Here is a 57,671-nt window from a genome sequence, read left to right as displayed (position 1 = left end):
GCCACCAGCTGGTCTACAAGGCCCTGGGCGAGCGCATGCGCGAGGAGATCCACGCGCTGTCGATGAAGACGCTCACGCCGGCCGAATGGGCCGCGCAGTCCGGCACCGCCGCCGCCTCCCATCCGCATCACTGACGACCCGCGCGCGGCGGCAGGCCGCGGCGCGGGCGCCCGGCCGGCCGGTCCTTCCGGCGTCTGATCGATCGTCCGCACCGCCCTGGGCCCTGCCGGACGCATCCTCCGCTCCCCCTCACACCACGCCTGCCCATGGACAAGCTCCTGATCCGCGGCGGCCGCACCCTCCAGGGTGAGGTCACGATTTCCGGCGCGAAGAACGCCGCCCTGCCGGAGCTGTGCGCCGCGCTGCTCACGCCCGAGCCGGTGACGCTGGCCAACGTGCCGCTGCTCAAGGACGTCTCGACGACGCTGAAGGTGCTGGCGCAGCTCGGCGCCAGCTCGGTGCGCGATCCGGCCGACGCGTCGGTGGTCACCGTCGACGCCTCCAGCATCACCTCGACCGAGGCGACCTACGACCTGGTCAAGACGATGCGCGCCTCCATCCTGGTGCTGGGGCCGCTGCTGGCGCGCTTCGGCATCGCGCGGGTGTCGCTGCCCGGCGGCTGCGCGATCGGCTCGCGCCCGGTGGACCAGCACATCAAGGGCCTGCGCGCGATGGGCGCGGAGATCCGCGTCGAGCACGGCTACATCCACGCCACCGCCAGCCGCCTGAAGGGCGCGCGCATCACCACCGACATGGTGACGGTCACCGGCACCGAGAACCTGCTGATGGCCGCGACGCTGGCCGAGGGCGAGACGATCCTCGAGAACGCCGCGCAGGAGCCCGAGATCACCGACCTGGTCGACCTGCTGGTGTCGATGGGCGCGCAGATCGAGGGCCGCGGCACCAGCCGGCTGCGCATCAATGGCGTCGAGCGCCTGCACGCGCCGGCCGTGCCGCACCGCATCATCCCGGACCGCATCGAGACCGGCACCTTCCTGTGCGCGGTGGCGGCCACCGGCGGCGACGTGACGCTGCGTCGTGCCGACGCCAGCCACCTCGACGCGGTGATCGACAAGCTGCGCGAGGCCGGCGTGACGGTCGAGCCCGGCGAGGACTCGATCCGCGTCGTGGCCACCCGGCGCCCGAAGGCGGTGAGCTTCCGCACCAGCGAGCACCCGCTGTTTCCGACCGACATGCAGGCGCAGTTCATGGCGGTGAACTGCATCGCCGAGGGCGTGGCTCGCGTCACCGAGACGATCTTCGAGAACCGCTTCATGCACGTCAACGAGCTGGTGCGGCTCGGTGCGCACATCGCCGTGGACGGCCACACCGCCATCGTCGAGGGCATCCCGAAGCTGTCGGGCGCCACCGTGATGGCCACCGACCTGCGCGCCTCGGCCAGCCTGGTCATCGCCGGCCTGGTCGCAGAAGGCGCGACGACGGTCGACCGCATCTACCACCTCGACCGCGGCTACGACGCGATGGAAGTGAAACTGCGCGCCATCGGCGCCGACATCGAAAGGATTCCGGGATGAGCGACATGATCACGCTCGCGCTGTCGAAGGGCCGCATCTTCGAGGAGACGCTGCCGCTGCTGGCCGCAGCCGGCATCGAGGTGCTGGAAGATCCCGAGAAGTCGCGCAAGCTCATCCTGCCGACCAACCGCGCCGACGTGCAGGTGGTGCTGGTGCGTGCCACCGACGTGCCGACCTATGTCGGCCACGGCGGCGCCGACCTCGGCGTGGCCGGCAAGGACGTGCTGATCGAGCACGGCGGCGAGGGCCTGTACCAGCCGCTGGACCTGAACATCGCGCGCTGCCGCATGAGCGTGGCGGTGCGCGAGGGCTTCGACTACGAGGCCGCGGTGCGCCAGGGCTCGCGCATCCGCGTGGCCACCAAGTACACCACCATCGCGCGCCAGCACTTCGCCGACAAGGGCGTGCACGTCGACCTGATCAAGCTCTACGGCTCGATGGAGCTGGCGCCGCTGACGGGTCTGGCCGACGCGATCGTCGACCTGGTCTCGACCGGCAAGACGCTCAAGGCCAACCACCTGGTCGAGGTCGAGCCCTTCATGGAGATCTCCTCGCGCCTGGTGGTGAACCAGGCAGCGCTGAAGCTCAAGCGCGACCGGCTGCGTCCGCTGATCGACGCCTTCGCCGCCGCGATACCGAAAGACTGATTCCCCCCGTTCCACCCTCACGGAAACCGCCATGACTCCCGTCGCCGTCCGTCACCTGAACACCACCTGCGCCGATTTCGAGACCGAGTTCAAGCGCGTGCTGCACTGGTCGGCGGAGACGGACCATGCGATCGAGGAGCGCGTCGCCGCGATCCTCGACGACGTGCGCACCCGTGGCGACGCGGCGGTGCTCGAGTACACCGCGCGCTTCGACGCGCTGGAGGCGCCCTCGGTCGCCGCGCTCGAGCTGACCCGCGAGGAGCTGAAAGCCGCCTTCGACGCCATCACGCCGGCGCAGCGCAGCGCGCTCGAATCCGCCGCGAAGCGCGTGCGCGCCTACCACGAGCGCCAGCTGCAGGCCTGCGGCCTGAGCTGGTCCTACCGCGACGAGGACGGCACGCTGCTGGGCCAGAAGGTCACGCCGCTGGACCGCGTCGGCATCTACGTGCCCGGCGGCAAGGCGGCGTATCCGTCGTCGGTGCTGATGAACGCCATTCCCGCCCATGTGGCGGGCGTGCCCGACATCGTCATGGTCGTGCCGACGCCGCGCGGCGAGAAGAACGCGCTGGTGCTGGCCGCGGCCTATGTCGCGGGCGTGAGCCGCGCCTTCACGATCGGTGGCGCGCAGGCCGTGGGCGCGCTGGCGCACGGCACCGCCACCGTGCCGCGCGTCGACAAGATCACCGGCCCGGGCAACGCCTATGTCGCCAGCGCCAAGCGCCGCGTCTTCGGCCAGGTCGGCATCGACATGATCGCCGGTCCCTCCGAGATCCTGGTGCTGGCCGACGGCACCACGCCGCCGGACTGGGTGGCGATGGACCTCTTCAGCCAGGCCGAGCACGACGAGCTGGCGCAGTCGATCCTGCTGTGCCCGGACGCCGGCTACATCGAGCGCGTGCAGGCTGAGATCGACCGCCTGATCGACGGCATGCCGCGCCGCGACGTCATCCGCGCTTCGCTGGAGGGCCGCGGCGCGCTGATCCTGACGAAGGACATGGAAGAGGCCTGCGCGATCAGCAACCGCATCGCGCCGGAGCACCTCGAGGTCAGCTCGGCCGAGCCGCACCGCTGGGAGCCGCTGCTGCGCCACGCCGGCGCGATCTTCCTCGGCGCCTACACCAGCGAGTCGCTGGGCGACTACTGCGCCGGCCCGAACCATGTGCTGCCGACCTCCGGCACCGCACGCTTCAGCTCGCCGCTGGGCGTCTACGACTTCCAGAAGCGCTCCAGCCTGATCGAGGTGAGCGAGGCGGGTGCGCAGCAGCTCGGCCCCATCGCCGCCGAGCTGGCCTACGGCGAAGGCCTGCAGGCGCATGCGCAGGCCGCCGAGTTCCGCCTGAAGCGCGCCGACTGAACCGGAGTTCCGAGATGACTGATTCCTCTTCCGCCGCGCTGCTCCCCGAGCGCCTGCAGACCATCCTGCGCAACGATGTGCAGGGCATGCACGCCTACGCGGTGCAGCCCAGCGCCGGCTTCATCAAGCTCGACGCGATGGAAAACCCCTTCGCGCTGTCGCCCGAGCTGCAGGCCGAGCTGGGCCGGCGCCTGGGCGCGGTGGCGATCAACCGCTATCCCGGCGAGCGCATCGACACGCTGAAGGCCGCGCTGGCCGCGCACGTCGGCCTGCCCGAGGGCTGCGCGCTGATGCTGGGCAACGGCTCGGACGAGCTGATCTCGCTCCTGGCGATGGCCTGCGACCGCCCCGGTGCGACCATCCTGGCGCCGGTGCCGGGCTTCGTGATGTACGCGATGTCGGCGCAGCTGCAGGGGCTGGAGTTCGTCGGCGTGCCGCTGACGCCCGACTTCGAGCTCGACGAGGTCGCGATGCTCGAGGCCATCGAGCTGCACCGTCCGGCCATCACCTACATCGCCTACCCGAACAACCCGACCGCCAACCTGTTCGACGACGCGGTGATCGAGAAGATCGTCGCGGCGGTCGGCCGCCAGAACGGCCTGGTCGTGTTCGACGAGGCCTACCAGCCCTTCTCGTCGCGCTCGTGGATGGCGCGCGCCGGCGAGTTCGACCATGTGCTGGTGATGCGCACGCTGAGCAAGTTCGGCCTGGCCGGCATCCGCCTGGGCTACATGGTGGGGCCGGCCGCGCTGGTGGGCGAGATCGACAAGGTGCGCCCGCCCTACAACGTCAGCGTGCTCAACGCCGAGGCGGCGCTGTTCGCGCTGGAGCACGCCGACGAGTACGCCACCCAGGCGGCCGTGCTGCGCCAGGAGCGCGAGCGGCTGCAGGCGGCGCTGCGCGAGATGCCGGGCGTCAAGGCCTGGCCGAGCGAGGCCAACATGATCCTGGTGCGGGTCGCCGACTCGAAGGCCGCCTTCGAGGGCATGAAGCGCCAGGGCGTGCTGATCAAGCATGTCGCCGCGCTGCACCCGCTGCTGGCCAACTGCCTGCGCCTGACCGTCGGCACGCCCGACGAGAACGACCGCATGATCGCCGCGCTGCGCGCGTCGCTCTGAGCCCCGAGTCCCCCCATGAGCACTGACACCCTGACCCCGGCCGCCGGAACGGACCGCATCGCCGAGATCCGCCGCGACACCAACGAGACGAAGATCCGCGTGCGCGTCAACCTCGACGGCAGCGGCAAGTCGGTCCTGAAGACCGGCATCGGCTTCTTCGACCACATGCTCGACCAGATCGCCCGTCACGGCATGATCGACCTGGAGATCGAGGCCGACGGCGACCTGCACATCGACGGCCACCACACGGTGGAGGACGTCGGCATCACGCTGGGCATGGCGGTGGCCCGGGCGGTCGGCGACAAGAAGGGCCTGACCCGCTACGGCCACGCCTACGTGCCGCTGGACGAGGCGCTCTCGCGCGTGGTGGTCGACTTCTCGGGCCGTCCGGGCCTGGCGATGGACGTGAAGTTCACCGCCGGCATGATCGGCGCGCTCGACACGCAGCTGGTGTTCGAGTTCTTCCAGGGTTTCGTCAACCATGCGCTGGTCAGCCTGCATGTCGACAACCTGAAGGGCCACAACGCGCACCACCAGTGCGAGACGATCTTCAAGGCCTTCGGCCGCGCGATCCGCATGGCGATCACGCCCGATCCGCGCTCGGCCGGCGTGATTCCGTCGACCAAGGGATGCCTCTGACATGAGCCAAAGAACTGTCGCCGTCGTCGATTACGGCATGGGCAACCTGCGCTCGGTGTCGCAGGCGGTGATGCACGTCGCGCAGGGCTCCGGGCTGGAGGTGGTCGTCACCTCGCGCCCCGAGGAGGTGCGTGCCGCCGAGCGCGTGGTGCTGCCGGGCCAGGGCGCGATGCGCGACTGCATGCGCGAGCTGCACGACTCGGGCCTGAAGGACGCCGTGCTCGAAGCCGCCGCGACCAAGCCGCTGATGGGCGTGTGCGTCGGGATGCAGATGCTGCTCGACCACTCGGAGGAGCAGGACACGCCGGGCCTGGGGCTGATTCCGGGCCGGGTCATCCGCTTCCGCCTGGACGGGCGCCTGCAGCCCGACGGCAGCCGCTTCAAGGTGCCGCAGATGGGCTGGAACCGGGTGCGCCAGGTGGCGCACGACGGCGCGGTCCATCCGGTCTGGGCCGGCGTGCCCGACGGCGCCTGGTTCTACTTCGTGCACAGCTATCACGCCTGCCCGGCCGATGCGCGCCACGCCGCCGGCGAGACCGACTACGGCGACGCCTTTACCTGCGCGGTGGCCCGGGATAACATTTTCGCGACCCAGTTCCACCCGGAGAAGAGCGCCGACCACGGCCTGGCGCTCTACCGCAACTTCCTGTCCTGGAAGCCCTGAGCGGCGCCGACCGGCAACTCCCGCGCCTCCCTTCCTCATTCAACCGCAACCTCTGCGTTTCCAGCCATGCTGCTGATCCCGGCGATCGATCTCAAAGACGGCAAGTGTGTCCGCCTCAAACAGGGCGACATGAACGACTCCACCACCTTCGGGGACGATCCGTCCGTCATCGCGCGGCGCTGGCTCGACGCCGGCGGCCGCCGCCTGCACCTGGTCGACCTGAACGGCGCCTTCGCCGGCAAGCCGGTCAACGCCGGCGCGATCAAGTCCATCCTGGCCGAGGTGGGCGGCCGCATCCCGGTGCAGCTCGGCGGCGGCATCCGCGACCTCGACACCATCGAGCGCTACCTGGACGCCGGCATCAGCTACGTCATCATCGGCACCGCCGCGGTCAAGAACCCCGGCCTGCTGCGCGACGCCTGCGCCGCCTTCCCCGGCCACATCATCGTCGGCCTGGACGCCAAGGACGGCAAGGTCGCCACCGACGGCTGGAGCAAGCTGACCGGCCACGAGGTGGTCGATCTGGCCAAGAAGTTCGAGGACTACGGCGTCGAGAGCGTCATCTACACCGACATCGGCCGCGACGGCATGCTCTCGGGCATCAACATCGATGCGACCGTGCGCCTGGCGCAGGCGCTGAAGATCCCGGTGATCGCCTCCGGCGGCCTGTCCAACATCCAGGACATCGAGGCGCTGTGCGCGGTCGAGAAGGAAGGCGTCGAGGGCGTGATCTGCGGCCGCTCGATCTACACCGGCGACCTCGACTTCGCCGCCGGCCAGGCCCGCGCCGACGCGCTGGGCGGCGTGGCGGGCTGATTGCTGGCGCCATGAGCACCGAGGCGATGCCGCCGCGCTGGCAGCTGCGACTGGACAACTACGTCCGGGCGCTGCGGCAGCTGCAGTCGGCGGTGGCGCTGAGCCGGGAGCGTGCGCTCAGCGAGCTGGAGCAGCAGGGGCTGATCCAGGCCTTCGAGTTCACGCACGAGCTGTCCTGGAAGGTCATGAAGGACTACTTCGCCTACCAGGGGCAGACCGAGATCATGGGCTCGCGCGACGCCACCCGGGCCGCCTTCGCGGTGCAGCTGATCGAGGACGGCGAAGGCTGGATGGAGATGATCGTCAGCCGCAACCAGTCCTCGCACACCTACAACCGGGTGACGGCCGAGCTGCTGGTCGGGCGCATCACCTCGTGCTATGCCGACCTGTTCGCCGCATTCGCCCGGCGCATGGAAGGGCTGCGCAGTGCCGGTGCCTGAGGGCCCGGCCGACGAGTTCGGCCTGTCCGCACGCACGCTGGAGCGGCTGCGCACGGTGCTGTCGCGCTATCCGCAGGTCCGGCGTGCGCTGATCTACGGCTCGCGCGCGCTCGGCACCCACCGGCCCGGCTCCGACATCGACCTGACGCTCGACGCGCCGACCCTGTCGTTCTCCGACTTCCTGCGCCTCGAGCAGGAGATCGACGACCTGCTGCTTCCCTACCAGATGGACCTGTCCCGTCTGGCCGACATCGAGGACGGACCGCTGCGCGATCACATCGATCGCGCGGGCCGTCTGCTGTGGGCGCCGTCCGAGGCGCCTTCCTGCTGAGAGACTTTGCGCATGCTCGCCAAACGCATCATTCCCTGCCTGGACGTGACCGGCGGTCGTGTCGTCAAGGGCGTCAACTTCGTCGGCCTGCGCGACGCGGGCGATCCGGTGGACATCGCCGCGCGCTACAACGACCAGGGCGCCGACGAGCTGACCTTCCTCGACATCACCGCCACCAGCGACGGCCGCGACCTGATCCTGCACATCATCGAGGCGGTGGCCTCGCAGGTCTTCATCCCGCTGACGGTGGGCGGGGGGGTGCGCACGGTGGCCGACGTGCGCCGGCTGCTCAACGCCGGCGCCGACAAGGTGAGCTTCAACTCGGCGGCGGTGGCCAATCCGCAGGTGATCCGCGAGGCCAGCGACAAGTACGGCTCGCAGTGCATCGTCGTGGCGATCGACGCCAAGCGCCGGGTGGGCGAGGACCTCGCCGCCAAGGGCCCGGGCTGGGACGTCTACACCCATGGCGGGCGCAAGAACATGCACATCGACGCGGTGGCGTGGGCGGCGCAGATGGCGCAGATGGGCGCCGGCGAGATCCTGCTGACCAGCATGGACCGCGACGGCACCAAGATCGGCTTCGACCTGGAGCTGACCCGCGCGGTGGCGGACGCGGTGCCGGTGCCGGTGATCGCCTCGGGCGGCGTGGGCAACCTCGACCACCTGGCCGACGGCGTGCAGCAGGGCGGGGCGGATGCGGTGCTGGCCGCCAGCATCTTCCACTATGGCGACCACACCGTGGCCGAAGCCAAGCAGGTGATGGCCGCGCGCGGGATCCCGGTGCGGCTCTGAATGCTCAGTCCGGCGCGTCCTCGTCGGACGCGTAGCGATCCAGCACCGGCTGGAACCAGGGCGGGATCGCGTCGGTCTCCAGGCTCAGCGACTCGCCCGCGTCGGTGATCTCGGCCAGCAGCAGCCGGTCCTCTCCGGAGTTGTCGAAGACATAGGCGCGGCTGCTCTGGTCGATGGCCTGCGGCAGCAGGTCCAGCGAGCGGTGATAGCGCTCGCGGATCTTGTCCTGCGGCACCGGATGCCCGCCGCCGAGCACACGGTTGCGCACTCGCTCGACATTGATCTCCGGGTCGTCGGTGGCGACGAAGTACAGGTAGGTGCGGTAGCCGTGCGCGCGTGCCCGGGCCATGAAGTCCACCTTGTCGCGCGAGGACATGACCGTCTCGAAGGTGAAGGACTGGCCGCGCGCCAGCAGCCGGTGGCGGATGAAGTCCGACAGCACCGAGGCGTGGTAGGAGTTGACCTGCACCGCACCGAAGATCACGCGGCTGCCGTCGAGGCCCAGCCGGGCTGCGTCGGCGAGCAGCGCCGGATCGCGCGACAGCAGGGTCGAGGCGGCCATGAAGGCGTGCAGGCCCGCCAGGTCGGCCGCCCCCAGCGCGAAGTCGGCCAGGTCGAGGTGGCCGCGGCCGCGGATGGACTTCTCGATCTCGTCGGCGTTCACATAGACGCCCAGCCATTCGGGCCGCAGCGCCTCCTTGATGGTGCTCTTGCCCGAGCCGTTCGGGCCGGCGAAGACCCGCAGGCGCGGGACGTCCATGCTCAGCGTGGTGCCCGGCGCGTCAGCGTCATGCCTCGCCGGACCGGGATGCGCGCGGGCAGGCTGCGCAGCACATGACGCTCGCCGCTGGCGCGGGTCTCGACCAGCTGGCCGTCGACCGCCTCGATCACCCGTCCGGAGATCTGCAGCGCCTGCTGGCGGGCCTGCCTGACCGCCAGCTCGGCCAGTTCGGGAATGCGGGCTTCCGCCGCCTGCATCGCGGCTTCGTCGAGAACAACGATCGGAGGGGTCATCGCGGGCTCCTGTGATGCGCCGGATTGTCTCACGCGGTCCTGGCCGCGCTCAGACCAGGCCGTTGCGGATCGCGTAGACCGTCAGCTCGGAGTTGTTGGCCATGCCCAGCTTCTCCAGCACGCGCGCGCGGTAGACGCTGACGGTCTTGGGGCTGAGCGACAGCTCCTCGGCGATGTCGGACAGGCGCTTGCCGGAGGCGATCATCGTCAGCGTCTGCAGCTCGCGGTCGGAGAGCTTCTCGTGCGGCGCCTCGGGCGCGGGCGTGGTCAGGCTCTCGACCAGCATCTGCGCCATCTCGGCGGTGATGTACTTGCGTCCCTGCGCGACCATGCGCACGGCGGCCACGATCTGCGCCGGGTCGGCGCCCTTGTTGACATAGCCGTAGGCGCCGGCCCGCAGCGCGCGCAGCGCGTACTGGTCCTCCGGGTACATCGAGACGATCAGCACCCGGATCGGCGAGCCTTCGTCCTTGAGCACATGCAGCACGTCCAGGCCGCTGCGCCCGGGCATGCTGATGTCGAGCACCAGCACGTCGCAGGAGGTGCTGCGCAGCAGCGTGCGCAGCTCGCCGTATTCGCCGGCCTCGCCGACGATCTGCATGTCGGGCTGCTCGGCCAGCGTGTCGCGGATGCCACGGCGGATCAGCGCGTGGTCGTCGCACAGGATGACGCGGGTCATAGCGCTCCCCAGGTGGATGGATCGTGCGGACTGCCCAGGGGCAGGTCGATGTCGGTGTCGCCGGGACGCGAGCTGGTGCCGACCACGTCGAGCGGCACCGACAGGATCAGCGTCGTGCCGGTGGGCGAGCTGCTCAGGTCGATCCAGCCGCCGACGGTGTCGGCGCGCTCGTGCAGGCCGCGGATGCCGAAGGAGCGTTCCTTGCCGAGGTCCTGGTTCGACAGGCCGCGGCCGTTGTCGCTGATCTCCAGCGACAGCACGCCGGCGGCCACCGTCAGGTCGACCTGCACCCGGGTGGCGCGGGCGTGCTTGGAGATGTTGGTCAGCGCCTCCTGCGCGGTGCGATAGGCCACCAGCGGCACGCCCGGGGGCAGGCGCAGGTGGTCATGGCTGGTGCGGAAGGCGGTCATGATGCCGTTGCGGCGCTCGAAGCGCTGCGTCATCCACTGCAGCGCCGCCACCAGGCCCTGCTCGAGAATGGCCGGGCGCAGGTTGTGCATGATGCGCTGGCTGGCCTCGATCGCGTGGTTGACCGTCTCCAGCGCCTGCTGCGCGCGCTCGGCCATCGGGCCGTTGGGCGCGTGGCGCGCCAGCCAGGCCAGATCGAACTTGACCGCGGTCAGCGAGCCGCCGACGTCGTCGTGGATCTCGCGCGCGATGGCGGCGCGCTCCATCTCGATCGAGGTCTGCAGATGCTGCGCCAGCTCCGACAGGCGCTTGCGCGAGCGCGCCAGCTCCTCGTCGCTGCGCTTGCGCGCGCGCAGGCCCTCGCAGACCTCGACCGCATGCAGCAGCGCCGGCACCAGCCGGATCAGGTTGCTCTTGAGCAGGTAGTCGGAGGCGCCGTTGCGCATCGCCTCGACCGCGGTGTCCTCGCCGATCTCGCCGGAGACCAGGATGAAGGGCAGCAGCGGATCGCGCTCGCGCAGCAGCTCCAGCGCCACCAGGCCGGAGAAGCCCGGCAGGTTGTAGTCGGAGATCACCGCGTCCCAGCGCTGCTCCAGCGCGGCCAGGAAGGCGCCCTCGGTGTCGATGCGCTGCATCGACGGCTCGATGCCGCCGCGGCGCAGGTGCGCCAGCACCAGCTGGTGATCCAGCTCCGAATCTTCCAGATGGAGCAGGCGCAGGCGGCGCGGCTGGGCGGTGCGGGGCATGGGCGGTCGGGCGGAGGCGGGAGGGGCGGGCAACGCTTTTTCACATGTGAGGAACTGAGCCGGATTTTGATGCGTGATCCCGGCACCGGTGACAGGGGCGATTGAGAAAAATTGATGCAATCGACACCCGTTCTGTGTCCATCAACAGCGCCGAGCCGCTGCCGGAGAGATTCATGCCATCCATCCTCGCTGTCGACGATTCCCCTTCCATGCGCCAGATGGTCCAGTTCACGCTCAAGAGCGCCGGCTATCAGGTCGTCGAGGCGGTCGACGGAGTCGACGCCTGGGAGAAGGCGGGACGCCAGCATTTCGATCTGGTGCTGACCGACCAGAACATGCCCCGCATGGACGGGACCTCGCTGACGCGAAAGCTGCGCGAGACCTCCCAGTACAAGACCACGCCGATCCTGATCCTGACGACCGAGTCCGGTGACGACATGAAGCTCGCGGGCAAGGATGCCGGCGCGACCGGCTGGCTGGTCAAGCCCTTCGACTCGATGAAGCTGCTGCAGGTGATCCGCATGGTCATCCGCTGAGCCGGGGCAGGTGCGCCGCCTGACCCCGCCCCGACCCTGATCCCGACGGCCCCGCGCGGGCCGATCTCCCCGATCTCTCCGTCCTGCCCGATCCGGACCCGAGCGACCCGCCCCGCGCGGTCGCGCCGGTCGGCCGGACCCGGCTCACCGAGGAAGCCCCGACACCATGGCCGATCGACTCTCCCAAGGCTCCGCCTCCTCGCGTTCCAGCGACGGCGGCCTCGACCTGCAGCAGTTCCACCAGACCTTCTTCGAGGAGGCGGCGGAGAACCTTCAGAGCATGGAGCAGCTGCTGCTCGCGCTCGATCCGGCCGCGGTCGACGACGAGACGCTCAACGCGATCTTCCGCGTCGCGCACTCGATCAAGGGCGGTGCGGCCACCTTCGGCTTCACCGCGGTGGCCACGCTGGCGCACGAGATGGAGACGCTGCTCGACCGGCTGCGTCGCCACGAGCTGTCGCCGACGCCGCCGATGGTCGACGTGCTGCTGCGCGGCGGCGACGCGCTGTGGGGGCTGCTGTCCTTCCAGCAGGGCCTGACCGACGAGGCGCCGGAGACCGGTCCGCTGGTGGCGGAGATCCGCAAGCTCGCCAGCCTGGACAGCGCCTCGGCGCAGGCGGCCGCGGCGCCGGCCCCGGCGGCCAGCGCCGCTCCGGCGCCCGCGCCGAAGCCGGCGGGCTCGCGCGAGCTGGAGGTGCGCATCGGGCCGCTGGAGCTGCCGCAGACCGCCAGCCACCTGCACGAGCTCTTCGAGGAGATCCCGGGCATCGGCGAGATGAAGCCGCTGGACTTCGGCGAGCCGGTCGACGGCATGCGCCGCTTCACCGTCATCACCAACTGCACCGACAACGAGCTGCTCGACCTGTTCAGCTTCCATGTCGACCGCAAGCTGGTCCATCTGATGGAGTCCGGCCCGGGCTTCGGCTTCTACGACGGCAATCCGGGCGTGCCGGCCCTCGAGCCGGAACCGGCGCCGGCCGTCATGGCGGCCGCGGCGGCCGCTCCGGCCGGCTCGGGCGGCGGGGCGCCGGCGGCCTCCTCGGCGGCACCGGCGGCCCCGGCCGCGCCGGCCAAGGGCGGCGGCGGCAACCGCGCGCCGGCCGCGCCGGATGCGGCGACGCTGCGCGTCTCGGTCGAGAAGGTCGACCAGCTGATCAACCTCGTCGGCGAGCTGGTCATCACGCAGGCGATGCTGATCCAGGGCAGCCGCTCGCTCGACCCGGTGGTGCACCAGTCGCTGGTCAGCGCGATCAACCTGATGGAGCGCAACTCGCGCGACCTGCAGGACGCGGTGATGTCGATCCGCATGATTCCGATGTCGGCGGTCTTCAGCCGCTTCCCGCGCATGCTGCGCGACCTCTCGGGCAAGCTGGGCAAGCAGGTCGAGCTGGTCACGCACGGCGAGGCCACCGAGCTGGACAAGGGCCTGATCGAGAAGATCACCGATCCGCTGACCCACCTGGTGCGCAACTCCTGCGACCACGGCATCGAGCTGCCGCAGGCGCGGGTGCAGGCCGGCAAGCCGGCGGTGGGCACGATCACGCTGTCGGCCTGGCACCAGGGCGGCTCGGTGGTGATCGAGGTGCGCGACGACGGCAAGGGCCTGTCGCGCGAGAAGCTGATCTCCAAGGCGCTCGAGCGCGGCCTGCAGGCCTCCGACTCGATGACGGACGCCCAGGTCTGGAACCTGATCTTCGAGCCGGGCTTCTCGACCGCCGAGCAGGTCACCGACGTGTCCGGCCGCGGCGTCGGCATGGACGTGGTGAAGAAGAACATTCTCGGCCTGGGCGGGCGGGTCGACATCGAGTCGGCGCCGGGCTGCGGCATGAGCGTGAAGGTGCGCCTGCCGCTGACGCTGGCGATCATGGACGGCATGAGCGTGGCCGTCGGCGACGAGGTCTACATCCTGCCGCTGGGCTCGGTGGTCGAGAGCGACCTGATCGGGCCGGACCGCATCCGCTCGCTGGGCAACAACAACCGCGTCGCCAAGGTGCGCGAGGAATACCTGCCGGTGGTCGACCTGGCCGGGCACTTCGGCGTCTGGCGCGACGAGCCGGCGGCCCAGCCGATCATGGTCATCGTCGAGTCGGAAGGCTCGCGCGCGGCGCTGATCGTCGACGAGCTGATCGGCCAGCAGCAGGTCGTGGTGAAGAACCTCGAGACCCACTACAAGCGCATCCCGCATGTCTCGGGCGCGACGATCCTCGGCAACGGCCGGGTCGCGCTGATCCTCGACATCGCCACGCTGGTGCAGGCCCGCTGAGGCCGTCGCCACCCCAACGCACGCAGCACGTCAGGAAGGACAAGCGATGCAGGACCTGTTCTGGAATTTCACCATCCGGCTGCGCATGGCCGCCGCGGTGGCCATGCTGGTCGGGCTGTTCGCCGTGATCGGCGCGATGGTCTGGGCCGAGGCGGACCGGCTGGTGATCCTCGGCACGATGGCCGCGATGCTGGCGGTGGTCGTGCCGCTGACGCTGATCAACTCGGCGTCGATCGTCGCGCCGATCGCGCGCGCACGCCAGCTCGCCGACGCGATCACCCAGGGCGACCTCGGAACCCGCCTGCAGGTGCGCGGCGACGACGAGGCCGCGCAGCTGCTGCGCGCGCTGCTGAGCATGCAGGACGCGGTGGGCGCCATCGTCAGCCGCATCCGCGACTCCACCGAGGCGGTCGGCACCGCCAGCACCCAGATCGCCGCCGGCAACCAGGAGCTGTCGATGCGCACCGAGCAGACCGCCGGCTCGCTGCAGCAGACCGCCAGCTCGATGGAGCAGCTCACCGAGACGGTGCGCCAGACCGCCGACTCCGCCCAGCTCGCCAACGACCTGGCCAACCAGGCCTCCGGTGCGGCGCAGCGCGGCGGCGACGTGATGACCCAGGTCGTCAGCAACATGGAGGAGATCAGCGCCTCCAGCCGCAAGATCGCCGAGATCATCGGCGTGATCGACGGCATCGCCTTCCAGACCAACATCCTGGCGCTGAACGCGGCGGTCGAGGCCGCACGGGCCGGCGAGCAGGGCCGCGGCTTCGCGGTCGTCGCCGGCGAGGTGCGCAACCTCGCGCAGCGCAGCGCGCATGCGGCCAAGGAGATCAAGGCGCTGATCAGCGCCAGCGTCGACAAGGTCGGTGCCGGCACGCACCTGGTCCATGACGCGGGCCGCGCGATGAACGACATCGTCGGCGGCGTGCAGCGCGTCAGCGACCTGATCAGCGAGATCACCGCCTCGACCAGCGAGCAGAGCACCGAGCTCGGCCGCGTCAGCGCCGCGGTCAGCCAGCTCGACCAGATGACGCAGCAGAACGCCGCGCTGGTCGAGGAGAGCGCTGCCGCCGCCGACAGCCTGCGCACCCAGGCCGCCGCGCTGGCCTCCGGCATCAAGAGCTTCCAGGTCGGCTCGGGCGCCAGCCTGGCCGGCCCGACCCGCGCGGCGGTGCGCAAGGCGTCTTCCGGCAGCGCAGCGGCCGCGGCCCCGAAGCCGGCCGCGCCGAAGCCTGTGCCGGCCCCCGCGCCCCGTCCGGTCGCCAAGGCCCCGGCTCCGGCCGAGTCGACGCGCTCGCCGTCGCCGGCCCCCGCGCCGGTGGCCGAGAATGTCTCGACCGAGCAGTGGGAATCGTTCTGACGCGCTCTGCCGCCGTCAGTCCTGCGCCGCCCGCCTCAGTGTCTCGCTGACCGGGCGGCGCAGCACATCGCGCAGGCCCCACCAGCCTGCCAGCAGTGCCAGCGCCGCGCCGGCGGCCGTGCCCGCCAGCGGCACCCACGGCGACGGGCGCCAGTCGAAGCCGAAGACCTGCCGCGCCAGCAGCGCCGCGACGATCGCCGCCGCCAGCGCGGCCAGCAGCCCCGCCAGCGCGCCGACGCCGAGCAGCTCGGCGCGCTGCACCCGGCGCAGCAGCGCCGAGCCCGCCCCCATCGCGCGCAGCAGCGCGAACTCGCGCGCCCGCGACTCGCGCGTCGCGCTGACCGCGGCGAACAGCACCAGCAGCCCGGCCGCCAGCGTGAAGCCGAACAGGAACTCGACCGCGCGGATCACCTGGCCCAGCACCTTCTGCACCTGCGCGATCTGCACCGACACGTCGACCGACGTGATGCTGGGAAAGTCGCGCGCCAGCCGTGCGTCGAAGCCCGGCGTGGCCGGCGCGCGCAGCGCCGAGATGTAGGTCGCCGGCAGCTCCGGCATCGCCGCGCGCGGGAACATCACGAAGAAGTTCACCCGCATCGAGCCCCAGTCGACCTGGCGCAGGCTGGTGATGCGGGCCTCGACCGCGGTGCCGGCGACGTCGAAGCGCAGGCGGTCGCCGAGCTTCAGGCCGAGCGTGCGCGCCAGGCCTTCCTCGACGCTCAGGCCGTCGGCCTCGTCGGGCTGCCAGCGTCCCGCCACCAGGCGGTTGTGGCCGGGCAGCCGCGCGTCATGGCTGAGGTTGAACTCGCGCTCGACCAGGCGCTGCGCCCGGCCGTCGGCGTACTGCTGCGGCGTGACCTCGCGGCCGTTGATCGCGGTCAGCCGGCCGCGGATCATCGGGTACCAGTCGTAGGCGCGCACGCCGCTCTCGGCGAGCGTGCGGCGGAAGTCGTCGGCCTGCTCGGGCAGGATGTTGATGACGAAGCGGTCGGGCGCATCGGCCGGGGTGGCGGCACGCCAGCTGTCGACCAGATCGGTGCGCAGCAGCACCAGGACGGTCAGCGCCATCAGCCCGATCGCCAGCGCGCTCACCTGCAGCACCGCCAGCGCCGGCCGCGCGGCGATCTGTCGCGTCGCCAGCGCCAGCCAGCGCGGCGCGCCGGTGTCGGGCACCAGCCGGCGCAGCAGCCGCACCGCCAGCCAGGCGGCGGCGGCGAACACCGCCCAGGCCGCGGCGAAGCCGCCGACGGCGATGCCTCCGAGCTTCAGGTCGCCGCCGGCGAGCACCAGCAGCGCCGCGTAGCCGGCCAGCCCGGTGCCGAGCACGCCGACCGAGGCGGGCTTCAGTCCGCCCAGGTCGCGGCGCATCACCCGCAGCGGCGGCACCTGCGCCAGCTGCAGCACCGGCGGCAGGCCGAAGGCGGCCAGCAGCACCATGCCGACCGACAGCCCGAACAGGCCGGGTCCGGCGCCGGGCGGCGGCAGGTCGGCCTCGACCAGGCCGGCGAGCAGCCGCACGAAGACCTCATGCACCGCCAGGCCGCCCAGCACGCCGATCAGGCTGGCCGCCAGGCCGACGAGCAGCAGCTCCAGCCCGTAGACCGAGGCGATGCGCCGCTGCGACAGGCCCAGCACCCGCAGCATCGCGCAGGCGTCCAGATGCCGGGCGGCGAAGCCGCGCGCGGCGATGCCCACCGCCACCGCCGCCAGCAGCGCCGCCAGCACCGCCACCAGCTGCAGGAAGCGGCCGGCGCGGTCCAGCGCCTCGCGCATTTCCGGGCGCGCGTTGTCGAGCGACTCGATGCGCGCGCCGCGCTGGCGCGTGGCGGCGATGCGCTCCTCGGCCCAGGCGACGAAGCCGCGCACGGCGGTCTGGCGGCGCTCGCCGGCCGGCGCGGCGACCGCCAGCCTCCAGCTCACCCGGCTGGCGGGCTGGATCAGGCCGGTGGCCTCCAGGTCGGCCTCGGCCAGCATCACCCGCGGCGCGAAGCTCATGAAGCCGGCGTCGCGGTCCGGCTCGGCCAGCAGCACCGCGCCGATGCGCAGCCCGGCGTCGCCCAGCATCAGCGTCTGGCCGACCTTCAGCCCCAGCGCGTCGAGCACCGCCGCGTCGACCCAGGTCTCGCCGGCGGCCGGGCCGTGCACGACCGCTCGGCCGGCCTCGCCGTCGCGCCGGGCGATGCGCAGCTGGCCGCGCAGCGGATAGTCCGACGACACCGCCTTGACCGAGACCAGCCGGGTCGCGCCGCCCAGCGCGTCGGGCGCGCGCGCCATGCTCGGAAAGCGCGCGCTGCGCGCCACCCGCAGTCCCATGCGCCGCGCGGTCTGGCCGAACTCGGCCGGCAGCGGCTGGTCGCTGGCGATGACCGCGTCGCCGCCGAGCAGCGTCTGCGCGTCGCGTGCCAGGCCGGCGGCGAGCCGGTCGGCGAAGAAGCCGACCGCGCAGATCGCCGCCACCGCCAGCGCCACCGCCACCAGCATCAGCCGCAGCTCGCCGGCGCGCAGGTCGCGCCGCAGCTGGCGCCAGGCCAGCGTCAGCACCGAGGGCGGGCGGGGCGGCGGGGCGGTCCCGGGGCGGGCGGGCAGGGCAGTGGCGCTCATGGCGCCCGACCATACACCAGCGCCGTCGGCGCTTCAGAACGCAGCATGCAAAGTCGCAGAACGCGCCAGGGCGGCCGAGGTGCTTCAATGGATCCACCATGAACACCCCGCTGCCCACCCTCTACCTGTCCCACGGCTCGCCGATGATCGCGATCGAAGACTCGCCGGCGGCGCGCTTTCTCGACCGGCTCGGCCCGGTCATCGAGCGCACCTTCGGCCGGCCGCGCGCGGCGCTGGTGGTCTCGCCGCACTCGTCGACCCGCCAGCCCTTCGTGCTGGCCGGCGCGCGCCACGAGGCGATCCACGACTTCGGCGGCTTTCCCGCGGCGCTGTACGAGCAGCGCTACGACGTCGCCGGCGATCCGGCGCTGGCGCGCCAGGCCTCGCGCCTGCTGACCGAGGCCAGCATCGCCGCGCCGGCGGTCGAGGCCGACGGGCTCGACCACGGCATCTGGACGGTGATGAAGCGCGCCTGGCCGGGCGCCGAGGTGCCGGTGGTGCCGCTGACGCTGGTGCCGACGGCCTCGCCGGCGCAGCAGTGGGCAGTCGGCGCGGCGCTGGCGCCGCTGGCCGCCGAGGGCGTGCTGGTGATCGGCAGCGGCGCGATGACGCACAACCTGCACCGCTTCTTCGGCCTGCGCGGCCAGACCGAGGGCACCGCGCCCGATGTCGCCGCCTTCCAGGGCTGGGTGCGCGACCGCGCGGCCGCGCGCGACTGGCCGGCGCTGTTCGACTACCGCCGCCAGGCGCCCTCGGCCGCGCAGCAGCACCCGACCGACGAGCACTGGCTGCCGTTCTATGTCGCGGCCGGCGCCGGGGGCGACACCGCCGGCGTGCGCATCCACGACAGCGTCGACGCCGGCGTGCTGGCGATGGACGGCTACGCCTTCGGCCCGCAGGCCGAGCGGCTCAACCAGGCGCTGCAGGCCGCCTGAGCGGCGATCCGGCCCGATCCAGATCAGGCCGGGTTGTCCAGATCGATGAAGCGGTGCTGCAGGCCGAACTCGGCCGCGAGCCGCGCGCCCAGCGCCTGCGCGCCGTAGCGCTCGGTGGCGTGGTGGCCGCAGGCGAGAAAGGCGCAGCCCGTCTCGCGCGCGATGTGCGCCTGCGGCTCGGAGATCTCGCCGGTCAGGTAGACGTCGGCGCCGGCGGCGATCGCCGCCTCGAAGTAGCCCTGGGCGCCGCCGGTGCACCAGGCCACCCGCCGCACCGGCCGGCCGTCGCCGGGCGCGACGACGGGCACGCGGCCCAGCGTGGCCTGCACGCGTGCCGTCAGGGCCTCGAGCGTGCAGGGTCCGTCGGCCGGCACGCCGATCAGCCCGAGCGCCCTGTCGCCGAAGCTGCCCTCGACCGCCAGGCCCAGCTCGGCGCCGAGCCGGGCGTTGTTGCCGACCTCCGGGTGCGCGTCCAGCGGCAGGTGGTAGGCGTAGAGGCTGATGTCGTGCGCCAGCAGCGCCGCCAGCCGGCGCTTCATCCAGCCGGTGACCCGGCCGTCCTGGCCGCGCCAGAACAGGCCGTGGTGCACGACGATCGCGTCGGCGCCGTCGGCCGCGGCGGCCTCGATCAGCGCCAGGCTGGCGGTCACGCCGCTGACGATGCGGCGCACGCGCGCGCGTCCCTCGACCTGCAGGCCGTTGGGACCATAATCCGAAAAACGTCCGCTCTCGAGCAGCCGGTCCATCCAGCCTGCGAGCGTGTCGCGGTCCGCGCCCCCGCCGTCGTCGGTCCTCAGGTCCTCAGTCACTCTTTCCATCTCCGGTTGTCCGTTCATGCGCAGGCTCTGGCTCATATTCTCGCAGGCCGTCACGGTGGCGCTGGCCGCCGTCTTCGTGCTGGCCACGCTCAAGCCGCAGTGGCTGGGCGGGCGTCCGGGCAGTGCTCCGGTGCAGTTCAGCATCACGCAGGCGGCGCCGCTGCCGCTGGCCTCCGCCTCGGGCACGCCGGGCAGCTACGCGCCGGCGGCGCGCCGGGCCTCGCCGTCGGTGGTCAGCGTGATGGTGTCGGCGGCGTCCGACGGCGAGGGCGCGCGTGCGGGCAACGACCTGCGCCGCTACTTCGGCGACCAGGAGGGCGGCGGGGGCGCGGGCAGCGGCTCGGCCGTCATCGTCTCGGCCGACGGCTACCTGCTGACGAACAACCATGTGGTCGAGAGCGCCGGCCAGATCGAGATCGGCCTGGCCGACGGCCGCCGCGTCGCGGCCAAGGTCGTCGGCACCGATCCGGACAGCGACCTGGCGGTGCTGAAGGTGCCGCTGGCCGGCCTGCCGGCGATCACCTTCGGCGACGCCGACGCGCTGCAGGTCGGCGACATCGTGCTGGCGATCGGCAACCCGTTCAACGTCGGCCAGACGGTGACCTCGGGCATCGTCAGCGCGGTCGGCCGCACCGGGCTCGGGCTCAACACCTTCGAGAACTTCATCCAGACCGACGCGGCGATCAACCCCGGCAACTCCGGCGGCGCGCTGGTCGACATCAGCGGCCAGCTGCTGGGCATCAACACCGCGATCTACTCGCGCTCGGGCGGGAGCATGGGCATCGGCTTCGCCATTCCGGTCACGACCGCGCGCCAGGTGATGGAGGGCCTGATCTCCGAGGGCGTCGTCACGCGCGGCTGGATCGGCGTGCAGCCCAGCGACCTGACGCCGGACATGGCCGAGTCCTTCCAGCTCCGCGTCGATCACGGCGTGCTGATCACCGGCGTGCTGCAGGACGGCCCGGCCAGCGCCGCGGGCATGCAGCCCGGCGACGTGGTGCTGCGCGTCGGCCAGACCGAGGTGGCCAACACCGCGCAGCTGCTCAACGCGGTGGCCTCGCTGCGGCCGCAGACCCAGGCGGTGGTGCGGGTGCAGCGCGGCGAGCAGACGCTGGACCTGACCGTCAAGGTCGCGCAGCGACCGAAGGCCAAGGTGCAGCGCCGGCAGTGAGGCGCGGGGCGCTCAGGCGTCGGTCCTGCCGGAGGAGCCGCCGTCCTCGTCCGGGGCGGCCGAGTACGTCATGAAGAAGCCCGAGGCCCAGATGCCGACCTCGTAGAGCATGCCCATCGGGATCAGCAGCGCGATCATCGACACCGCGTCCGGCGGCGTGACCATGCCCGCCACCGCCGCGGCGGCGACCCAGAAGTAGCGGCGGAACTCGCGCAGCTGTGCCACCTCGACGATGCCCAGGCGGGTCAGCACGACCACCGCCACCGGCACCTCGAAGGCCACGCCGAAGGCGATGAACATCGTCAGCACGAAGTCGAGGTAGGCCTCGATGTCCGGGCTGACGGCCACCGAGGCCGGCGCCATCTTCTGGATCGCCGGGAAGGCCTGGCCGAACACGAAGAAGTAGCAGAAGGCCACGCCGAGGTAGAACAGGATCGTGCTGCTGGCCACCAGCGGCAGCACCAGCCGGCGCTCGTGGCGGTACAGGCCGGGCGCGACGAAGGCCCAGACCTGGTGCAGCACCCAGGGCAGCGCCACGCCGAGCGCCACCAGCAGCGTCACCTTGATCGGGATCAGGAAGGGCGAGACGACGCCGACGGCGATCATCTTCGAGCCTTCGGGCAGCGACTTCACCAGCGGCATCGCCAGCAGGTCGTAGACATGCGACGGGCCGGGATAGAAGCACAGCAGCGCGAAGATCGCCGCGACGCCGTAGATGGCGTGCAGCAGGCGGTCGCGCAGCTCGATCAGGTGGCTGACGAAGGGCGCCTCGGTCCCGGCGAGCTCGTCGGGTTGGTGATCAGGGCTCGAACTCACGATGGGGGCGGAGAGGCGATGGAGGAAGGATCCCGGCGACGGGGCCGGGAGTCGGGGTCAGCCGCGGCGCGGCGGACGGAAGCGGGCGACACGCGCGGCACCGGACTGCACATGGCGGCGCACGCCTTCGCGCTGCTTGTACCACTGCGGGGTGGCCGAGCGCTTGATGCGCCAGTTCTTGCGCACCGGCACCGGGCCGGGCACCGCCGGGCTGCTGTCCCAGCTGTAGGGCTCGTAGGTCGGAGCGGGCTCGTCGTGGCCGTCGCTGCCGGAGCCCAGCGCGGCATTGACCTGGCCGGTGGCCTCGTCGAGGCCGCGGCTGACGGACTGGCCGACGTCGCGGGCGGCCGTCTCGAACTCGCGGCGGACCTTGTTCAGCTCCTCGAGCTCGATCGAGCGGTTGACCTCGGCCTTGACGTCGGCGACGTAGCGCTGCGCGCGGCCGAGCAGCGTGCCCGCCATGCGCGCCACGCGCGGCAGCCGCTCCGGGCCGATCACGATCAGCGCGATGCCGGCCACCAGCATCAGCTTCGAAATGCCTATGTCGAGCATGCGGCGCGTCCCTGCGGGATCACTGCTTGGTCTTGGCCTCGACGTCGATCGCCTGGCTGTTGTCGACGCGCTTCTCGGCGACCTGGGCCGGGCTGCCTTCGGCCGGCTTGTCGCCGTCCTTCATGCCATCCTTGAAGCCCTTGACCGCCGAGCCGAGGTCGGAGCCGATGTTCTTGAGCTTCTTCGTGCCGAAGATCAGCACGATGATGACGAGGAAGATGATCAGGTGCGTGGTGGACAGTCCCATGGGGGTGCTCCGTGTCGGGTTCGGTGGGTGGCGCGGCGGATGCGGCCGGATTCTAGGTGGGGGCGCTCAGCCCTGTTTCCAGGGGCGCGGGCCGCCCATCACGTGCATGTGGAGGTGGTAGACCTCCTGGCCGCCGTCCGGGCCGGTGTTGACCACGGTGCGGAAGCCGTTGTCGGCGCCGTGCTCGCGCGCCAGCTTCGGCGCCAGCAGCGCCATGCGCCCCAGCAGCGCCTGGTGGCGCGGCTCGGCGTCGGCCAGCGTGGCGATGTGCTCGCGCGGGATGATCAGCAGGTGCACCGGCGCGGCCGGGCGGATGTCCTTGAAGGCGATCAGCTCGTCGTCCTCGTGGACCTTCTGGGCGGGGATCTCGCCGGCGGCGATGCGGCAGAAGATGCAGTTCGGGTCGTGGCTCATGGCGGCAGCTCCGGCTAGGCGTGCGTCGATGCGTGAAAGGGGGCGGTGCGGCTCAGCGCGGCCGGCTGGCGAACTCGGCCAGGCCCGACAGGCCCTCGCGGCGCTCGAGCTCGGCGATCACCTGCGCGGGCGTCAGGCCGAACTGCGCCAGCGCGACGATGCTGTGGAACCACAGGTCGGCGACCTCGTAGACGATCTTGGCCGGGTCGCCGTCCTTGGCGGCGATGACCACCTCGGTGGCCTCCTCGCCGACCTTCTTCAGGATGGTGTCGGTGCCCTTGTGGAACAGGCGCGCGACATAGCTCCTGTCGGGGTCGCCGCCGCGGCGCGAGGCGATCACCTCGGCCAGTCGGGCCAGGCTGTCGGTCGAGGAGAGGGCGGCGGCGGGAGAGGCGTCGGTCATCGGGGCGGGGGCGCTGGCGCTCATGAGCGGTAGATGGTGGCGGGATCCTTCAGGACCGGGTCGACGGCCTGCCAGGTGGGCTGGCCGTCGGCGCCGGTGCGCAGCTCCTCGAAGAAGCAGGAATGGCGGCCGGTGTGGCAGGCGATGCCTGGCTCGTGGCCGAGCTGCGTGATGCGCAGCAGCACCACGTCCTGGTCGCAGTCGATGCGGATCGAATGCACCTTCTGCACATGGCCCGATTCCTCGCCCTTGTGCCAGAGGCGCTGGCGCGAGCGGCTCCAGTAGACCGCCTCGCCGAGCTCGGCGGTGCGCGCCAGCGCCTCGCGGTTCATCCACGCGAACATCAGCACGTCGCCGCTGTCCTTCTCCTGCGCGATCACCGGCACGAGGCCGTCGGCAGTCCAGGTGATTCTTTCCAGCCAGTCCATGGCCGTGGAGTGTAGCAACGTCGATCCGGCGCCGATGGCGGCCGCCGCGGTGCGGTCGATTGTTACAAAAGGTGCGCGATGGTGCGGTATTGGGCCGATCGGCCATGGCCGCGGGCACCTACCGTGTGCAGGCCTGGCGGGGTGTGCAGTTCCTATCCGGCAGTCCGTCCGAGCGACGGATCCGGGGCAGCGGACTGGGCATGGCCGAGCAGGCCTGCCGCACGAGATGAACTGCCATTGCCCGAGGCCCAGATGACGCTGTCGCGAGTTCCTTCCGCCCCCCTTTCCGTCGTGCCTGCCCTGCTGCTGGCCGGCCTGCTGTCCGGGGCGCATGCGCAGACGGCGCCGACCGGCGGGGAACTGCTGCGGGAAGCCGAGAAGACGGCGCCGCGTCCGGCGGCGCCGACGCTGCCCGAGCCGGCCCGGCCGGCCCCGGTCGACGACGGCGCCGGGGCGGCCGTGCTGGTGCGCTCGTTCCGCATCGAGGGCGCCCGGCTGGTCGACGAGGCCGAGCTGCAGGCGCTGCTGCAGCCCTGGATCGGCACCCGCGCCGGCATGGCCTCGCTGCGCCGCGCCGCCGATGCGCTGGCCGAGCTCTACCGCGAGCGCGGCTACCTGGCCCGCGCCTGGCTGCCCGAGCAGGAGATCCGCGACGGCGTGGTGCGCCTGCGCGTCGTGGAGGGGCGGCTGGCGGATCTGCGCATCGAGCGCACGCAGGCCGAGCGCGCGCTGCCCGACGAGACCCTGCGCGCGATGATGTTCGCGCGCCAGCAGCCGGGCGAGCCGGTGCGGCCGGACGATCTGCAGCGCGCCGTCGCGCTGCTCGACGAGATGCCCGGCATGCACGCGGCCTCGGTGCTGGAGCCCGGCGAGCGCGAGGGCGAGTCGCGCATCATCCTGGCGGTGACCGGCGCGCCGCTGCTGTCGGGCAGCATGCAGCTCGACAACGCCGGCGCGCGGGCCACCGGCGAGGCCCGGGCGACGCTGAACCTGTCGCTCAACGCACCGCTGGCCCGGGGCGACCAGTGGCAGTTCTCGGGCAACCTCAGCGAGCACTCGCGCTATGCCCGGCTGGGCGCGTCGATGCCGCTCGGTGCGGACGGCCTGCGCGTCGGCGTCGCGGCCTCGGCGCTGGACTACGCCTACACCCTCGGCGCGGTCGGCTATGACGGCGATGTCGCCACGACCTCGGCCACCGTGTCCTGGCCGGTGCTGCGGCGCGCGGCCCGCAACCTGACGCTGTCGGCGACGGCCGAGACGAAGCGCTTCCGCAATGCGGTCGCCGGCACCCCGCTGAGCGACAAGTCGGTCGACAAGGTGTCGCTGGCGCTGCAGGGCGACCGCCAGGACGCCTGGGGCGGCGGTGGCGTGTTCATGGGCTCGCTGCAGATCGATGGCGGCCGCCTGGACCTGTCGGGCAATGCGGCCGACCTGGCCGCCGACCAGATCGCCGGCGGCCCCGGCCGCGACGGGCATTTCGCGAAGCTCGTGGCGACGCTGTCGCGGCTGCAGCGCCTGAGCGCCACGCAGACGCTCACGGTCACCGCGACGGCGCAGGCGGCCCGCCGCAACCTCGACTCCTCCGAGAAGCTCCAGCTCACCGGACCGCAGGGCGTGCGGGCCTATGGCGTGTCCGAGCCCAGCGTGGACCGGGGCGTGCTGCTGTGCGTGGACTGGCGCCTGCAGCTGCGCCCGGGCTGGTTCGCGGGCGTATTCCATGACGAGGCCCGCGGCTGGCGCGACGCGAACGAGAACGCCTCGAGCAGCACGCCGAACCGGCTGATCCTGCGCGGCACCGGCCTGTCGCTGTCCTGGGATGCGCCGGGAGACATCCAGGTCCGCGCCAGCGTGGCCTGGCGCGACACCGCCAATCCGGCCCGCAGCCCGGCCACCGGCCAGGACGCCGACGGCACGCGCCGCCACACGCGACTGCTGGTCACGGCCGCCCGGGCCTTCTGATTCTTCCGCTTCCCCCGTTTCCCCCCATTTCCCCGCTTGCAGTGCAGAGGTAGAGAACATGAAGAACCGCGGACCTGGTGCGATCAATCGCGTGTACCGGCTGGTCTGGAACGAGGCGACCGGCACCCATGTGGCGGTGGCGGAGCACTGCAGCGGTCGCGGCAAGGGGCGCTCGGGCATGGCGCGCCTCCTGCTGGCGGCGACGCTGACGGGGGCGGCGGCGCTGCCGGCGCAGGCTGCGCCGCCCGCCGCGGGGGCGCTGCCGCAGGGCGGGGTGACGGTGCAGGGTCAGGCGCAGTGGACCCAGTCGGGCAGCCGGCTGCAGGTCGACCAGGGCTCGTCGCGCGCGGCGATCGACTGGCAGCGCTTCGACATCGGCAGCCAGGCCGAGGTGCGCTTCAACCAGCCCTCGTCGTCGGCGGTGATGCTGAACCGGGTGACCGGCGCCGATCCCTCGCAGATCTTCGGCCGCCTGAGCGCCAACGGGCAGGTGCTGATGGTCAACCCGAACGGCATCGTCTTCGGCAAGGGCTCGCAGGTCGACGTGGGCGGGCTGGTGGCCTCGACGCTGAATCTCTCCGACGCCGACTTCATGGCCGGGCGGCTGCGCTTCACCCGCGGCGCGGGCAGCGCCGGCGTGATCAACGAGGGCGAGCTGAGGGCGGCCGACGGCGGCTATGTCGCGCTGCTGGCGCCCGAGGTGCGCAACCAGGGCCTGGTGCGTGCGCGGCTCGGCACGGTGGCGCTGGCCGGCGGCGACGCGGTCACGCTGGACCTGCAGGGCGATCGCCTGCTGGGCGTGCGCGTCGATCCGGCGACGCTGCGCACGCTGGTCGAGAACGGCCAGGCCATCGAGGCCGAGGGCGGCCAGGTGATCCTGGCGGCCGGGGCCGCGCGGCAGCTGCAGCAGCAGGCGGTGGCCGGCGCGGGCGGTGCCAGCGAGCTGGTCGAGCGCGACGGCGTGGTGCGTCTGGTCGTCAACACCGGCCGCATCGGCGCGGCCGGCGGCCAGGTGACGGTGCAGGGCGGCCAGGTCGACCTGGGCGGAAGCATCGCGGCCCGCGACGGCGGCACGGTGCGCATCGAGGCGGCCTATGTCGGCCAGTCCGGCTCGATCGACGTCTCCTCGTCGCAGGCCGCCGGCGGCACCGTGCAGGTCGGGGCCGACACGGTGGTGCAGACGGCCGGAGCGCAGGTGCTCGCCGAGGGCGCGACCGCGGGCGGCACGGTGCGGATCGCCGGCCCCACCGGCGGCGCGGCCGGCTCGATCCTCTATTCCTCGGCGACGCTGAGCGCGCGCGGCACCGGCGAGGGCGCCCGCGGCGGTGCCATCGACCTGACGGCCGCCAGCGTGCAGCTGCGTGCCGCCACCGTCGACGCCAGCGGCACGGCCCAGGGCGGACGCGTGCGCGCCGGCGGGGGCTTCCACGGCGCCGATGCCGATCTGGGCAACGCCGGCGCGCTGGGCGTGAACGCCTCGACGGTGCTGCGTGCCGATGCGACCGGAGCGGCCGGGCAGGGCGGCGAGGTGGTGGCCTGGTCGGACGGCCGCACCGTGTTCGCCGGCTCGATCAGCGCGCGCGGCGGCTCGCGTTCCGGCGCCGGCGGCACCGCCGAGGTGTCCGGGCACGAGGCCCTGGTCTTCCAGGGATCGGCCGATCTGTCGAGCCGCTCGGGCGAGGCGGGGCGGCTGCTTCTCGACCCGCGCAACATCCTCGTCGACAACGCCGGCACGGCGCTGGCGAGCCTGGAGATGAGCGATCCGACGCCGGATGCCGGCAACGGCTTCGGCAGCACGGTCAGCGTGCTGTCCAACGGCAATGTGGTGGTGACGGCGCCGCAGGCGGCCACCGGCGCGCTGGCCCAGACCGGCGCGGCCTATCTGTTCAGCAGCAGCTCCGGCGCGCTGCTGTCGAACCTGCGCGGCACCAGCGCCGGCGACAAGGTCGGCTCGGGCGGCATCCGGCTGCTGGGCAGCGGCCACTACCTGGTGCTGAGCCCGGACTACGGCACCGTCGCCGGGCGCACCGTCACCGGCTTCGAGGTCACCGATTCGACCGGCAATCGCTCGGCGCCCGCGCCGAGCGGCATCTATGCGCTCCAGAGCGGGGCCAGCGCCTCGGCTGGCGCGATCACCTGGCAGAGCCGGACCGGCAGCGGCTCGGCGCTGGTGAGCGCGACGAACAGCCTGGTGGGCAGCACCGCCAACACCGACAGCATGGTGCCGCACGGCTACAGCGGCCAGACCGTCACGAACCAGGCTGCCGTCACCGTCACCGCGAACGACCGCCTGGGCGCAGCCGACACGCTCGACGGCAATCTGACCTCCGTCCTGCGCCCGGGCACGCGCATCACCGAGCTGGCGGACGGCAACCTCGCCATCGCCGTGCCCACCTGGTACAACGGCCGCGGCGCGGTGGCCTGGATGAACGCCAGCACCGGCGTGCTGGCCGATGGCAGCGGCGGCGGTGCGATCTCGGCCGGCACGGCACTGGTCGGCACCACGCCCAACCGCACGCTCGCGCCGGTGTCGACCTCGGCGAGCGACGCGACGAAGAAGGTCTATGTGCTGGGCCAGCGCATGCCGTACAACCCGGACTACTACGGCGTCGACCAGGACCGGTTCGACGCCTCGGCGCCGGTGAGCCTGACCGACAACGGCGTCAACCGGCGCAGCACGCCGCCGGGCGCGGCCGGCGACATGATCGGCCTGTGGGTGACGGCGCTGCCCGGCGGGGCCTATGTGGTGAACTCGCCGCTGTGGAGCAACGGCGCGGCCACCTACGCCGGCGCGGTCACCTGGGGCGGCAGCGGCGGCGCGGTCGGCGCGGTCGGCACGGGCAACAGCCTGGTCGGCAGCAGCGCCTACGACTTCGTCGGCAGCGGCGGCGTCAGCAAGGTCGGCAGCGGTGGTGCCAACTACCTGGTCGGCAGCCAGTACTGGAGCGGCAACGGCAATGCGGCGGCCGGCCGCTTCCTCGACAACAACCCCGACGGCGCGGTCACCTGGGTCGACGGCAGCAATGGCCATGCCTTCGGCGCCGCATCGTCCGGCGCGGCCGTCGGCGCCGCCAACAGCCTGATCGGCTCGGCCGGCGACACGCTGGGCAGCCTGTCGAGCTCGCTCAACACCTATGTCACCACGGCCAACGATTACAACTCCACGTCCTACGTCAGCACCTGGACCTATGCGTCCCGGCTGCAGGCGGGCAGCAACGGGCTGAAGCTGCTGACCAATGGCAACTACCTGGTCGTCGACACCGCCTGGAACAGCGGTCGCGGCGCGGTCAGCTTCGGCACCGGCGCCGCCGGTCTGGCCGGCGTGGTCGCGTCCGGCAACAGCCTGGTGGGCTCCAGCGCGCAGGACAAGGTCGGCGCCAGCGTCGTCGAGCTGAGCGGCGGCAACTATGTCGTCGCCTCGCCCGACTGGGACAACGGGGCCGCGGTCAATGCCGGTGCGGTCACCTGGGGCAGCGGCAGCAGCGGGCGCACCGGCAGCGTCGGCAGCGGCAACAGCCTGGTGGGCTCGGGCGCCTACGACCAGGTCGGCTCGGGCGGCGTGCTGCCGGTCGGCAGCCTGGGCAGCGACGGTCTGCGCGCCAGCTACATCGTCCTGAGTCCGCAGTGGGGCAACCGCGGCGGCGCCTCCGCCAGCACGGTGGCCTACGGCGCGGTGACCTGGGTGCGCGGCAGCGACGGACAGATCACCGGCGCCGCCGGCACCGGGGCCGCGGTCTCCGCGACGAACAGCCTGGTCGGCGACCACGCCGGCGACTATGTCGGCAGCGTCCACTACGCCGACAGCCGCAGCGGCAGCTGGAGCGGCGACGGCTACTACCTGCAGCCCACCGCCTGGGACGCCGTGCTGACCTCGGCCGTGGAGGTGCTGTCGAACGGCGACTATGTCGTGCGCAGTCCCGGCTGGGACAGCGGCAAGGGCGCCGCGACCCTGGGCTCGGGCAGCACCGGGGTGGCGGGAACCATCGGCGCGGCCAACAGCCTGGTCGGCGCGGTGTCGGACGTGATCGCCACGACGACCTCCAGCGCCAGCCGCGCAGGCTCCAGCTGGACCGACACGACGTCCTCGCTGACCACCACCGGCGACCATGTCGGCCTGCTGGGCGGCGCGCTCGCCGGGGGCGCCTATCTGGTCGTCAGCCCGTTCTGGGGCTCGGGCAAGGGCGCGGTGACCTGGCTGGGCAGCGGCAACACCGCCGGCACGGTCTCGTCCGCCAACAGCCTGGTCGGCAGCACCGCCGACAGCTTCGGCAATGCCAGCCACACGACGCTGACGGCCGTCGGCGACCGCCTGGGCACGCTGGCCAGCAGCCAGTGGACGACGCCGGTCGTCTCCACCGCGACGATCGGCGGGCAGACCGCGACCACGACGACGAGCCGCCCTGTCGGCCCCTACGCCTCGGCCTCGGCCTACGAGGTCAGGAACAATGCGCAGGTCCTGCTCGGCCGCAACTACGGCGTGACGGCGCCGCGGTCGCTGAACCTGCAGGACGACGGCTACGGCGGCCTCTACACCGACTTCCAGCTCAACGTCACGCCGATCTACCAGGCGCTGTCGGGCGGCAATCTGCTGGTGGCCAGCCCGAACTGGAACAACGGCGCTGCCACGCAGGCCGGCGCGGTGACCTGGATCAACGGCAGCACCGGCCTGCTGGCCGACGGCAGCCGCGGCGGCACGCTGTCCGCCAGCAACAGCCTGGTCGGCAGCCACACCGCGGACTACATCGGTCTGCGCCTGCCGGTCGACGGCGTCACCGAGCTGGGCAACGGCAACTTCGTGCTCGCCAACCCGCAGTGGCACAGCGAGCGCGGCGCGGTGACCTGGGGCAGCGGCACGGCCGGGGTGACCGGCACGATCTCCGACGCCAACAGCCTGGTCGGCACGACGCCGTCGTCGGACATGACGGTCAGCACCACGTACACGCAGATCGCCGGCATGACGACCGCGTCGGACTATGTCTATCGCCACATCGCCGGCAAGGGCTGGAACAGCGACTGGCCCGACCGCGCCACCTCGAAGGACGGCGACCGGGTGGGCTTCGGCGGCGTGACCGCGCTGGCCGACGGCAACGCGGTCGTGGCCTCGCCGTTCTGGGGCTCGACCGGCGCCTGGACGATGGCCGATGCGCCGCCCTCGAAGGGTGCGGCCACCTGGATCGACGGCGGCACCGGCCGGCTGATCGACGGCGCGTCCGGTGGCGCGGTCAGCGCCGCGAACTCGCTGGTCGGTCGCGTCGCCGGCGATGCGGTGACCTACTCGGCCTATGTCGACGACAGCAGCGGTGCCCATTCCTTCTACGGCGGTGCGGGCATCACCGCGCTGGCCGGCGGCCGCTACGTGGTGAGCAGCCCGTGGTGGTCGGACGGTGCGGCCACCGGCGCCGGGGCCGTGACCTTCGGTGCGGCCGGTGGCGTGGCCGGAGAGGTCTCGATCGCCAACAGCCTGGTCGGCTCGACGAGCGGCGACCATGTCGGCATGGCCGACTCGATGCTCGATCCCGTCACCTGGGTCAGCACGGTGCGTCCCGGCGTCGTGACGGTCACCAGCGGCGGGCAGACGAACTACGTGGTCCGCTCCTGGCGCTGGACCAACGCCGACGACCGGGCCTCGGGCGGGGCGCAGGCCGGCGCCATCACCTGGGTGGACGGCACGACCGGCCGGGCCTACGGCGAGAGTTCGTCGGGTGCGGCGGTGGGCCTGGGCAACAGCCTGGTCGGCTCGGTCGCGGGCGACCAGGTCGGTGCGCAGTACGTCGCGCTGCAGGATCCCTGGGGGAGTGCGACGACGCCCACCGGCGACCTGCTCTTCTATTCGAACCTGGCCTATTGCGGCGAGGCCGGCTATGGCGCGGTGACGCTGCTGTCGGGCGCGCAGGGCGCGGCCGGCCGGATCGGCTGGCGCAACAGCCTGCTGGGCCTGGCGCCGACCTCCGGCGGGCAGGACACCTCGACCCTCGGGGTCAACAGCATGAGCAGCGACCTGCGCGCGCTGGTGCTGCCCGGTGCGGTGACCAGTGCGGAACGCGTCGGCGGCCGGCCCCTGGTCTGGGCCGCCCCGAACGCGAACTCGGGCAGCAACAGCACCCGGCTGTACGCGATGACGCTGGTCGACGAGAGCGCCTCGGGCGGGCGCATCGTCGATCCGGTCCATGCGGCCGGTGCCAGCAACTGGAGCGGCAGCCTGCTGGCGAGCAGCACCGCCGGCTATGTCGCCGCCGGCGGCAGCGGCACGAGCGGGCTGCTGGGCTTCAGCGCCAATGCCTCGACCGACATCGTCATCACGCCGGCGACGCTGACCGGTCTGCTCGACGCCGGCACCGACGTGACGCTGCAGGCCAGCAACGACATCACGGTGGCGCGGGCGATCCGCACCTCGGCGGGCGGGCAGGGCGGCGACCTGACGCTGGAGGCCGGGCGCAGCATCCGCATCGATGCCGACATCACCACCGACAACGGCAACCTGACGCTGATCGCCAACCAGTCGGTGGTCGCCGGCGTGGTCGACACCGCCTGCAGCAGCTGCACCTCCGAGATCGTTCAGCGCGCCGGCACGGTGCTGGACGCCGGCACCGGCCAGGTCTCGGTCACGCTGGCGAAATCGACCGACAAGACCGCCAACGCCGCCGGCGACGTGCTGCTGGCCTCGGTCGACGGCCAGTCGGTGAGCCTGATCAACGCCGGTCTGTCGGCCTCGGGCGCCGGGCGTGGCCTGCGCTTCCAGTCCGGCGCGGTCATCGGCAGCGGCACGACGCAGTCGCTGCGGCTCGAGGCCGGTGGCGAGAGCGCGAGCGGCGGCGGCATCGTGCTGGCCGGCGACACGCAGCTCGTCGGCGCCAGCGGCGCGACGCTGCAGGCGGCGGCGGCCGACGCGACCGGCCAGGCGCGCTTCGGCGCCACCGGGGGCGACTTCGCGATGACGGCTGCGGAAATGGGCGCGATCGTCAGCCAGTCGAGCGGCTTCTCCGACCTGCGCTTCGGCCGTGCCGACCAGAGCGGCGCGACCGTGCTGGCGGCGCTGGACTTCAGCCAGGCCGCGATGAAGCGTGGCGGCGCCACGCTGGATGCCGATCTGATGCTTCAGGGCGGCAGCGGCGGCCTGAGCGCCGGTGGCGCGATCGTGTCCGGTGCCGCCACCGACCGGCATCTGGCGCTGAAGGCGGACGGCGGCACGCTGGCGCTGGGCGCGGTCATGGTCACGGCCGGCACCGGTCACCTGGTGCTCGACACCGGCACCGGCGGTGCGGTGACCCAGGGCGCCGGCGGCACCCTGGCGGTCGGCCGTCTGCTGCTGCAGGGCAGCGGCAGCGCGACGCTGACCGGCAGCGGCAACGCCATCGGCACGCTGGCCGGCCAGATCGGCACCGCCTCGGTGAAGAACGCGGCCAGCACGCTCACCGTCGGCACGGTGGGCGCGACGAGCGGGTTGGCCTTCGTCAGCGGCGGCACGCTGCAGGCCGCCGGGGCCGGCAGCGACGTGGTGCTCGATCAGCCGGTCGCCACCACGTCGGGCCTGCTGGTCATCGCGGCCGGGCGCAATGTCGTCAACAACAACGCCACCGACACCGGCCTGCAGCCGGGCAGCGGGCGCTACCTCGTCTACTCGAGCAGCCCCTCCGGCACGACGGAGGGCATGAGCACCTACGCCAAGCACTACAACCAGAGCTACGTCGCTGGCTCGACCCCGGCCTATGCCGGCTCGGGCAACTGGTTCCTGTACAGCGTCGCCCCGACGCTGACCGCCTCGGTGGGCGCCGGCTCGACGATCACCTACGGCGATCCGGGGGCCGCACCCGGCGTGAACCTGACCGGCTTCATCGACGGCGACACCCAGGCCAGCGCCACGAGCGGCAGCCTGGCCAGCACCACCAGCAGCTACACCGCGTCGGGGGCGGGCTTCATTCCGGTCGGGACCTACACCGTCACGCTGACCGGCCAGGGCACGCTGGCCTCGTCGCTGGGCTATCAGATCTCGGTGACCTCCGGCTCGAGCAGCTTCACCGTCAATCCGAAGGCGGTCGCCGTCTCCGGCCTGAGCGCCGCCAGCAAGGTCTATGACGGCAGCACCTCGGCCGTGGTCAGCGGCAGCGGTGCGCTGACCGGTGGCGGTGCAAGCAGTGGCGATGGCAAGGTGATGAGCGGCGATGCGGTCGCCTTTGGCGGGACCGCGGCGGGCGCCTTTGCCGATCGCCATGTCGGCACCGGCAAGAGCGTGACGCTGTCGGGCGTCAGCCTGTCCGGTGCCGATGCGGCCAACTACACCGTCAGCGCCGGTTCGGTGACCGCGGACATCACGCCGAAGAGCCTGAGCGTGAGCGGGACGACGGCGGCGAACAAGGTGTACGACGGCACGACGGCGGCGACGCTGAGCGGGGGCACGCTGGTCGGCGTGGTCGGGTCGGACGCGGTGACGCTGACGCAGGCGGGCAGCTTCGCGGACCGCAACGCCGGCAGCGGCAAGACGGTGACGGCCAGCGACAGCCTGGGCGGTCTGGACGCCGGCAACTACACGCTGGTGCAGCCGAGCGGGCTGAGCGCGGACATCACCCGCAAGGCGATCACGATCAGCGGCACGGTGGCGGCGGGCAAGACCTATGACGGCACGAGTGCCGCGACGGTGAGCGGCGGCAGCCTGGGCGGACTGATCGGTGGCGACACGGTGAACATCACCGGCAGCTTCGCGGACCGCAACGCCGGCAGCGGCAAGACGGTGACGCTGGCGCTCGATGGGGCGGATGCGGGCAACTACGACATTTCCGGCAGCGGCCAGACGCAGACGAGCGCGGACATCACGCCGAAGAGCCTGAGCGTGAGCGGGACGACGGCGGCGAACAAGGTGTATGACGGCACGACGGCGGCGACGCTGAGCGGGGGCACGCTGGTCGGCGTGGTCGGGTCGGACGCGGTGACGCTGACGCAGGCGGGCAGCTTCGCGGACCGCAACGCCGGCAGCGGCAAGGCGGTGACGGCCAGCGACAGCCTGGGCGGTGTTGATGCCGGCAACTACACGCTGGTGCAGCCGACCGGGCTCGTGGCGGACATCACGCCGAAGAGCCTGAGCGTGAGCGGGACGACGGCGGCGAACAAGGTGTACGACGGCACGACGGCGGCGACGCTGAGCGGGGGCACGCTGGTCGGCGTGGTCGGGTCGGACGCGGTGACGCTGACGCAGGCGGGCAGCTTCGCGGACCGCAACGCCGGCGGCGGCAAGGCGGTGACGGCCAGCGACAGCCTGGGCGGTCTGGACGCCGGCAACTACACGCTGGTGCAGCCGACCGGGCTGGCGGCGGACATCACGCCGAAGAGCCTGAGCGTGAGCGGGACGACGGCGGCGAACAAGGTGTACGACGGCACGACGACGGCGACGCTGAGCGGGGGCACGCTGGTCGGCGTGGTCGGTTCGGACGCGGTGACGCTGACGCAGGCGGGCAGCTTCGCGGACCGCAACGCCGGCAGCGGCAAGGCGGTGACGGCCAGCGACAGCCTGGGCGGGCTGGACGCCGGCAACTACACGCTGGTGCAGCCGAGCGGGCTGAGCGCGGACATCACCCGCAAGGCGATCACGATCAGCGGCACGGTGGCGGCGGGCAAGACCTATGACGGCACGAGTGCCGCGACGGTGAGCGGCGGCAGCCTGGGCGGACTGATCGGTGGCGACACGGTGAACATCACCGGCAGCTTCGCCGACCGCAACGCCGGCAGCGGCAAGACGGTGACGCTGGCGCTCGATGGGGCGGATGCGGGCAACTACGACATTTCCGGCAGCGGCCAGACGCAGACGAGCGCGGACATCACGCCGAAGAGCCTGAGCGTGAGCGGGACGACGGCGGCGAACAAGGTGTACGACGGCACGACGGCGGCGACGCTGAGCGGGGGCACGCTGGTCGGCGTGGTCGGGTCGGACGTGGTGACGCTGACGCAGGCGGGCAGCTTCGCGGACCGCAACGCCGGCAGCGGCAAGGCGGTGACGGCCAGCGACAGCCTGGGCGGTGTTGATGCCGGCAACTACACGCTGGTGCAGCCGACCGGGCTCGTGGCGGACATCACGCCGAAGGCGGTCACGCTGGGCGGGGCGAGCGCTGCGGACCGCGTCTACGACGGCACGACCGCCGCGGCGGTCAGCGGCGGCAGTCTGGTCGGGCGGGTCGGCAGCGACGCGGTGAACGTCATCGGCAGCTTCGTCGACCGCAACGCCGGCAGCGGCAAGACGGTGACGCTGGCGCTCGACGGCGCGGATGCGGGCAACTATGTCCTCTCCGGCATTGGCCAGACGCAGACCAGCGCGAGCATCACGCCGAAGAGCCTGAGCGTGAGCGGGACGGTCGTGGCGAACAAGGTGTACGACGGCACGACGACGGCGACGCTGAGCGGGGGCGCGCTGGTCGGCGTGGTCGGGTCGGACGCGGTGACGCTGACGCAGGCGGGCAGCTTCGCGGACCGCAACGCCGGCAGCGGCAAGGCGGTGACGGCCAGCGACAGCCTGGGCGGTCTGGACGCCGGCAACTACACGCTGGTGCAGCCGAGCGGGCTGAGCGCGGACATCACCCGCAAGGCGATCACGATCAGCGGCACGGTGGCGGCGGGCAAGACCTACGACGGCACGAGCGCCGCTACGGTGAGCGGCGGCAGCCTGGGCGGACTGATCGGTGGCGACACGGTGAACATCACCGGCAGCTTCGCGGACCGCAACGCCGGCAGCGGCAAGACGGTGACGCTGGCGCTCGACGGCGCGGATGCGGGCAACTACGACATTTCCGGCAGCGGCCAGACGCAGACGAGCGCGGACATCGCCCCCAGGCCGGTCACGCTCGGTGGCACGGTGGCGGTCGGCAAGACCTACGACGGCACGAGCGCCGCGACGCTCGGCGGGGGCAGCATCGGGGGGCTGGTCGACGGTGACAGCGTTGTCATCGCAGGCCAGTTCGCCGACCGCCATGCCGGCAGCGGCAAGACGGTCACGCTGTCGCTCGCCGGCACGGACGCGCGCAACTATGTCGTCTCCGGCGCGGGCCAGACCCAGGTGACGGCCGACATCGCGCCCCGGCCGGTCACGCTGCAGGGGGCGATCTCGACCGGCAAGACCTACGACGGCACGACGGCGATCACGGTGAGCGGCGGCGCGCTGGTCGGCGTGGTCGAGGGCGACGCGGTCACGCTGTCCCGCAGCGGCCACCTGGCCGACCGCAATGCGGGCACGGGCAAGGCGGTGATCTCCACCAGCACGCTCGGCGGCGCCGATGCCGGCGACTACGCGCTGGTCCAGCCGACCGGGCTGGTCGCCGATGTCGCGCCGCGCGAACTCGCGATCGTCGCGGCCGACCAGCGCAAGGTCTACGGCGATCCGGACGTGGCGCCCGGTTTCTCGGTCGGTGGCGCCGGTCTGGCGCAGGGCGATGCGGCCGCGGCGGTGCTGTCGGGCAGCCTGGGCACGGCCCGCGGCGCCGAGGCCACGGCCGGGACGCATGCGATCACGCTGGGCACCCTGACGGTCGATGCCAACTACCGGATCACCGCGTTCGTGCCGGCGACGCTGACGGTGGACAAGGCGGCACTGACGGTGTCGATGAATCCGGTCTCCAAGGTCTATGGCGCCGAGGATCCGGTGCTGACCTGGTCGGTGGAGGCCGGCCAGCTGCGTCATGCCGACGGGGCGTCCGTGGTCCGGATGCAGGCGACGACGGCCGCCGGAGCGCAGGCCACCGCCGGCACGCACGTCGTCAGCGGACAGGCCTCGGCCGACAACTACGAGATCCGCGTGATCGACGGCACGCTGACGGTGACGCGTGCGCCGCTGACCGTCACCGCCGACGACCAGGCCCGGACGGCCGGCGAGCCGGGGGCCGCGCTGACCTGGCGTGTCGACAGCCGCCAGCTGCGCCACGCCGACACGGCCGGCGTCGTGTCCGGCGTGGTGCTGGACGCGCCGCAGGGGGCGGGCGTGCCGCCGGGCAGCTATCCGATCCGGATCGCGTCCGCCTCGGCCGCCAACTACGAGCTGACGCTGGTCGACGGCACGCTGACGGTCAAGCCGTCTCCGGCGGTGAAGGCGGAGAACCTGCAAGGCCAGGTCGGTTCCGGCGTCGCCGCGCCGCGCACGCCGCCGGTCTCGCCGGCCGGAACGGGCGCGGGCGCCGGGGTGCCGGGATCACTGACCGTGGTCGGCGGCGGCCTCTCGTCCGGTGCCGCGCCGGCGACCAGCACGGCGGCAGGTGCGGGCTCCGGCGCGGGCGATGCGGCGGCGGCTGCGGCGGCGAACCGGTCCGCGTCGACCAGTCTGAGCGTGCTGCGTCCGGCCTTCCAGTTCGGCGCGGCCGATCTGGGCAGCGGCGTGGCCTGCGATGCGCTGTTCAACAAGCCGGAAGGCGCGTCGGTGACCTACTCGGCGGTGCAGGCGGACGGTTCGCCGCTGCCGTCCTGGGTGGCGTTCGACAGCCGCAGCGGCGTGCTGCGCAGCGCGGCGCCGGCGGGCGAGCGGGTCGACGGCCTGGACATCCGGGTGACGGCCAAGACGCAGGACGGCCAGTCGGCGACCTCGCTGGTCCAGCTGCGCATGCCGCAGTGAACGGTGCGGCGAGGCACGGTCGTCTCCCCGACAATCGGGGCATGACGACCGACTCCCGCTCCGCTGTCTCTGCTGTCTCCTCTCCGGCCCTGTGCCGCCCGCTCGCGCTGACGCTGGGCGACGCGCTGGGCATCGGCCCGGAGATCATCGTGCGCGCCTGGCGCGAGGGCCGCATCGGCGCGGGCGTCGTGGTGATCGGCGAGCCCGCGGTGCTGCGCCGGGCGGCGCGCGCGCTGCGGCGCATCCACGATGTGCCCGAGGTGCCGATCGCGGTGATCGACGCGGTCGCGGATCTGGCCGAGGTGCCGCCCGGGGCGCTGCCGGTGCTGCTGCCCGGCCACCGCGAGCCGGCGCTGGCCGAGGCGCCGTGGGGCACGGTCGACGCGCGCGCCGGCCGGCTCGCCGCGGCCTGCATCCGCGACGCGGTCGCGCTGGCGATGCGCGGCGAGATCGCCGGGCTGGTCACCGCGCCGATCCACAAGGAGGCGCTGGCCGCCGCCGGCGAGCCCTTTCCCGGTCACACCGAGCTGCTGGCCGACGAGAGCGCGCGCCACGGCCGCCCGGCCGACGTGCGCATGATGCTGGCCAACGAGGAGCTGCGCACGGTGCTGGTCACCATCCACTGCGCGCTGCGCGAGGCGATCGAGCGGGTGACGTTCGACGCGGTGCTGTCGACGCTGCGCATCAGCCACGCGTCGGCGGCGCTGTGGGGCCAGCCGCGGCCGCGCATCGCGGTGGCCGGGCTCAATCCGCATGCGGGCGAGGGCGGGCTCTTCGGCCGCGAGGAGATCGAGATCATCGCGCCGGCGATCGCCGCCGCCCGCGCCGAGGGCATCGACGCGCAGGGGCCGTTCCCGCCCGACACCATCTTCATGCGCGCGCGCCGCGGCGAGTTCGACCTGGTGCTGGCGATGTACCACGACCAGGGCCTGATCCCGGTGAAGTACCTGGGCGTCGAGCAGGGCGTGAACGTCACGCTGGGGCTGCCCTTCGTGCGCACCAGTCCTGACCACGGCACCGCCTTCGACATCGCCGGCCAGGGCCGCGCCGAGGCCGACAGCCTGGTGGCAGCGCTGGCGATGGCGCGGCGGCTCGCCGGCGGCGCCGCGGGCTGATCAGCGCAGCGCCAGATCCAGCACGTAGCCCGCGAAGACCGCGAAGCCCACCCAGTGGTTCTCGCGGAAGGCGCGGAAGCACCCCTCGCGGCTGCGATGCCGGATCAGCGTGAAATGCCAGGCCACCTGCGCTGCCGCCGCGGCGATGCCCAGCCAGAAGACGCCGCCCAGACCCGCCTGCAGCGCCGCCCAGGACCAGATCGCCAGATACAGGCCGTAGAACAGCATGACCGCGGCCACATCGGCGCGGCCCAGCGTGATCGCCGAGGTGCGGATGCCGATCTTCAGGTCGTCGTCGCGGTCGACCATCGCGTACTCGGTGTCGTAGGCCAGCACCCAGAACAGGTTGCCGATCACCAGCGCCCAGGCCAGCGGGTCGACCGCGCCGCGCACCGCGGTGAAGGCCATCGGGATGCCGACGCTGAAGGCCACGCCCAGCACCGCCTGCGGCATCGCGACGAAGCGCTTGGCGTAGGGGTAGGCCATCGTGATCGCCAGCGCGGCGAACGAGATCAGGATCGTGGGCGCATTGGTGCTCAGCACCAGCGCGAAGGCGACCAGCGCCAGCGCAGCGCCCAGGCCGAGCGCCTCCTTCACGCCCATGGCGCCGGAGGTGATCGGGCGCTGCGCGGTGCGCTTGACATGGCGGTCGAAGTCGCGGTCGGCGACGTCGTTGATGCAGCAGCCGGCGCTGCGCATCAGGATCGTGCCCAGCGTGAACACCAGCAGCAGATGCAGCCCCGGCCAGCCGCCGGCGGCCAGCCACAGCGCCGAGAGCGTCGGCCACAGCAGCAGCAGCCAGCCGGCCGGGCGGTTCCAGCGGATCAGGTCGAGGTAGAGCGGCAGGCGGGAGGCGAGGGCGGTCATCGCACGGGGCACGTCAGGCGGTCGGTCGGGAAGGACCGCCATTGTCGCCCCGGTGCGCGCTCGGCGCGTCTCAGATCAGCGTCTCGGGCTGCGAGGGCAGCAGCGCGGCGGTCTCGGTGTTGGCCAGATCGAAGTCGCGCGGGCGGTCCGGGCGGTGGCGCTCGCCCCAGCGCAGCACGAATTCGAGCACCTCGCGCGCCGGGATCGGCCGCGAGGCGTAGTAGCCCTGAACCACGTCGCAGCCCTCGGCCTCGAGCACGCTGACCTGCATCGGCTCCTCGACGCCCTCGGCGACGGTGGTCATGCGCAGCGACTGCGCCAGCGCCAGGATGTTGCGCACGATCGAGCGCGCGTCGCGGCTGATCAGCAGCTCGCGCACGAAGGCGCGGTCGATCTTCAGCGTGTCGAAGGGGAAGCGGCGCAGGTAGGCCAGCGAGGAATAGCCGGTGCCGAAGTCGTCCAGCGCGATCTGCACGCCCAGCCGGCCCAGCGCATGCAGCCGCTCCACCGTGCCGCGGGTCTCGTTGATGAAGACCGACTCGGTGATCTCCAGCTCGAGCCGGTGCGGCGCCAGGCCGCTGCGCTGCAGCGCGCGCTGCACCGCGTCGGGCAGGTTCTGCGCCATCACCTGCACCGGCGAGATGTTGACCGCCACCTGCAGCGGGTGCGGCCAGCGCGCCGCCTCCATGCAGGCCTGGCCCAGCGCCCATTCGCCCATCTGCAGGATCAGGCCGCTTTCCTCGGCCACCGGGATGAACTCGACCGGCGAGATCGGGCCGTGCTCCGGATGGTTCCAGCGCAGCAGCGCCTCGAAGCCGGTCACCGTCCAGTCGCGCAGGCTGACCTTGGGCTGGAAGTGCAGCTCGAGCTGGCCGCGCTCGATGGCCTCGCGCAGGTCGCGCTCGAGCACCAGGCGACGGCGCACCTGCTCGCCCAGCCTCGCGACGAAGAAGCGCACCGAGCCGGGCGCGTGGCTCTTGGCGTCGTACAGCGCCAGGTCGGCGTGCTGCATCATCTCGTCGACGCTCATGCCGTCCTCGGGGAATCGCGCGATGCCGATGCTCACCCGCACCGGCACGGCCGCGCCCATCACCTCGCAGGGCAGGCGCATCGCCTCGATGATGCGCTGGCCGGTCGCGGCGATCTCGCCCTCCTCGTGCACCGAGCGCATCAGCACCGCGAACTCGTCGCCGCCGAGACGCGCGACGACCTGGCCGCGTCCCGACGCCTCCTTCAGCCGGCGCGCGACCTCGACCAGCAGCGCGTCGCCGGTGGCGTGGCCGAGCGTGTCGTTGACGTTCTTGAAGCCGTCCAGGTCCAGGCACATGACCGCGCCGCGGCGCTGCTGCACCTTCGCGACGCCCAGCGCCTTCTCCAGCAGCACGCGGAAATGCGCCCGGTTGGTCAGGCCGGTCAGCGTGTCGTTGTGCGCCAGCCAGGCGAGGCGGCGGTCGGCCTGGCGGACCTGCGTGACGTCGCGCGCCACGCCACGCCAGCCGACCGCACCGCCGCGCTCGTTGACCAGCGGCTTGGCCGTCATCGACCACCAGCGCGGCTGGCCGGCGACGATCATCGGCAGCATCACGTCGCGGAAGGGCTGGCCCTCGGTCAGGCGCTCGTGCAGCTGGCCGGCGGATTCGCGGTCGGCCTCGGGCAGGTCCTTCTGCAGCTCGGACAGCAGCCCCATCAGCGAGCGGTCGTTGAGCTGGGCGGGCTCGCGGCCGAGCGCATCGGCGAGCTGGCGCGAGACATGGCAGAGCCGGCCGGCCGCGTCGATCTCCCAGATCACGTCGCTGCCCTGTTCCTCGAAGTCGCGCAGCAGCAGGCCGACGAGCTGCATCTGGTAGTCGGACTTGACCTCGGCGCTGACGCGCGCGTGCAGGCTGCGCTGCACGCCGCGGCTGCTCGCCACCGCGATGCCCGCCAGCAGCAGCCACTGCAGCATCAGGCTCCAGCCGGTCAGGCCGCCGTGCAGGCCGGCCCCGATGACCGGCCCCAGGCCCAGCAGGCCGAGAAAGGCATGGAGCGCGCGCGGCATCGACAGCAGCGTCAGCGAGCCGGCGCACAGCACCGTCATCGCCGTCGCGCCGCTGACGGTGGCCATCGTCATGTCGCCGCCGAAGGCCAGCAGCACCGGTGGCACGCTCCACAGCAGCCCGGTCAGCGCGGCCTGCAGCTCGTAGGCGCCGACGCGGCGCCGGTGGATGTGCAGCGGCCGGCCCTGGCGGCGGCACTGGTGCCAGAACTGCAGGTGGCCCAGCGTCAGCACCATCAGCGCGACCAGCCAGATCCACAGCGGGGCCTGCGGCACGGTGGCCGGTGCCGCGGCGGCCACCGACAGCGCGCCCAGCGCCGACATCGCCGCCATCCACGGCAGCGCGCGCACCACCGCCGCATGCTGGCGCAGCCGCACCCGGGCCTCGACGGCCTCGTCGGAGGACTGCAGCGTGCGGCGCCGGTCCTGGCGGCGGCGGTCGGACGCCTGGCTCCGCGAAGAGCGGGCGGACGGAGCGGGCGGTCGGGAGGCTTTCTTCGGATCGGGCATCGGCGGGCGGCGGCACGGACCCGCGGGGCAGGTCCTCGCCGCAGCTTTCGGCAGCGCCGTGCCGTGCCTTGAGCGGTGGCGGACGACGGGCGGCCCGCACCGCCCCGTCCGGCCGCGTCAGCCGGTGATGCGTCTCACGCCCTCGAGCGGGCAGTCCAGGATCGCGTCGCGCAGCGCCGCGATCGCCTCGTAGCGGGTGAAGGAGCGCCGCCACGCCAGCACGACCCGGCGGGTCGGCACCGGGTCGGCGAAGGGCACGTAGCGCACCAGCGCGCCGGCGTCGGCCAGCGCCTCGCGCGGGATCGACAGCCGCGGCACCACGGTGATGCCCATCCCGGAGGCCACCATGTGGCGGATGGTCTCCAGCGACGAGCCCTCGAAGCTCTTGCGGATGCCCTCGGCATCGCTGGCGAAGCGCGCGAACTCCGGGCAGACCTCGAGCACATGGTCGCGGAAGCAGTGGCCGGTGCCCAGCAGCAGCATCGTCTCCTGCTTCAGCTCGGCCGACGAGATCGACTTGCGCGAGGCCAGCGGATGCTGGCGCGGCACCGCGACGAGGAAGGGCTCGTCGTACAGCGGCGCGATCGCCAGGCCGGTGTCGGGAAAGGGCTCGGCCAGGATGGTGCAGTCGAGCTCGCCGGTGCGCAGCATCTCGAGCAGGCGCACGGTGAAGTTCTCCTGCAGCATCAGCGGCATCTGCGGCACCTGGGCGATGGCGTTGCGCACCAGGTCCGGCAGCAGGTAGGGGCCGATGGTGTAGATCACGCCGAGCCGGATCGGGCCGGCCAGCGGATCCTTGCCGCGCCGCGCGATCTCCTTGATCGATGCGGCGTTCTCGAGCGTGACCTGGGCCTGGCGGACGATCTCCTCGCCCAGCGGCGTCACCGAGACCTCGCTGCCGCCGCGCTCGAACAGCTTGACCTCGAGTTCCTCCTCGAGTTTCTTGATCGCGACCGACAGCGTCGGCTGGGAGACGAAGCAGGCCTCGGCGGCGCGACCGAAATGTCTTTCGCGTGCGACCGCGACGATGTAGCGCAGTTCGGTGAGGGTCATGCGTGAGCCTGCCGGGTGGACGAGGGTGGCGGACGTCGATGCCGCCATGGGTACTGTCGGGTCCGATTGTCCGGAAAACCCGCGTCGGTGTCATGGCCCCCATTCGGCTGGTTCGCGGCGTGTCTACCACAAGCCCGCGATCCGGATGGCGGAGGGTTTCCACTATTCATGCCGAGCGCATGTTGCATTGATCCGTATCTATAATCGATCAAAATCCATTGATCGGCATCAATCCATTTCAGGTCCGCTGCCATGATCCCATCGTTTCTCGCCGTGTCGGCACTTGCCCTTGTGATGATGAGCCCCGGCGCGCGCGCGCAGGACGGGGCCGGCGACCCGGCGGCCGGCCAGAGAAAGGCGGCGATGTGCATCGGCTGCCACGGCATCCCGAACTACCGGGCCAGCTTTCCCGAGGTGCATCAGGTGCCGATGATTTCCGGCCAGGGGGCCAGATACATCGGTGCGGCGCTGAATGCCTACCGCAGCGGCGAGCGGCGCCATCCGACGATGCGCGGCATCGCCGGCTCGCTGAGCGACCAGGACATCGCCGATCTCTCCGCCTACTACGCCAGCCATGCGCCGGCCGCGGCGGCGGCGCCGGCGGTGCCGGCGCCGAATCCGCAGGTGGCCGAGCTGCTGAAGAAGGGCAACTGCGCGTCCTGCCACGGCGACAACTTCAACAAGCCGATCGATGGCGGCTACCCGAAGCTTGCCGGCCAGCATGGCGACTACCTCTATGTCGCGCTGAAGGCCTACCAGGTCGGCAGCAGCCCGACCGTCGGTCGCGGCAACGCGATCATGGGCGGCATGGCCAAGCCCTTCACGCACGCGGAGCTCAGGGAGCTGGCGACCTACATCGCCTCGCTGCCGGGCGACCTGCAGACGGTGGGCAACAGCCGCTTCCGCTGATCCGGGCCGCGCTCAGCGCCCGCCCGGGCGCCAGCGCGACAGCAGCAGCGCGTTGCTGATGACGCTGACGCTGCTGGCGGCCATCGCCGCGCCGGCCACCACCGGGTTCAGCAGCCCGGCCGCCGCCAGCGGAATGCCGATGATGTTGTAGACGAAGGCCCAGAACAGGTTCTGGCGGATCTTGCGCGTGGTGCGCCGCGAGATGTCGATCGCGTCGGCCACCGCGCCGGGGTCGCCGCGCATCAGCGTGACGCCGGCCGCATGCATCGCCACGTCGGTGCCGGTGCCGTCGCTGTGGGTGATCGCCAGGCCGACGTCGGCCGCGGCCAGCGCCGGCGCGTCGTTCAGGCCGTCGCCGACCATCGCCACCTTGCGGTTGCCCTCGCGCAGGTCCTGGATCACGCCGGCCTTGTCGCCGGGCAGCACCTCGGCGCGCACCTCGTCGATGCCCAGCAGCCGGCCGGCCGCCTCGACCGCGCTGCGGTTGTCGCCGCTGACCAGCAGCGTGCGCAGGCCCATCGCGCGCAGCCGGCCGATGGCCTCGATGGCGCCGGGCTTGAGCGTGTCGCCGAAGGCCAGCGCGCCGAGCAGGCGCGGCGGGCTGTCCGGCACGATCTCGGCCAGCCAGGACAGCGTGCGGCCCTCGCCCAGCCAGGCCCGGGCCTGCGCGTGCAGCGGCGCGGTGGCGACGCCGAGCTCGTCCATCCAGCGCTGGCTGCCCAGCCGCAGCGCGCGGCCCTCGACCGTGCCGGAGACGCCGCGGCCGGGCTCGGCGCGCAGGGCGGCCGCGGCGGCCACGGTGTCGGCGGCCGAGGCCTGCGCGCGCGCCGCCTCGTTCACCGCGCGTGCCAACGGGTGCTCGCTGCCCGACTGCAGCGCCGCGGCCAGGCGCAGCACCTCGTGCTCGGCCAGGCCGGGCGCGGCCGCCAGCCCGGTCAGCGAGGGCTTGCCCGCCGTCAGCGTGCCGGTCTTGTCGAAGGCGATGACGCGCACCGCCTGCGCCACCTCCAGCGCCTGCGCGTCCTTGATCAGGATGCCGTGGCGCGCCGCCGCGCCGGTGCCGACCATGATCGCCGCCGGCGTGGCCAGGCCGAGCGCGCAGGGGCAGGCGATCACCAGCACCGCCACCGCGCGCAGCAGCGCGAGCTCCCAGTCGCCGCCGATCCAGCCCCAGCCCAGCAGCGTCAGCAGCGCCAGCGCGACGACCACCGGCACGAAGACTGCGCTGACCTGATCGACCAGGCGCTGGATCGGCGCCTTCCTCGCCTGCGCCGACTCGACGAGGCGAACGATGCGCGCCAGCGTGGTCTCGGCACCCGTCGCCCGCGTGCGCACCACCAGCCGGCCCTCGCCGTTGACCGCGCCGCCGGTGACGTGCTGGCCGGGCTCGCGCGCCACCGGCAGGCTCTCGCCGGTCAGCAGCGACTCGTCCAGATGGCTGGCGCCCTCGACGATCTCGCCGTCGACCGGCACCCGCTCGCCCGGCCGGATCACCACCCGGTCGCCGACGCGCACCCGCGCCAGCGGCCGCTCCTGCTCGGAGCCGTCGGGCGCGATCACCCGCGCGGTCTCCGGCGCGAGCGCCCGCAGCGCGCGGATCGCCTCGACGGTGCGGTGCTTGGCGCGCGATTCCAGCCACTTGCCCAGCATCACCAGCGTGATGACGACGGCCGCGCTCTCGAAGTAGAGATGGTGGCCGTGGCCCGTCATCAGCAGCCACAGCGACAGCGCATAGGCCGCGCTGGTGCCCAGCGCGACCAGCAGATCCATGTTGCCGCTGCCGGCGCGCAGCGCATGCCAGCCGGCGCGGTAGAAGCGCGCGCCGAGCCAGAACTGCACCGGCGTGGCCAGCAGCCACTGCCAGCCGCCGGGCAGCATCGCCTGCACGCCGAGCGGCTCGAGCAGCATCGGCGCCACCAGCGGCAGCGACAGCAGCGCCGCCAGCAGCACCCGCCGGCCTTCGCCCAGGAGCGGCTCGCGCGGCGCATCGGTGCCGGCCGGCGCGTCGGGCGCGGCCTCGTCGGGCACGCCGAAGCCGGTGCGCCGGATCGCCGCGGCCAGCGTCTCGCGCGCGATGGGGCCGGTGGCGCGCACGGTGGCCTGCTCGGTGGCCAGGTTGACCTCGGCCTCGGTCACGCCGGGCACCTTCTTCAGGGCCCGCTCGACCCGGGCCACGCAGGAGGCGCAGGTCATGCCGTCGATTGGCAGCGTGCATTCGGTCAGCGCAGCATCGGGCGCGGCGGCGAGGGCAGGGGCGGTGTCCATGGCCGCTACTGTGCCTTGTGGGGGCGGGGCGCGCTTGAGGATTGTCAATCCGGCCGATCCGCCGGACTGGCGGGCGATCCGGCGGCTTCTCGCTTGTTTCAGTTCGGGGTGCTCGTGGCAGCGCGCCGGTGCCGCGGCGACCGGCGTGAAAACCTGTCGCTTCGGGTCGCTTATCGGACTCAAGCCCGCGCGGCGGCTGGCAAGAATGGGCACAGGGGCGGGCCGCGCCTGCCCGCCTTCACGAAGCCCGATGCCCGACGCCCGAGACGATGTCCGACAGCTCCGACGACAAGCAACTGCCAGCGACAGCGAAACGGCTGAAGACCGCTCGCGAGGAAGGCCAGATCGCGCGCTCGCGCGACCTGGGCCACTTCGCGCTGGTGGCGGTCTCGCTGGGCGTGCTGGCGGCCTCGGCCCGGCCGGCGATCGAGCATCTGCGCGACCTGACCGCCGCGGCGCTGCGCTTCGATGTCGTGACGCTCAAGTCGCCCGAGCGCATGCTCGAGCGGCTGCATGACATGGGGCTGTCGGTGCTGCCGATGGTGATCGTCTTCGGCCTGGTCGGCGCGGTCGCGGTGCTGGCGGCGGCGGTGGCCTCGGGCGGCTGGGTGTTCACCACCAAGGTGCTCGAGCCGAAGTTCGAGAAGCTCAATCCGATCGCCGGGCTCGGCAACATCGTCTCGAAGGCGCAGCTCGGCGACATGCTCAAGGCCTGCGTGCTGGCGCTGGTGCTGGGCATCGTCGGCGCGACCTACCTGTGGTCGCACCACGAGGAGTTCGTGCGGCTGCAGTCCGCCGGCGGACTGGTGCAGGCCTTCGAGGAGGCCGGCGAGCTGATGCTGTCGGGGCTGTGGCTGCTGGTGCTGGTGCTGGCGCTGTTCGCCGCGGTCGACGTGCCGCTGCAGCGCTTCCTGCACGCCTCGCGGCTGAAGATGAGCCACCAGGAGGTCAAGGAGGAGTTCAAGCAGCAGGAGGGCAACCAGGAGGTCAAGGGCCGCATCAAGGCGCGCATGCGCGAGGTGGCGCGGCGCCGGATGATGGCCGCGGTGCCGAAGGCCGACCTGGTGGTGATGAACCCGACCCACTATGCGGTGGCGCTGAAGTACGACCCCGACGGCCCCGGCGCGCCGAAGGTCGTCGCCAAGGGCACCGATGCGCTGGCGATGCGCATCCGCGACCTGGCCGCCGAGGCGCGCGTGCCGGTGCTGCAGGCGCCGCCGCTGGCGCGTGCGCTCTATGCCACCACCGAGCTCGAGCACGAGATCCCGATGGCGCTGTACAGCGCCGTCGCGCAGGTGCTCGCCCATGTCTACCGGCTGCGCGAGGCGATGGCCGGGCGCGCGCCCTATCCCGGCACGCTGGCCGACGTGCCGGTGCCGCCCGAACTCGATCCTGACGACCCCCGTCATTCCCGGACGGCTGCCCGCCGCGGCACCGCGACCCCATGAACGAATCGATCCTGAAGTTCCGGCGCCTGGCCGGCATCCCGGACAGCGCCCGGCTCAACGGCCTGGGGGCGCCGCTGGTCATCGTGCTGGTGCTGGCGATGATGGTGCTGCCGCTGCCGCCGCTGCTGCTCGACGTGCTGTTCACCTTCAACATCGCCACCGCGCTGATGGTGATGGTGGTGGCGTCCTTCATGGTGCGGCCGCTGGACTTCGCCGCCTTTCCGTCGGTGCTGCTGCTGACGACGCTGCTGCGGCTGTCGCTGAACGTCGCCTCCAGCCGCGTCGTGCTGATGGAGGGCCACAACGGCCCCGGCGCCGCCGGCGCGGTCATCGAGTCCTTCGGCCATTTCCTGATCGGCGGCAACTTCGCCGTCGGCCTGATCGTGTTCGCGATCCTGGTGGTCATCAACTTCGTCGTCGTGACCAAGGGCGCCGAGCGCATCGCCGAGGTCGGCGCGCGCTTCACGCTCGACGCGATGCCCGGCAAGCAGATGGCGATCGACGCCGACCTCAGTGCCGGCCTGATCGACGAGAAGGAGGCCAAGCGCCGCCGCGTCGAGGTCGGCAACGAGGCGGAGTTCTTCGGCTCGATGGACGGCGCGTCGAAGTTCGTGCGCGGCGACGCCATCGCCGGCATCCTGATCCTGTTCATCAACATCATCGGCGGCTTCGTCATCGGCGTGGCCCAGCACGGCCTGGGCGTGGCCGATGCCGCCAACTCCTACATCATCCTGGCCGTCGGCGACGCGCTGGTCGCGCAGATCCCGGGCCTGCTGATCTCGGTGGCCGCGGCGATGGTGGTGTCGCGCGTCGGCAAGGAGCAGGACGTCGGCTCGCAGATCGCCGGCCAGATGTTCCGCTCGCCGCAGGCGCTGGGCATGGTCGCGGCGGTGATCGGCCTGCTCGGGCTGGTGCCGGGCATGCCGCATCTGGTCTTCCTGGGCTGCGCGGGCGGGCTGGCCTGGCTGGCGCGCCAGGTGACGCGCCAGGCCGAGCGGCGCGCTGCCGAGCCGGCCGAGGGCGAGGCCGACGCGCAGGCGCGCTCCCAGCCCGGCGACGAGGCGAGCTGGGAGGACCTGCAGCCGGTCGACGCGCTGGGCATGGAGGTCGGCTACCGGCTGATCGCGCTGGTCGACAAGGAGCGCGGCGGCGACCTGCTCGGCCGCATCAAGGGCGTGCGGCGCAAGTTCGCCCAGGAGGTCGGCTTCCTGCCGCCGGTGGTGCACATCCGCGACAACCTCGAGCTCAAGCCCAGCATGTACCGGCTGACGCTGCGCGGTGCGGTCATCGGCGAGGGCGAGGCCTATCCCGGCATGTTCCTGGCGATCAACCCGGGCCATGTGCAGATCCCGCTGCAGGGGCAGGGCGCGGTCGATCCGGCCTTCGGGCTGCCGGCGGTGTGGGTCGACGAGCGCCAGCGCGAAACAGCCCAAATGGCCGGGTACACAGTTGTTGATTGCTCGACCGTGGTGGCCACCCATCTTTCACACTTGATGCAACAACACGCGGCCCGCCTTCTGGGCCGCACCGAGACCCAGGCACTGGTAGACCATGTGACCAAGCTGGCCCCGAAACTCATCGAAGACGTGGTTCCCAAGATGATCGGCATCGCTCCATTGCAGAAGATCCTCCAGATGTTGCTGGAGGAGGGCGTCCACATCCGGGACATGCGCTCGATCATCGAGACGCTGGCCGAGCATGCGACCGCCGGTGTCACCGATCCGCACGAGCTGACGCGCCGCCTGCGCGTGGCGCTGGCCCCGGCGGTGGTGCAGCAGATCTTCGGCACGGTGCGCGAGCTCGACGTGATCGCGCTCGAGCCCGAGCTCGAGCGCCTGCTGACGCATGCCCTGACCTCGAACAACGGCCCCGCCCTCGACCCCGGCGTGGCCGAGCAGCTGACCCGCGGCGCGATCGACGCCGTGCGCCGGCAGGAGGACCTGGGCCAGCCGGCCTGCCTGCTGGTGCCGGATCCGCTGCGTCCGTCCCTGGCGCGGCTGCTGCGCCGGGCGGCTCCGCGCCTGAAGGTGCTGGCGCACAGCGAGATCCCTGATACCCACTCGATCCGCATCGGTTCGATCATTGGAGCCCACTCATGAATGTGAAGCGCTTTTTCGGGCGCAACTCGCGCGAGGCGATGCAGAAGGTTCGCCAGGCCTTCGGTGACAACGCCGTCGTGCTGTCGACCAAGCCCAGCAGCTCCGGCATCGAGATCGTGGCCATGCCTGCCGAGAGCATCGACGCGATCGAGCGCTTCGAGAGCGCGCCGGCCGGTCTGGCCGACACCGGCTTCGACGAGCCGATGCACGAGTCCGCGGCACCCGAGGAGATCGACATCGGCGCCACCGATGCCGGCGACCAGGTCCAGGAGGACGTGGGCACGCTGGCGATGAGCACGCTGTCCTTCCAGGACTATGTGCGCGAGCGCATGCTGAAGAAGCGCCAGGCCGAGCTGAAGGCCCAGCAGAACCCGGGCGACGAGGTCGAGCCCGAGCCGGTGCGCGCGCCGCAGCCGCGCCCGGCGACGCCGGCGCGTGCCGGCGAGCCGGCACGCCGCGAGGCCGCCGCGCCGTCGCGCGCCGCGGCCGAGGCGCCGGCTCCTGCCGCCGCGCCGTCTGCCCCGGGGCTGCCGGCGACCTATGCGGACTGGATGCGCCAGCAGGAGCTGCGCGACCGCGAGGAGGCCCTGCCCGCGGTCGGGCAGCGCCCCTATCCCCCGGTCATGAGCCTGCACGACGACGAGCAGCTCTCGACCTCCGACGGCGACCTGTACGACACCAGCCGCATGCCGCGTCTGGACATGCCCGAGCCCGGCGAGATGGCGCCGGCACGCATGGCCGCCGCACCGCGCGGCGTCGATCCGGGCGACTCGATCCTGCCGTCCTCGACGGAGATGCTCAACGAGATCCGTGCCATGAAGGGCATGATCGAGGAGCGCTTCAACACGATGGCCTTCATGGACCGGCTGCACAACAGCCCGCGCCATTCGCAGCTGACGATGCGCCTGCTCGACGCCGGCTTCTCGCCCGGCCTGATCCGCAAGCTCTGCGACAGCCTGGGGGACGACGTGACCGACGAGATGGTCTGGGCCGCCGACGTGCTGCAGCGCAACGTGCTGACCGGCGAGAACGAGCCCGACATCGAGGACCAGGGCGGCGTCTACGCGATGATCGGCTCGACCGGCGTCGGCAAGACCACCTCGACCGCCAAGCTGGCGACCTCGTTCGCGACCCGCCACGGCGCGGCCAACCTCGGCCTGATCACGCTCGACGCCTACCGGGTCGGCGCGCACGAGCAGCTGCGCGCCTATGGCCGCATTCTCGGCGTGCCGGTGCACACCGCGCATGACCGTGCGGCGCTGGAGGACCTGCTCGACCTGCTGTCGGGCAAGAGAATGGTGCTGATCGACACCGCTGGCCTGGCGCAGCGCGACGCGCGCACCCGCGACCTGCTCGACATGCTCTCGCACCGCAGCATCAAGCGGCTGCTGGTGGTCAATGCCGCGCAGCAGGGCGAGACGATCGAGGACGTGCTCAGCGCCTACTCGGCCAGCCAGGCGCGCGGCATCATCCTGTCCAAGCTCGACGAGGCGGTCAAGCTCGGCCCGGCGCTCGACGCGCTGATCCGCCAGCACCTGAAGGTGCTCGCGGTGTCGAACGGCCAGCGTGTGCCCGAGGACTGGCATCGCCTGTCGGCGCAGTCGCTGGTCACCCGCGCGCTGCGCAGCGGCGGCCCCCAGGCCTGGCGCCTGAACACCGGCGATGTCGACCTGATCTTCTCGCGTCCGAACGCGCCGGCCCCGGTCCAGGGCGCGGCCCAGCCCGTGGCCGCGATGCCGGCGGCGCCGGTGCAGGCCGCGGCCCCCCGACGCGGTGCAGCCGCGGGCTCGCGCGAGCTCGGCGCCTGAGCCCGGCCGCAGCGACGATCACGACGACGGCGACGGAGCTTCCCCGATGGCCTTCCAGACCGATTTCCGCCAGCAGGCCCAGCCCGCCGATCAGGCCGACGGCCTGCGCCGGCTCTTCTCGGTCCGGGCCGTCCGCTTTGTCCCGGTGGTGTCCAATCCCTTCGTTCCGGTCAGCGACGAGCTGCTGCGCCGCATGAGCGCCGCGCTCGAGAGCCTGGGCCTGTACACGCTGCTGGTCGATGCCTCCGAGCGGGCGCCGAGGGCCCGCGACGGCGTGGCCTGCGACCTGGCGCGCGGCATCGAGACCCGCTCGGACCGCATCGCCTACCTTGCCGCGCGCGACCTGCCGCTGCACTGGGCCGAGCGCCATGGCGGCACGACCGGCTTCCTGCATGCGCTGATCGATGCCGCGCCGCTGTCGCAGGCGGTGCTGCTGCATGGCAGCGCGGCCGAGCTGGCGCGGCTGCTCGGCCGCGGCGAGCGCGGCCTGAGCCGCCCGCGGCCGCTGGTGCTGTGCGGCGAGCGCGCCGAGGCGCTGACCCATGCCTACGGCGCGCTGAAGTGGCTCGCCACCGAGCTGGGCTGGCGCGAGCACGACATGCTGATGAGCGCCGAGATCGACACGCCGGCCTCCTGGCATGTGCCGGGCCGGCTGGCGCACTGCGCCGATGTCTTCTTCGGCGGACGGCAGAACGACTGCATCGAGCTGGTCGCCTCCCGCCCGTCGTCGTGGCGCGCCGCCGAGGCGCTCGCCACCTTCATGGACGGCGCGGTCCAGGCCGGCGCCGGCTTCGTTCCTTGCGCGCGCATGCCCGTCGCCTCGCCTGGCGTGTCGCGTCCGCTTGCCTCCTCTCCACGCCTGCAGCCGATGGTCTGATCATGTCCCGGAGCCAACCGATGTACAACTCCAACGGCCAGCTCGACGCCAAGACCATGCTCGAACAGTACAGTTCGCTGGTCCGCCGGCTGGCCCACCAGATGATCGCCCGGCTGCCGGCGAACGTCGAGCTCGACGACCTGATCCAGGTCGGCATGATCGGCCTGACCGATGCGCTCAGCCGCTTCGACGTCAAGCAGGGCGTGCAGTTCGAGACCTTCGCGACCCAGCGCATCCGCGGCGCGATGCTCGACGAGCTGCGCGGCGGCGACTGGATGAGCCGCAGCAGCCGCAAGCACCAGCGCGACATCGAGTCCGCGGTGCACCGCCTGGAGCAGCGGCTGGGGCGTGCGCCCCACGAGAGCGAGATCGCCGCCGAGATGGGCCTGTCGCTGCCCGACTATCAGGACCTGCTCAACCGGGTCCGCGGCACGCAGCTGGTCTACCTCGAGGACATGAGCGGCGACGAGGGCGACAGCGACTACCTCGACCGCCATGTCGCCGACAACGACGCCGATCCGCTGGCACGGCTCAATGACCGGCGCATGCGCGAGGCGCTGGTCGAGGCGATCAAGGGCCTGCCCGAGCGCGAGCAGTACGTGATGAGCATGTACTACGAGCACGACATGAACCTGAAGGAAATCGCCGCAGTCCTGGGCGTGACCGAGTCGCGGGTGTGCCAGCTGCACAGCCAGTCGATCGCCCGCCTGCGCGCCAAGCTGCGTGCCTGGTGAGGGCATCGGCGAAGTCGTTCTCTTGCCGGAAGTCCGAGATGTGGAACCTGTTGCGTGGTCGGCGCGGTGATGCCGAACGATCGCTGAATCCTTCCTCCGACGGGCCGGCGATGCCCTCAGCCTCGTCGGAAACCGGAGTCGTGCGGCGCATCGCCGCACAGGTCTCGAACATCGGCCGCGACGCGGCAGAGGCGCGAGGCGTCATCGAGGACGCCAAGCGCGATGCGGCAGCGCATCTGGCCTCGCTGCAGCAGCTCGAGGAGTGGCTGCGCGAGGTCGGGCAGTCGCAGCAGGCCATCGGCACCGCCTCCGGCGAGACCCGTGATGCCGTGGTGCGCGCCCGCACCGAGGTCGAACAGGTGGCCGGCGAGGTGGCCAGCATCGTCGACGTGCTGCGCCAGGTCGCCTCGGCCGCCAGCGACATCGGCCAGATCGCGCTGCAGACCCGGCTGGTGGCCTTCAACGCCTCGGTCGAGGCCAAGCGCGCCGGCGAGGCCGGCCGCGGCTTCGGCGTCGTCGCCGATGCGGTCAAGGACCTGGCCGGACGGGTCGAGAGTTCCTCGCGCACCATCATGAGCACGCTGTCGGACCTGGACCGGCGCATCGAGTCCTTCTCGCGCGAGATCCGCACCGGCGGTGACGGCGCGCACCAGGGCGCGATCCACCGGGCCTTCGCCGAGGTCGAGGCCTCGGTCGGGCGCATCGACGAGACGGCCGGCAAGAGCGCCGAGACGGTCCAGTACGTCTGCGAGAGCTCGCAGATGCTCGCCGGCGAGATCAGCCATGCCTTCGACGGGCTGGATGTCGCGCTCGACTGCAGCGACCGCTTCCTGACGGTGTCCGAGACGCTGATCGACGAGCTGGCCGGCTGTGGCATCGAGACCAGCGACACGCCGATGATCGCGCAGGCCCAGCAGGCCGCCGCGGAGATCGCGGACCTGCTCGAGCAGGCGATCCGCCAGGGGCAGATCACCCCGCAGGCGCTGTTCGACGGCCACTACCAGCCGGTCGCCGGCACGCTGCCCGAGCAGTTCATGGCGGCCTTCACGCCGCTGGCCGAGAAGCTCTTCCCGAAGGTGCAGGAGCGGGTGCTGGGCAGCAGCGACAAGGTCGCCTTCTGCATCGCCGTCGACCGCAACGGCTACGTGCCGGTGCACAACACCGTCTACTGCCAGCCGCAGCGCCCCGGCGATGTCGCCTGGAACACCGCCAACAGCCGCTACCGCCGCATCTTCAACGACCGCACCGGGCTGGCCTCGGCACGCAACGAGCGGCCTTTCCTGGTCCAGACCTACCGCCGCGACATGGGCGGCGGCAAGCATGTGATGCTCAAGGAAGCCTCGTCGCCGATCATCGTGCAGGGGCGCCACTGGGGCGGGCTGCGCATCGGCTACCGCTTCTGAGCCGGCCCGGCCTGCGAGGGCGGGGGCGCGGCCGGTGCCGCGAGCTCAGCGCTCGGTGACCGCGTCGAGCCAGTCGCAGCGCAGGTGGCCCTGCTCGTGCAGCGAGCGGCGCAGCTCCAGATAGATCGTCGGCGCCAGCGTCAGCAGCAGCGACACCGGCATCAGCCGGAACTCGCCCAGCACCGCCAGCGCCAGCAGCAGGATCCATCCCCCGACCCAGGCGCACAGCACCAGATCGCACAGCGCGGCTTCCATGCCGCGCCCCTGGGGGTGGCTGCGGTGCCATTGCTTCATGTACTGCAGCTGCTGCAGGGTCATCGGGGTCTCCATCTCGAATGTTCTGCAGCACTCGCTTGCTGCGATGCAGCATTCTAAGGGATTACCCTTGACCTGTGACTGCTTTCACCCCCGCGAAATGGCGGTCGAACGCGGCCGGAAAAAAGAAAAGGCTCCCGAGCGGGAGCCTTTCATGAGTCCGGCCTCGCCCGAGGCGGCGGCCGGACGCGGGACGCGGATCAGCGCTCCGACAGCGGCTTGACGTCGCGCTGGGCGGCGCCGACGTAGAGCTGGCGCGGACGGCCGATCTTGTACTCGGGGTCGGCGATCATCTCGTTGAGCTGGGCGATCCAGCCGACCGTGCGGGCCAGCGCGAAGATCGCGGTGAACAGCTGCACCGGGATGCCGATGGCGCGCTGCACGATGCCCGAGTAGAAGTCGACGTTCGGGTAGAGCTTGCGGGCGACGAAGTAGTCGTCTTCCAGCGCGATCTTCTCGAGTTCCATCGCCAGCTTGAACAGCGGGTCGTTCTGCAGGCCGAGCTCGTTCAGGACCTCGTGGCAGGTCTCGCGCATCAGCTTGGCGCGCGGGTCGTAGTTCTTGTAGACGCGGTGACCGAAGCCCATCAGCTTGACGCCGCTGTTCTTGTCCTTCACCTTCTCCATGAACTCGCCGACCTTGGCGACGCCGCCGTTGGCCTGGATCTCCTCGAGCATGTTCAGGCAGGCCTCGTTGGCACCGCCGTGGGCCGGGCCCCACAGGCAGGCGACACCGGCGGCGATCGCCGCGAACGGGTTGGTGCCCGACGAGCCGCACAGGCGCACCGTCGAGGTCGAGGCGTTTTGCTCGTGGTCGGCGTGCAGGATGAAGATGCGGTCGAGCGCGCGCTCGATCACCGGGTTGACCTTGTAGTCCTCGCACGGCGTGGCGAACATCATGCGCATGAAGTTGCCGGCGTACGACAGGTCGTTCTTCGGGTACATGTACGGCTGGCCAGCCGAGTACTTGTACGCCATCGCGACCAGCGTCGGCATCTTCGCGATCAGGCGGATCGCGGCGATCTCGCGGTGCTGCGGATTGTTGATGTCCGTGCTGTCGTGATAGAAGGCCGACAGGGCACCGACCAGGCCGGTCATGATCGCCATCGGGTGCGCGTCACGACGGAAGCCACGCAGGAAGAACTGCATCTGCTCGTTGACCATCGTGTGGTTGGTCACGCGAGCGTGGAAGTCCTGGCGCTGGGACTCGTTGGGCAGATCTCCGTACAGCAGCAGATAGCAGGTGTCGAGGTAGTCGCAGTTGACCGCCAGCTGCTCGATCGGGTAGCCGCGGTACAGCAGCTCGCCCTTGTCGCCGTCGATGTAGGTGATCGTCGAGTTGCACGACGAGGTCGACAGGAAGCCCGGGTCGTAGGTGAACTTGCCGGTCTGCGCGTACAGCTTGCGGATGTCGATGACGTCCGGGCCGATGGTGCCCTTGTAGATGGGCAGGTCCATCGACGCGCTGCCGTCGGAGAACGAGAGTGTGGCCTTCACGTCGGAGGGAGTCATGGCTGTTTCCTCGGTAGGTCGGTTGGTATGGGGGTGGGGAGTTTCCGGTCTGCGAGAGGTCTTCAGTCGGGGCGCTGCCGCAGCATGCCAAGCACTTCCCGGACTTCCGGACGATCGATGTCACCCTCGGGCTCTTTCCTGCACAGCAGCAGGTCGAGCAGATCGTTATCGGCCAGATCCATCAGGGCCTCGAGACCCGCGGCCTGACGCACCGTCAGCGTGGATTCGAAGCGCTGGAAGAACCGCTCGATGAACAGATCGTTCTCCAGCAGGCCGCGTCGGCAGCGCCAGCGCAGCTTGCTGAGTGCACGCTCGTCGAGCAGAGTGTCCATTGCTGTTCTTTCAGAGGTCTGACCGCGACAGGCCGGGCCGGGGTGGTGGCCCGGCCCGCCGCGGCGGGCGGGCGCGAGGGGGTCAGACGGCCCGGCGGACCATCAGCTCCTTGATCTTGCCGATCGC

General features: G+C 71.9%; 46 protein-coding genes (2 of these 46 running past the window's edge). 26 read left to right on the top strand and 20 right to left on the bottom strand.

The features are described from left to right. From HNQ01_RS04965 to hisF, 11 genes are all read left to right on the top strand, one after another. Nucleotides 1-134: the final stretch of a BolA family protein gene (locus HNQ01_RS04965; RefSeq protein ID WP_173804259.1), read on the top strand. The gene continues 142 nt to the left of window position 1, outside the view; 134 of the gene's 276 nt are visible here — the last part of the coding sequence; the start codon falls outside the window, past its left edge; it ends in the stop codon at nt 132-134. Between the two features lie 132 nt (nt 135-266). Then, nucleotides 267-1,535 carry a UDP-N-acetylglucosamine 1-carboxyvinyltransferase gene (gene murA, locus HNQ01_RS04960; protein ID WP_173804258.1) on the top strand — a complete coding sequence of 423 codons (1,269 nt, stop codon included), beginning with the start codon at nt 267-269 and terminating at the stop codon, nt 1,533-1,535. 5 nt (nt 1,536-1,540) lie between these two features. Beyond that, complete coding sequence (gene hisG / locus HNQ01_RS04955; RefSeq protein ID WP_037483265.1) at nt 1,541-2,182, top strand: ATP phosphoribosyltransferase; 642 nt, start codon at nt 1,541-1,543, stop codon at nt 2,180-2,182. Nucleotides 2,183-2,213: 31 nt separating this feature from the next. Then, on the top strand, nt 2,214-3,536 hold the full coding sequence (gene hisD / locus HNQ01_RS04950) for a histidinol dehydrogenase (RefSeq protein ID WP_173804257.1): 1,323 nt from the start codon (nt 2,214-2,216) through the stop codon (nt 3,534-3,536). Nucleotides 3,537-3,550: 14 nt separating this feature from the next. Continuing rightward, a complete protein-coding gene (gene hisC, locus HNQ01_RS04945; RefSeq protein ID WP_173804256.1) occupies nt 3,551-4,654 on the top strand; it encodes a histidinol-phosphate transaminase in 1,104 nt (367 codons plus the stop codon). A 15-nt stretch (nt 4,655-4,669) separates the two neighbouring features. Further along, nucleotides 4,670-5,293: an imidazoleglycerol-phosphate dehydratase HisB gene (hisB, locus tag HNQ01_RS04940; RefSeq protein WP_173804255.1), complete on the top strand. Its 624-nt coding sequence runs from the start codon at nt 4,670-4,672 to the stop codon at nt 5,291-5,293. 1 nt (nt 5,294) lies between these two features. After that, entirely contained in the window at nt 5,295-5,957 is a 663-nt protein-coding gene (hisH, locus tag HNQ01_RS04935) for an imidazole glycerol phosphate synthase subunit HisH (RefSeq protein WP_173804254.1), read from the top strand. Between the two features lie 66 nt (nt 5,958-6,023). Then, nucleotides 6,024-6,773, top strand: coding sequence for a 1-(5-phosphoribosyl)-5-[(5-phosphoribosylamino)methylideneamino]imidazole-4-carboxamide isomerase (gene hisA, locus HNQ01_RS04930; protein WP_173804253.1), 750 nt, complete (start codon nt 6,024-6,026; stop codon nt 6,771-6,773). A gap of 11 nt (nt 6,774-6,784) precedes the next feature. Further along, the gene (locus HNQ01_RS04925) at nt 6,785-7,213 is read left to right on the top strand and encodes a nucleotidyltransferase substrate binding protein (protein WP_173804252.1); all 429 of its coding nucleotides are present in this window, start codon (nt 6,785-6,787) and stop codon (nt 7,211-7,213) included. Beyond that, nucleotides 7,200-7,544 (top strand): nucleotidyltransferase domain-containing protein, encoded by a 345-nt coding sequence (locus HNQ01_RS04920; protein ID WP_217427405.1) that lies wholly within the window; start codon nt 7,200-7,202, stop codon nt 7,542-7,544. The genes HNQ01_RS04925 and HNQ01_RS04920 overlap by 14 nt, the downstream gene beginning before the upstream one ends. Nucleotides 7,545-7,556: 12 nt before the next feature. Next, a complete protein-coding gene (hisF, locus tag HNQ01_RS04915; RefSeq protein ID WP_173804250.1) occupies nt 7,557-8,336 on the top strand; it encodes an imidazole glycerol phosphate synthase subunit HisF in 780 nt (259 codons plus the stop codon). A 4-nt stretch (nt 8,337-8,340) separates the two neighbouring features. Here the strand turns inward: hisF and HNQ01_RS04910 are convergent, their stop codons facing one another. The 4 genes from HNQ01_RS04910 to HNQ01_RS04895 are packed head-to-tail and all read right to left on the bottom strand — an operon-like array spanning nt 8,341 to nt 11,183. Further along, complete coding sequence (locus HNQ01_RS04910) at nt 8,341-9,096, bottom strand: ATPase (RefSeq protein WP_173804249.1); 756 nt, start codon at nt 9,094-9,096, stop codon at nt 8,341-8,343. A 2-nt stretch (nt 9,097-9,098) separates the two neighbouring features. Beyond that, on the bottom strand, nt 9,099-9,350 hold the full coding sequence (locus tag HNQ01_RS04905) for a hypothetical protein (RefSeq protein WP_173804248.1): 252 nt from the start codon (nt 9,348-9,350) through the stop codon (nt 9,099-9,101). A 49-nt stretch (nt 9,351-9,399) separates the two neighbouring features. Further along, on the bottom strand, nt 9,400-10,029 hold the full coding sequence (locus tag HNQ01_RS04900) for a response regulator (protein WP_173804247.1): 630 nt from the start codon (nt 10,027-10,029) through the stop codon (nt 9,400-9,402). After that, on the bottom strand, nt 10,026-11,183 hold the full coding sequence (locus HNQ01_RS04895) for a hybrid sensor histidine kinase/response regulator (RefSeq protein ID WP_173804246.1): 1,158 nt from the start codon (nt 11,181-11,183) through the stop codon (nt 10,026-10,028). The genes HNQ01_RS04900 and HNQ01_RS04895 overlap by 4 nt, the downstream gene beginning before the upstream one ends. A gap of 173 nt (nt 11,184-11,356) precedes the next feature. Here HNQ01_RS04895 and HNQ01_RS04890 point away from each other — a divergent pair, with 173 nt between their 5' ends. The 3 genes from HNQ01_RS04890 (at nt 11,357) to HNQ01_RS04880 (ending at nt 15,342) form a co-directional block, all read left to right on the top strand. Next, entirely contained in the window at nt 11,357-11,719 is a 363-nt protein-coding gene (locus HNQ01_RS04890; RefSeq protein WP_173804245.1) for a response regulator, read from the top strand. Between the two features lie 166 nt (nt 11,720-11,885). Then, complete coding sequence (locus tag HNQ01_RS04885; protein WP_173804244.1) at nt 11,886-13,982, top strand: chemotaxis protein CheA; 2,097 nt, start codon at nt 11,886-11,888, stop codon at nt 13,980-13,982. A gap of 46 nt (nt 13,983-14,028) precedes the next feature. Next, complete coding sequence (locus tag HNQ01_RS04880) at nt 14,029-15,342, top strand: methyl-accepting chemotaxis protein (RefSeq protein WP_217427404.1); 1,314 nt, start codon at nt 14,029-14,031, stop codon at nt 15,340-15,342. Between the two features lie 15 nt (nt 15,343-15,357). Here HNQ01_RS04880 and HNQ01_RS04875 read toward each other — a convergent pair whose 3' ends face one another. Next, on the bottom strand, nt 15,358-17,943 hold the full coding sequence (locus HNQ01_RS04875) for an ABC transporter permease (RefSeq protein WP_286180471.1): 2,586 nt from the start codon (nt 17,941-17,943) through the stop codon (nt 15,358-15,360). A gap of 98 nt (nt 17,944-18,041) precedes the next feature. Between HNQ01_RS04875 and HNQ01_RS04870 the strand changes: the two genes are divergently transcribed. Next, nucleotides 18,042-18,878, top strand: coding sequence for a DODA-type extradiol aromatic ring-opening family dioxygenase (locus HNQ01_RS04870; RefSeq protein ID WP_173804243.1), 837 nt, complete (start codon nt 18,042-18,044; stop codon nt 18,876-18,878). Between the two features lie 23 nt (nt 18,879-18,901). Here the strand turns inward: HNQ01_RS04870 and HNQ01_RS04865 are convergent, their stop codons facing one another. Continuing rightward, nucleotides 18,902-19,696, bottom strand: coding sequence for a Nif3-like dinuclear metal center hexameric protein (locus HNQ01_RS04865; RefSeq protein WP_173804242.1), 795 nt, complete (start codon nt 19,694-19,696; stop codon nt 18,902-18,904). A gap of 16 nt (nt 19,697-19,712) precedes the next feature. Between HNQ01_RS04865 and HNQ01_RS04860 the strand changes: the two genes are divergently transcribed. Next, nucleotides 19,713-20,867, top strand: coding sequence for a S1C family serine protease (locus HNQ01_RS04860; RefSeq protein ID WP_173804241.1), 1,155 nt, complete (start codon nt 19,713-19,715; stop codon nt 20,865-20,867). 12 nt (nt 20,868-20,879) lie between these two features. Here the strand turns inward: HNQ01_RS04860 and tatC are convergent, their stop codons facing one another. The 6 genes from tatC to hisI all read right to left on the bottom strand — a co-directional run bounded on the left by tatC (nt 20,880) and on the right by hisI (nt 23,727). After that, nucleotides 20,880-21,683 carry a twin-arginine translocase subunit TatC gene (tatC, locus tag HNQ01_RS04855; protein ID WP_173804240.1) on the bottom strand — a complete coding sequence of 268 codons (804 nt, stop codon included), beginning with the start codon at nt 21,681-21,683 and terminating at the stop codon, nt 20,880-20,882. Between the two features lie 57 nt (nt 21,684-21,740). Further along, nucleotides 21,741-22,235, bottom strand: a complete 495-nt coding sequence (tatB, locus tag HNQ01_RS04850) for a Sec-independent protein translocase protein TatB (RefSeq protein WP_173804239.1) — start codon at nt 22,233-22,235, stop codon at nt 21,741-21,743. 19 nt (nt 22,236-22,254) lie between these two features. After that, the gene (gene tatA / locus HNQ01_RS04845; protein ID WP_173804238.1) at nt 22,255-22,482 is read right to left on the bottom strand and encodes a Sec-independent protein translocase subunit TatA; all 228 of its coding nucleotides are present in this window, start codon (nt 22,480-22,482) and stop codon (nt 22,255-22,257) included. Between the two features lie 66 nt (nt 22,483-22,548). Next, nucleotides 22,549-22,896 carry a histidine triad nucleotide-binding protein gene (locus HNQ01_RS04840; RefSeq protein ID WP_173804237.1) on the bottom strand — a complete coding sequence of 116 codons (348 nt, stop codon included), beginning with the start codon at nt 22,894-22,896 and terminating at the stop codon, nt 22,549-22,551. Nucleotides 22,897-22,948: 52 nt separating this feature from the next. Further along, nucleotides 22,949-23,299: a phosphoribosyl-ATP diphosphatase gene (locus tag HNQ01_RS04835; RefSeq protein ID WP_173804236.1), complete on the bottom strand. Its 351-nt coding sequence runs from the start codon at nt 23,297-23,299 to the stop codon at nt 22,949-22,951. Nucleotides 23,300-23,319: 20 nt separating this feature from the next. Further along, complete coding sequence (gene hisI / locus HNQ01_RS04830) at nt 23,320-23,727, bottom strand: phosphoribosyl-AMP cyclohydrolase (protein WP_173804235.1); 408 nt, start codon at nt 23,725-23,727, stop codon at nt 23,320-23,322. Between the two features lie 291 nt (nt 23,728-24,018). Here hisI and HNQ01_RS04825 point away from each other — a divergent pair, with 291 nt between their 5' ends. The 3 genes from HNQ01_RS04825 to pdxA are packed head-to-tail and all read left to right on the top strand — an operon-like array spanning nt 24,019 to nt 39,378. Then, complete coding sequence (locus HNQ01_RS04825) at nt 24,019-25,686, top strand: ShlB/FhaC/HecB family hemolysin secretion/activation protein (protein ID WP_173804234.1); 1,668 nt, start codon at nt 24,019-24,021, stop codon at nt 25,684-25,686. A 58-nt stretch (nt 25,687-25,744) separates the two neighbouring features. Continuing rightward, complete coding sequence (locus tag HNQ01_RS04820) at nt 25,745-38,263, top strand: YDG domain-containing protein (RefSeq protein WP_173804233.1); 12,519 nt, start codon at nt 25,745-25,747, stop codon at nt 38,261-38,263. 41 nt (nt 38,264-38,304) lie between these two features. After that, nucleotides 38,305-39,378 carry a 4-hydroxythreonine-4-phosphate dehydrogenase PdxA gene (gene pdxA / locus HNQ01_RS04815; protein WP_173804232.1) on the top strand — a complete coding sequence of 358 codons (1,074 nt, stop codon included), beginning with the start codon at nt 38,305-38,307 and terminating at the stop codon, nt 39,376-39,378. On the opposite strand, the gene ubiA is transcribed toward pdxA, so the two are convergent. The 3 genes from ubiA to HNQ01_RS04800 form a co-directional block, all read right to left on the bottom strand. Further along, nucleotides 39,379-40,245, bottom strand: a complete 867-nt coding sequence (gene ubiA, locus HNQ01_RS04810) for a 4-hydroxybenzoate octaprenyltransferase (RefSeq protein ID WP_173804231.1) — start codon at nt 40,243-40,245, stop codon at nt 39,379-39,381. It abuts the gene before it with no gap. A gap of 70 nt (nt 40,246-40,315) precedes the next feature. Further along, entirely contained in the window at nt 40,316-42,790 is a 2,475-nt protein-coding gene (locus HNQ01_RS04805; RefSeq protein ID WP_173804230.1) for a putative bifunctional diguanylate cyclase/phosphodiesterase, read from the bottom strand. A gap of 117 nt (nt 42,791-42,907) precedes the next feature. Beyond that, nucleotides 42,908-43,843, bottom strand: coding sequence for a LysR substrate-binding domain-containing protein (locus HNQ01_RS04800; RefSeq protein ID WP_173804229.1), 936 nt, complete (start codon nt 43,841-43,843; stop codon nt 42,908-42,910). 252 nt (nt 43,844-44,095) lie between these two features. Between HNQ01_RS04800 and HNQ01_RS04795 the strand changes: the two genes are divergently transcribed. Continuing rightward, nucleotides 44,096-44,752 carry a c-type cytochrome gene (locus HNQ01_RS04795; RefSeq protein ID WP_173804228.1) on the top strand — a complete coding sequence of 219 codons (657 nt, stop codon included), beginning with the start codon at nt 44,096-44,098 and terminating at the stop codon, nt 44,750-44,752. 12 nt (nt 44,753-44,764) lie between these two features. Here the strand turns inward: HNQ01_RS04795 and HNQ01_RS04790 are convergent, their stop codons facing one another. Further along, on the bottom strand, nt 44,765-47,017 hold the full coding sequence (locus tag HNQ01_RS04790) for a heavy metal translocating P-type ATPase (protein WP_173804227.1): 2,253 nt from the start codon (nt 47,015-47,017) through the stop codon (nt 44,765-44,767). 269 nt (nt 47,018-47,286) lie between these two features. Between HNQ01_RS04790 and flhB the strand changes: the two genes are divergently transcribed. The 6 genes from flhB to HNQ01_RS04760 all read left to right on the top strand — a co-directional run bounded on the left by flhB (nt 47,287) and on the right by HNQ01_RS04760 (nt 55,386). Next, nucleotides 47,287-48,465, top strand: coding sequence for a flagellar biosynthesis protein FlhB (gene flhB, locus HNQ01_RS04785; RefSeq protein WP_173804226.1), 1,179 nt, complete (start codon nt 47,287-47,289; stop codon nt 48,463-48,465). Further along, a complete protein-coding gene (gene flhA / locus HNQ01_RS04780; protein ID WP_173804225.1) occupies nt 48,462-50,564 on the top strand; it encodes a flagellar biosynthesis protein FlhA in 2,103 nt (700 codons plus the stop codon). Before flhB ends, flhA begins: the two co-directional genes overlap by 4 nt. Further along, entirely contained in the window at nt 50,561-52,372 is a 1,812-nt protein-coding gene (gene flhF, locus HNQ01_RS04775; RefSeq protein ID WP_173804224.1) for a flagellar biosynthesis GTPase FlhF, read from the top strand. Before flhA ends, flhF begins: the two co-directional genes overlap by 4 nt. A gap of 46 nt (nt 52,373-52,418) precedes the next feature. Continuing rightward, nucleotides 52,419-53,249, top strand: a complete 831-nt coding sequence (locus tag HNQ01_RS04770) for a flagellar biosynthesis protein (RefSeq protein WP_173804223.1) — start codon at nt 52,419-52,421, stop codon at nt 53,247-53,249. A 20-nt stretch (nt 53,250-53,269) separates the two neighbouring features. Then, the gene (locus HNQ01_RS04765) at nt 53,270-53,983 is read left to right on the top strand and encodes an RNA polymerase sigma factor FliA (protein WP_173804377.1); all 714 of its coding nucleotides are present in this window, start codon (nt 53,270-53,272) and stop codon (nt 53,981-53,983) included. Between the two features lie 110 nt (nt 53,984-54,093). Continuing rightward, nucleotides 54,094-55,386, top strand: coding sequence for a methyl-accepting chemotaxis protein (locus HNQ01_RS04760; RefSeq protein WP_286180468.1), 1,293 nt, complete (start codon nt 54,094-54,096; stop codon nt 55,384-55,386). A 45-nt stretch (nt 55,387-55,431) separates the two neighbouring features. Here HNQ01_RS04760 and HNQ01_RS04755 read toward each other — a convergent pair whose 3' ends face one another. The 4 genes from HNQ01_RS04755 to HNQ01_RS04740 all read right to left on the bottom strand — a co-directional run. Continuing rightward, nucleotides 55,432-55,704 (bottom strand): hypothetical protein, encoded by a 273-nt coding sequence (locus HNQ01_RS04755; RefSeq protein ID WP_173804221.1) that lies wholly within the window; start codon nt 55,702-55,704, stop codon nt 55,432-55,434. A 197-nt stretch (nt 55,705-55,901) separates the two neighbouring features. Continuing rightward, nucleotides 55,902-57,212 (bottom strand): citrate synthase, encoded by a 1,311-nt coding sequence (gene gltA / locus HNQ01_RS04750; RefSeq protein WP_173804220.1) that lies wholly within the window; start codon nt 57,210-57,212, stop codon nt 55,902-55,904. A 62-nt stretch (nt 57,213-57,274) separates the two neighbouring features. Next, complete coding sequence (locus tag HNQ01_RS04745) at nt 57,275-57,544, bottom strand: FAD assembly factor SdhE (protein ID WP_173804219.1); 270 nt, start codon at nt 57,542-57,544, stop codon at nt 57,275-57,277. 82 nt (nt 57,545-57,626) lie between these two features. Beyond that, nucleotides 57,627-57,671, bottom strand: partial view of a succinate dehydrogenase iron-sulfur subunit gene (locus HNQ01_RS04740; RefSeq protein WP_149504016.1) — the 3' end only. 663 nt of this gene lie beyond the right edge of the window; the window shows 45 of its 708 coding nt (coding positions 664-708); its start codon lies beyond the right edge, outside the window — the gene reads right to left on this strand; the stop codon is at nt 57,627-57,629.

This window comes from Sphaerotilus uruguayifluvii, assembly GCF_013294065.1.
In the GTDB taxonomy this organism is placed as follows: domain Bacteria; phylum Pseudomonadota; class Gammaproteobacteria; order Burkholderiales; family Burkholderiaceae_C; genus Sphaerotilus; species Sphaerotilus uruguayifluvii.
Note: the sequence above shows the minus strand (reverse complement) of the source record. Positions and strands in the feature narration are given on the sequence as shown.

Coding starts and splice junctions, on each gene's coding strand:
- HNQ01_RS04805 (WP_173804230.1), bottom strand. CDS start 42,790: ATGCCCGATCCGAAGAAAGCCTCCCGACCGCCCGCTCCGTCCGCCCGC.
- hisG (WP_037483265.1), top strand. CDS start 1,541: ATGATCACGCTCGCGCTGTCGAAGGGCCGCATCTTCGAGGAGACGCTG.
- hisA (WP_173804253.1), top strand. CDS start 6,024: ATGCTGCTGATCCCGGCGATCGATCTCAAAGACGGCAAGTGTGTCCGC.
- flhB (WP_173804226.1), top strand. CDS start 47,287: ATGTCCGACAGCTCCGACGACAAGCAACTGCCAGCGACAGCGAAACGG.
- HNQ01_RS04760 (WP_286180468.1), top strand. CDS start 54,094: ATGCCCTCAGCCTCGTCGGAAACCGGAGTCGTGCGGCGCATCGCCGCA.
- hisB (WP_173804255.1), top strand. CDS start 4,670: ATGAGCACTGACACCCTGACCCCGGCCGCCGGAACGGACCGCATCGCC.
- HNQ01_RS04745 (WP_173804219.1), bottom strand. CDS start 57,544: ATGGACACTCTGCTCGACGAGCGTGCACTCAGCAAGCTGCGCTGGCGC.
- HNQ01_RS04755 (WP_173804221.1), bottom strand. CDS start 55,704: ATGACCCTGCAGCAGCTGCAGTACATGAAGCAATGGCACCGCAGCCAC.
- HNQ01_RS04925 (WP_173804252.1), top strand. CDS start 6,785: ATGAGCACCGAGGCGATGCCGCCGCGCTGGCAGCTGCGACTGGACAAC.
- HNQ01_RS04770 (WP_173804223.1), top strand. CDS start 52,419: ATGGCCTTCCAGACCGATTTCCGCCAGCAGGCCCAGCCCGCCGATCAG.
- HNQ01_RS04900 (WP_173804247.1), bottom strand. CDS start 10,029: ATGACCCGCGTCATCCTGTGCGACGACCACGCGCTGATCCGCCGTGGC.
- HNQ01_RS04860 (WP_173804241.1), top strand. CDS start 19,713: ATGCGCAGGCTCTGGCTCATATTCTCGCAGGCCGTCACGGTGGCGCTG.
- HNQ01_RS04795 (WP_173804228.1), top strand. CDS start 44,096: ATGATCCCATCGTTTCTCGCCGTGTCGGCACTTGCCCTTGTGATGATG.
- HNQ01_RS04880 (WP_217427404.1), top strand. CDS start 14,029: ATGCAGGACCTGTTCTGGAATTTCACCATCCGGCTGCGCATGGCCGCC.
- hisH (WP_173804254.1), top strand. CDS start 5,295: ATGAGCCAAAGAACTGTCGCCGTCGTCGATTACGGCATGGGCAACCTG.
- hisF (WP_173804250.1), top strand. CDS start 7,557: ATGCTCGCCAAACGCATCATTCCCTGCCTGGACGTGACCGGCGGTCGT.
- pdxA (WP_173804232.1), top strand. CDS start 38,305: ATGACGACCGACTCCCGCTCCGCTGTCTCTGCTGTCTCCTCTCCGGCC.
- hisD (WP_173804257.1), top strand. CDS start 2,214: ATGACTCCCGTCGCCGTCCGTCACCTGAACACCACCTGCGCCGATTTC.
- tatA (WP_173804238.1), bottom strand. CDS start 22,482: ATGGGACTGTCCACCACGCACCTGATCATCTTCCTCGTCATCATCGTG.
- HNQ01_RS04765 (WP_173804377.1), top strand. CDS start 53,270: ATGTACAACTCCAACGGCCAGCTCGACGCCAAGACCATGCTCGAACAG.
- HNQ01_RS04790 (WP_173804227.1), bottom strand. CDS start 47,017: ATGGACACCGCCCCTGCCCTCGCCGCCGCGCCCGATGCTGCGCTGACC.
- flhA (WP_173804225.1), top strand. CDS start 48,462: ATGAACGAATCGATCCTGAAGTTCCGGCGCCTGGCCGGCATCCCGGAC.
- HNQ01_RS04820 (WP_173804233.1), top strand. CDS start 25,745: ATGAAGAACCGCGGACCTGGTGCGATCAATCGCGTGTACCGGCTGGTC.
- HNQ01_RS04885 (WP_173804244.1), top strand. CDS start 11,886: ATGGCCGATCGACTCTCCCAAGGCTCCGCCTCCTCGCGTTCCAGCGAC.
- HNQ01_RS04870 (WP_173804243.1), top strand. CDS start 18,042: ATGAACACCCCGCTGCCCACCCTCTACCTGTCCCACGGCTCGCCGATG.
- HNQ01_RS04835 (WP_173804236.1), bottom strand. CDS start 23,299: ATGACCGACGCCTCTCCCGCCGCCGCCCTCTCCTCGACCGACAGCCTG.
- gltA (WP_173804220.1), bottom strand. CDS start 57,212: ATGACTCCCTCCGACGTGAAGGCCACACTCTCGTTCTCCGACGGCAGC.
- hisC (WP_173804256.1), top strand. CDS start 3,551: ATGACTGATTCCTCTTCCGCCGCGCTGCTCCCCGAGCGCCTGCAGACC.
- ubiA (WP_173804231.1), bottom strand. CDS start 40,245: ATGACCGCCCTCGCCTCCCGCCTGCCGCTCTACCTCGACCTGATCCGC.
- tatB (WP_173804239.1), bottom strand. CDS start 22,235: ATGCTCGACATAGGCATTTCGAAGCTGATGCTGGTGGCCGGCATCGCG.
- hisI (WP_173804235.1), bottom strand. CDS start 23,727: ATGGACTGGCTGGAAAGAATCACCTGGACTGCCGACGGCCTCGTGCCG.
- HNQ01_RS04895 (WP_173804246.1), bottom strand. CDS start 11,183: ATGCCCCGCACCGCCCAGCCGCGCCGCCTGCGCCTGCTCCATCTGGAA.
- HNQ01_RS04890 (WP_173804245.1), top strand. CDS start 11,357: ATGCCATCCATCCTCGCTGTCGACGATTCCCCTTCCATGCGCCAGATG.
- flhF (WP_173804224.1), top strand. CDS start 50,561: ATGAATGTGAAGCGCTTTTTCGGGCGCAACTCGCGCGAGGCGATGCAG.
- murA (WP_173804258.1), top strand. CDS start 267: ATGGACAAGCTCCTGATCCGCGGCGGCCGCACCCTCCAGGGTGAGGTC.
- HNQ01_RS04840 (WP_173804237.1), bottom strand. CDS start 22,896: ATGAGCCACGACCCGAACTGCATCTTCTGCCGCATCGCCGCCGGCGAG.
- HNQ01_RS04905 (WP_173804248.1), bottom strand. CDS start 9,350: ATGACCCCTCCGATCGTTGTTCTCGACGAAGCCGCGATGCAGGCGGCG.
- HNQ01_RS04910 (WP_173804249.1), bottom strand. CDS start 9,096: ATGGACGTCCCGCGCCTGCGGGTCTTCGCCGGCCCGAACGGCTCGGGC.
- HNQ01_RS04865 (WP_173804242.1), bottom strand. CDS start 19,696: ATGGAAAGAGTGACTGAGGACCTGAGGACCGACGACGGCGGGGGCGCG.
- HNQ01_RS04875 (WP_286180471.1), bottom strand. CDS start 17,943: ATGAGCGCCACTGCCCTGCCCGCCCGCCCCGGGACCGCCCCGCCGCCC.
- HNQ01_RS04800 (WP_173804229.1), bottom strand. CDS start 43,843: ATGACCCTCACCGAACTGCGCTACATCGTCGCGGTCGCACGCGAAAGA.